Genomic DNA, 56,924 nt, shown 5'->3' with positions numbered 1-56,924 from the left:
ACACTGCAGATTCGTCAAAGCGTTACGCGGCACAAAGCAGTTTTCTTCCTCCGGCCCAGCAGTGCGAGGTGATTAACCAGGCCCGCCTTGCACAGGCGCGAGACAGGTTAACGGACGAAGGCTGGCTGACCACCCATGAAATCGCCATGCTGGGCGGCTACTCGACAAAAAATGTCTCGGCTCAGCCAACGCGCTGGAAGGCGGCTGGAAAAATTTTCTCGGTCATTAAACGCGGCGTCGGGAACGTCTATCCGCGCTATGGTCTGGATGAAAACTACCGTCCTCTGCCTGTGATGAAAGTCATTCTGGAAACCTTCGCTCAGCATAAAACGGCCTGGGGGCTGGCAGAATGGTTTGCGACCTCTAACGGACTGCTGGCGGGAAAAACGCCTGCCGAAATGGTCTCTGCTTATCCGGCTAACGTGCTACAGGCCGCTGAATACGAGGTCAGGAGGCTACAGGATGGCGCCGAAGGATGAGGCCAAAACGAAAGGACTTTTTGGCGAGCCAGTGTTGCTTGCCCCTGAACTTCCTGAGCCGGGAGACGCGATCCCGATTTTTAAAGAAACTTTACCGGCGGGAAAGGTCCTTTATCGCTGTCATGCCCTTACCTGGCCTGGAAACAGTTTCAATCCAGGGCGTGAACTGACCGGAAACGATTACGGTGCCAGGTTCAGCCCTTTTAAAGATATACAGGGGCGGCTGGTGCCAAGCCTGTATGCGGCAGACAGCATCACAGGGGCGCTGGCCGAAACGCTTTTTCACGACCTGATTGGCGGCGAGCGGCGGGGCTTTTTATCCATCAGGCCGTGGCGGCACTGGGGAATGAGTCAACTGGTGCTCAGGCGAGAGATGACGCTGGTGACGCTTAAAACAGCAGACCTCTACCGGATGGGGTTATCAAAGCAGTTTTTTCTGTTAAGCGATCGCCTGGTTTACCCGCAAACGCAGCGCTGGGCGCGCGCGATTCACGATCAAAATCCCGCCATTGACGGCATGGTCTGGAAATCCCGACAGCATGATGACAGCAGTGCTTTCCTTTTTTATGGCGACAGAACTCGTCCTGAGGATTTAGCGTTGCAGCGTGAAGCTTGTGGGATATTTTCAACGCCAGAAGTGGTTGAAGAGATTGTGAAGATGGCGGACAGGCTCGGCATTGTGCTCAGCGACGAGTAGTTCGCTTTGGCAATCCTTCACACTCGGCATCACGATTAATTTTTTATTGCAATCCTCACTCCCCGAAAATGGGAAAAGCATGCTAAATATTAGTTTTCCTTCGCTAAGTAACGTGCCGCCGATGTTAAAGCCAACTCTTATTCTGGTTGCCCTCTCTTTCTGTGCCAGTTCGTTTGCGCAGCAGCAGGATGTTTTGCCGCCCACCTGGACCAGCCAGCTTGGGGTGGGAATGAACGTTGACTGGGCATTAACAGAGCGAGGCATCCGCGAATTTGACCCTCTGACGGTGCGTGACTTTCAGCAGCGAGGCTTTGGCCACGTCCGCATTCGCGTTGCCGGGCCGATAACCCATCAGAAACTGGTGCATTTACGGCGCATCGTGGATGCCTGCGAGCAGTACCATATCGTGCCGGTGATCAGCTACCGGGCTGCGGAGCTGAAAGCGAAGCCGACCGCTGAAAATGCGGAAGATATTGTGGAGTGGTGGACGACCGTGGCGCGCTTTTTTGCCAAAAATGACGACTCGCTGGTGTTCGATATTATCGGGCAGCCGGAGGAGAAACTCAGCGCCAACCCTCAGTTGCTCAACCAGATTTACGACAAAACCGTGAAGGCAATTCATAAAATCAGCCCTCAGCGCCATATCTTTGTTGCGCCACGCAACCACGCCTCCCCGGAAGCGCTGGCCACGCTTAAAATTCCTGAATCCCGCCACGGACTGGTCATGGCTGACTGGCACCTGATGCCGGGAGGCCCAAAAAACTGGAACGGCAAAACATGGAACGGAAAAAACCAGTGGACGACGGGGACGGATGCTGAAAAAGCGGCTATCCACGCCCGCATCGAAACCGCCGTGCACTGGCAGCAGAAAACCGGCCATCTTTCCTGGGTCGGGAACTGGTCTCCTGGCAGTAAATTACCGGTCGATCAGCAGGTTGCGATGGCGACGTTTGTCGCCTGTGAATTACAAAAAGCGCAGATTCCGTATGCAGTCAACGGCGATGAAAAATTCTACGATGGGGAAGAGGGCGCCTGGCGGCCTGATATGGCGCCATTGCTGGACGCTATTCTGAAGCCTCAGTGTCAGTAATTATCACTCAGCGTGAATTATCTGTTGCTGCACTTCGGGTAATTATGTATTTTTATGCAAATTAACTGCATAAAAACATCATATATCCAGGGGCTTCTATGTTTACTAAAGCGATGAAATCAGTAGTGGCTGGCGGGTGTTTGCTCGCGGCATTGTTCAGTTCTGCTCAGGCGCTGGCGCAGACCTACGTTGTGGGTTCCGGCGGCACCTACCGCCCGTTTGAATACGAAAACAGCCAGAAACAGCTGGAAGGTTTCGATATCGACATCATCAAAGCCATCGCTAAAGCCGAAGGGTTTGATATCAAGCTGGTTAACACGCCGTGGGAAGGTATCTTCGCCACGCTGAACTCCGGCGATCGCGACATCATCATTTCCGGTATCACCATCACCGACAAGCGTAAAGCGATGGTCGATTTCTCCACGCCGTACTTCCCGGCAGAGCAATCCATCGTGGTGCCGACCGACTCTAAAGTAGATTCTGTTACCTCGCTGAAAGGCAAAAAAGTGGGCGTGGTTAACTCCAGCACCGGCGACATTGTAGTGTCCGACGTTCTGGGTAAAAACAGTACCGACATCAAGCGCTTTGACAACACGCCGCTGATGCTGCAGGAACTGACTGAAGACGGTATCGACGCCGCCGTGGGCGACGTGGGCGTGGTGAAGTACTACATCAAATCCCACCCGGAAAAACCGCTGAAGCTGGTACCGGACAGCAAGTTTGAGCGTCAGTACTTCGGCATCGCGGTTGCCAAAGGTAATACCGAGCTGAAAGGCAAAATCGACGCCGGCCTGAAGAAAATCATCGCCGACGGCACCTACGCTAAAATTTACGCCACCTGGTTCGACAACAACGTTCCAACCCTCCCGGCAGAGTAATTATCAATCGGGGCCGTTCCGGCCCCAAAAAGGACAGGTATGACCGGATTTCGCTGGGAGATAATCTCAGAATACGCGCCGTTGTTTATGCAGGGCGCGCTGATGACCATCAAGTGCACCATTATCTGCGTGATTTTAGGCACGACCTGGGGGCTGCTGCTGGGGCTTGGGCGTATGGCTCACGCCGATGACGGCCCGTGGAAGCACGTGCTGCGTTATGCCGTGCAGTGGCCAGTGCGCGTTTACGTCAGCGCGTTTCGCGGCACGCCTCTGTTCGTGCAGATCATGGTGGTTCACTTTGCGCTGGTGCCGCTGTTTATAAACCCGCGCGACGGGATCATGATCACCAGCGGGATGATGTCCGTGGACTTTGCCCGCGACCTTCGCTCCGAATACGGCGCGTTTCTCTCCTGCGTGGTGGCGATCACCCTTAACGCCGGGGCCTATGTGTCCGAGATTTTCCGTGCCGGTATTCAGTCCATCGACAAAGGGCAGATGGAAGCGTCACGCGCGCTGGGTATGGGCTGGGGCAAAACGATGCGTAAGGTTATTCTGCCGCAGGCGTTCCGCCGCATCCTGCCGCCGCTGGGCAACAACGCGATTGCCATTGTGAAAGACTCGTCGCTGGCATCCGCCATCGGTCTCGCCGACCTGGCCTACGCGGCGCGTACCGTTTCCGGCGCTTACGCGACTTACTGGGAACCGTACCTGACCATCTCCGTGGTGTACTGGGTGCTGACATTCCTGCTTTCGCTGCTGGTGCAACATATGGAAAAGAGGTTTGGCAAAAGTGATTCACGTTAAGGATTTACAGAAACAGTTTGGCAAAACTCACGTGCTGCGCGGTATCTCCTGCGATATCGCGCCTCAGGAAGTGGTTTGCGTGATTGGCCCTTCCGGCTCCGGCAAAAGTACGTTTCTGCGTTGCCTGAACGCGCTGGAAAAACCGGACGGCGGCGAAGTCGTAGTCAACGGTTTTGCGGTACACGACCCAAAAACTAATCTCAACACGCTGCGCGAAGGCGTGGGCATGGTGTTCCAGCGTTTTAACCTGTTCCCGCACATGACGGTGCTGGAAAATCTGATCATGGCACCCATGTCGCTGAAAGGGCTGTCCAAAGCGGAAGCGGTAAACCGCGCCGAAAAGCTGCTGCAAAAGGTCGGCCTGCTGGACAAAATCGACGCCTGGCCTTCGAGCCTCTCCGGTGGCCAGCAGCAGCGCGTGGCGATTGCCCGTGCGTTGGCGATGGAGCCGTCGATAATTCTGTTCGACGAGCCAACTTCAGCGCTGGATCCTGAGCTTGTCGGCGAAGTGCTGGCGGTGATGAAACAGTTGGCGCAGGAAGGGATGACGATGATTATCGTGACCCACGAAATGGGCTTTGCCCGCGAAGTGGCGGACCGGGTGATCTTCATTGACCAGGGTGTGATTCAGGAACAGGGCGTGCCGGCGCAGATCTTTAGCGCCCCGCAAAACCCGCGAACTCAGGCCTTCCTTAGCAAGGTTCTGTAAAAAAGGGCGCTTATGCGCCCTTTAACGTTGCTGACAAAGAGGGAAAAAGCGTGGTTTTTTCCTCTTTGTGGTTATCAGCCGAAAATCAACAAATTGATTTTCCTGTTTTTTAACGAGTCGTCTGGTTTTCTTCTATCACCAGCGTTTTTTAGCAGTAAAAAGGTCGCTTAAGCGCCCTTTCTATTGCCTATGCAAACTGGCGGATATGCCGGTCGATAAGCGCCAGCAGCTTCTGGTTATCCACGGTTTGCAGCAGCTTCACCGGCTTGCCCTGCGGCGAGTCAACGTTCACCGTCAGCCGCAAATGTTCCGGGCCATACCGCAGGGTTCTGCCGCGGCTCAGCCCGCTCAGCGACACATCCACATAATCCTCCGCCCAGCTCACCAGCTCGGGCTCAAGCAGCCAGGCAACGGTCAGCACATCGTGGATCCAGCAGCCCGGCAGTTGGCGAGTTTGCATGGAAAAATCCATCCACGGGCGAATGGTGTCCACGAGAAAACGGCTCAGGCGGTTATCGCAGGTGGCGAGCGCATCTAAATCCTGGTGAGTCATCATGGTTTGGGTGGTGACGTCCATCGGCACCAGAACGATGTTTGCGCCGCTGGTCAGCACGGCGTGTGCGGCCTCCGGGTCAACGCCGAAGTTGGTATCCTTCAGGTAGCCGTCAACGTTAAACACGCCGCCCATGATGACAATCTCTTTTACCGCGCTCGCCATCTGCGGGTAAAGCTGCAAAGCCAGCGCCACGTTGGTCAACGGGCCGATAGCTATCAGCGTGATTTCACCAGGATTTGTACAGATAAGTTCGCCCATCTTATGCACCGCCAGCGGGGCAACTTCGGCCAGCATTTGCGGGGCAGTAACGTCCTTCCACAGGTGGCGCAGACCCACTTTATCGACTTTGTGATCCAGATGTTCCCGCCACGGTGCTGAAGGCTCGATCAGCGCACGCGAAGCGCCGCGGGCGACCTCAACGGCCATGCCCAGGCGAGCGACTAAATCAGAGGCGACGGCGTAGCCCACTTCGCTTGGCGTATTGCCGGACACGGTGGTAATAAGCTCCAGAGAAATCTCCGGCGCCGCAAGCGCCAGGGCAAGGGCCAGACCGTCGTCTACGTTAGCCCCGGCAACGCCGTTACCCGGATCGCAATCGATAATTAAACGCTTCATGTTACTTATAACTTCCTGCTGTGGTGAGGGAGTGACAGCCGCAGGACTCGCCAATCTCCAGCTCAAAATCAAATTCGTGTTTATGCGGCTGCCCGTCCCACTTTTTCAGCATTTCGATGGCTTTTTTTGCCATTTTCGTGACGGGCTGGCGAACCGTCGTCAAAGAGGGAACGTTGAAGGCCGATTCCAGGGTGCCGTTGAAGCACACCAGGGCGAGGTCTTTCGGCGCGGAAAGCCCGTGTTCAGACAGTGCTCTCAGGCAGCCAAAGGCCTGTTGTTCATTGGTGGCAAACAGCGCCCGAGGCAATTCGCCAGCCAGCATTTGCTTTGTGGCATCGTAGCCGCCCTGGCGAGTGTAATCCGTTGAAAAAATCCATTCAGGGTGCACGGTAAGGCCCGCTTCTTCCAGCGCCAGCCGCCAGCCGCTGATGCGATCCTGAGTGTTTAGCATCTCCTGTGGCCCGCAAATAATGGCGATATCGCGATAGCCGTGCTCAATCAGATGGCGGGTTGCGCGCCGTGCGGCGTGCTGCTCGTTAACCTGAATCGAGCAAACGTTCAGCTCCGGCTCAACCCTGTCCAGCATCACGCAAGGCGTACCGCTGGCCTGGATAAGATCGATGTAAGGATGCCTGTCGACGCTGGTATAAATCAGCCCGTCCACCTGGCGATGTAGCAGGTTATTGATAAGCTCCAGCTCGCGGGCGCGATCGTCACCGGAATCCCCCAGCAAGAGCACCCGGCCATCGGCAAAAGCCTCCTGCTGGAGCGCGTGCGCCATGGACGAGATAAACGGGTTGGCAATATTGGGCACGACTAAACCGTAGGTGCGCGTGGTGCCGCTGGCCAAAGCCCTGGCAATGCCGTTCGGGCGGTAGCCGGTTTTCTTGATGGCGGCGAGCACGCGCTCACGCGTCGCCTGCGCGACCGGACGCGGGCCGTTGTTAATCACGTAGCTGACGACCGCGACGGAAGTCCCTGCTTCTTTGGCGACTTCAGCGCGGGTAACGCGGTGTACTTGAGGCTTAGTCACTGAATACCTGCTTTATTTGGCTGGCGGGCGATAAACGGAGCCACAGCATAAAGCTTTGCTCCGTAAAAATCGCCGTCAACTCTGTGACAAATCAAATAGCGTCTTCCGGCAGATTAAGGTCGCGACCTCGGGTCTCAGGTGCAAAGAAGGTGGTCACCAGCCCGATGCCCGCCATCACTGTAAAGTAGAGCGCGATAGGCCACCAGTGCCCGGTCCAGGAGAGCAGTGCGGCGGCAATCAGCGGTGCAGTTCCGCCGGAAAGCATCGACCCCAGCTCTTTGGCAAACGCCATCTTGGTATAGCGGTTTGTCACGCCGAAAAGCTCCACGCCCCAGGCGGCCTGCACACCGAAAATGCCCAGCGAAGCCAGCCCCATGCCGACAACGATGGTTGGAATAACGATCATCGGCTCGCGCGAGTCCAGCAGCATAAAGGCCGGGAAAGCGTAGATAATCAGCAGCAGGCAGAACCAGCGATAAACGATCCGGCGGCCAAAGCGGTCGGAGAGCCAGCCGGCAAAAGGAATAATGGCGAAGCCTAGCACCGAGGCGATCAGCACCGCCAGCGTGGGGACGGATTTATCCACTGCCAGCACTTTGGCGACGTAGCCAATGATAAAACCCTGGGCGAGATAAGAAGGGCCGTTTTCACCAATGCGTAGCCCGACCATGGTCCAGAAGGCGCGGGTCCGCTGCCAGAAGCTGCGAGGATCTTTCTGCTGCTCGGCCAGCCCCTTTTCCCGCACCTGTTTACGCTCGGCTTCCAGCAGCGCTTTTTGGCGCTCAAACACCGGGGTTTCACGCAGATGCTGGCGAATAATCAGGGCAACAGCGGCAATCAACATGCTGCACAGGAACGGAATACGCCAGCCCCAGGCAAGCAGCGTCTCTTTATCCATCTGCAGCACCAGTAGCCAGGTCAGAGAAGCCAGCAGCGTGCCGCTGTTGGAGCCCAGCCCGATAATGGAGGACACCAGGCCACGGCGTTTCACTGGTGCATATTCACCCAGCATGACGGTACCGCCGGACAGCTCCGCACCCGCGCCAAGCCCCTGGGCAAAACGCAGAATCACAAGGCAGGTTGGCGCCCAGACGCCAATTTGCGCGTAGCTTGGGATCAGGCCAATAAGCGTAGTGGAGCAGCCCATCAGCGCAATGGTAATGACCATCACCATTTTTCTGCCGTAGCGGTCGCCCAGCCAGCCAAACAGCAGGGCGCCTATTGGCCGGGCAACAAAGCCCACGGAGTAAGCGGCAAAGCTGGAGAGCAGCGCCATGACGGGCGTGGCATCCGGGAAGAACACATCGCCAAAGATGATCCCGGCCGCCAGGCCATACAGCGCGAAGTCCGCGTATTCCATCGTGGTGCCGAGCCAGCAGGAGAAGGTGGCGCGAATAAAATCACGTTTACCTTCCGGCGTGGCCAGACGCTCTTCTGCCGCGTGTTGCGCCGAGGCCGGAGGAGGGGAGAAAGTGCTTGTCGTCATTAGAGTTCTCACAGAGATCGAACGTTATCTGTTGGCGAAGATGCCATTTTTAATCATTTCTCGCAGTGTATCTACGCGCGTAGATTGATCAAATAATTAAACCGGAAGTGAGAGTAAGGTAACTAAATGACAAAAATATGACGGGGAAGGTGACCCTCACCCTAATCCTCTCCCTGGAAGGGAGAGGGGACAGAACAGCATTCAGGCCAAAGATGCGGGTTTTCTTCCGGCCCTTATTAGGCGAGGGGCCGATCGGGAGCAAAATATGCCGGGGTTTTCTCCCTCTCCCCTTTGGGGAGAGGGCTGGGGTGAGGGGCTAATCAGCGAGCCTTCGCTAAATACTGCGCCATCTCAGCCTCAGGAACCATACCGCCTCCGGTGGCCCAGACCAGGTGCGTCGCATTATCAAGCTGTTGGGCGCTGAAGCCCTGCAGCTCATGGTAAGACGTCGTCGCGCACACGCGCTGCGGCCCGGCCATACCGGCCAGGGCCGACGGCTCCAGGCGAATATTTTCCTCTTCAGCCAGCCAGCCTAGCAGGTTGTACAGCGTTTGATCGTCCACGGTATAGAAGCCGTCCAGCAGCCTTTGCATTGCTCTGCCGACAAAGCCGGAAGCCCGCCCCACAGCCAGACCGTCGGCGGCGGTCAGGTTATCTATCCCGATATCCTGCACGGAAAGCGCATCATGCAGGCCGGTATAAACCCCTAACAGCATGCAGGGGGAGTGGGTTGGCTCGGCAAAAATACAATGAACGTGGTCGCCAAAGGCCAGTTTCAGCCCAAACGCCACGCCACCGGGGCCGCCGCCGACGCCGCAGGGCAGATAGACAAACAAAGGGTGCTGCTCATCGACGGTAATAGCCTGTTGCGAGAATTGATCTTTTAGCCGTTGCCCGGCGACGGCGTAGCCAAGGAACAGCGTGCGGGAATTTTCATCATCGATAAAGAAGCAGTTGGCGTCAGCCTCGGCGGCTTTTCTCCCCTGCTCAACGGCAACCCCGTAATCTTCGGCGTATTCAACCACCTCCACGCCGTGGCTGCGCAGTTTAGCTTTTTTCCATTCGCGGGCGTCGGCGGACATATGCACCGTGACGCGGAAGCCAATTCTGGCGCTGATGATCCCAATCGACAGACCCAGGTTGCCGGTAGAGCCCACGGCGATGCTATAGCGGCTGAAAAACTCGCGTAATTCAGGAGAAAGCAACTGGCTGTAGTCATCTTCAGGACTCAGTAGGCCCGCCTCGGTAGCCAGTTTTTCCGCGTGAGTCAGGACTTCATAAATGCCCCCGCGAGCCTTAATCGAGCCAGAAATAGGCAGATGGCTGTCTTTTTTCAGCCACAGTTTACCGAAGAGCCGCTGCCCATTTTCTTTTTCCAGGCGCTTTTGCATCTCCGGAATGGCGGCCAGCTCTGACTCGATAATCCCACCGGCTGCGGCGGTTTCCGGGAATGCTTTGGCCAGATAAGGCGCAAAACGAGCCAGCCTGGCGTGCGCCTCTTTCACGTCCTGCTCAGTCAGGCCAACATGCGGTAAGCCTTCGGCAAGGGAGGTGGCTCCCGGATTAAACCAGGTCGTTTCGTTCAGGGCGGTAAGCTCGCTGAGCAGCGGAAATTTTTCGGTTAACGTGTGTAATTCTGTCGATTTCATAACGAGCCTCCTGGCGCTCAGATGATAAAGGAAAGCAGGAATGTGCCGGCCAGTGCAACTAAAGAAGCGATGAATGTCGCCGTGGTGTAGTACTTAAAGGTTTCATGGAGCGTCGCGCCGCAGTACTGCTTCACCAGCCAGAACAGCGAATCCGTCACAATGGTGCAGCCGATAGCGCCGGAGCCGATGGCGAGCGTCACAATCTCCGGACTGACGTTGGGATAGAGCGGCAGCAGCGGAGCAACGATAGCCGTGGCGCCCATCATCGCCACGGTCGCAGACCCGACGGCGGCGTGAAGGATAAGGGCAACCAGCCAGGCCAGCAGGATCGGATGCATATGCAGGCTGGAAAGGCTCAGCGCCAGGCTGTCTGCCATGCCGCTGGCCTTGAGAATGGCGTTAAATGCGCCGCCTGCCCCGATGATCATCAGGATATTCGCGATGGAGCCAAAGCCAGTTTCGGTGTGGCTCAGCAGCGTAGCGATACCCATGTTCTGACGCAGGCCCAGCAGATAATAGGCCACGAAAACGGCGATAAACATGGCGGTAATCGGGTTGCCGATAAACTCCAGCGCGGTATAAGCCGTGCTGCCCGGGGTCATGTTCAGCTCAGCGAGCGTCTTCGCCAGCATCAGGCCAATGGGTAGCAGCACGGTAAACAGCGTGGCGCTCAAGGACGGCAGAGAAGCCGCATCGCGCGTTTGCAGATATGAAAATTCGACGGGAACGGATTTAAACGGCAGACGCTTGCCCAGGCATTTCAGAAAGAGCGGGCCACCCACCAGAGACGCCAGCAGGCCAACCGCTAAGCCATACACAATCACGGTGCCTACATCGGCGCCGAGTTTATTGGTCACAAACAGCGCCGCCGGATGTGGGGGCACCACGCAGTGAACGGCCATCAGCGCGGTACACAGCGGGATCGCCAGTTTCAGCAGCGAAGTGTGGGTCTTTTTGGCGATGGAAAAGGCCAGCGGGATGAGCAGCACCACGCCAACCTCAACGAACAACGTAATGCCGCAAATCAGGCCGACCAGTACCATAATCACGTCGGCGGAAAGCCAGCGGCAGCGCTGCAGCGCCAGGCCAATGCGTTCGGCGGCGCCGGAGACTTCCATCATTTTTCCCAGAATGGTCCCCAACCCGATGACCGCGGCTAAAAAGCCGAGTGTGCCGCCGATGCCGCTTTCCACTGCGTTGACCATCTCCAGCGGTCCCATGCCCATCATCACGCCGACGAAAAAGCTCGCCAGCAGCAGCGCGAGGAAAGGATGAAGCTTCAGTTTTATGATGGTCAACACGATTAACACTATGCTGGCAAGCAGCGTACCCACCACCCAGATTTGCGATCCCATTAGCCCTTCTCCTGTGCATCATTTGCGGGCTATTGGATAAAAATCCATCCGGGCTGACAAACGATAAAACTGGCCTTTCACATGAGGTAAATTGAATCAATAGGGTGATTTGAGTCGAAATCAGGCGATGAAATGTGTTTCAGGTTCGCTTTTCTTCAACTAAATGCTGCTGGTTAGCCGCGGATTTTTTAAACTTGGCCGCCGGAATTGAGAGAGAGGTCACGATGGAAACGTCACGCGAGGGGCGAAATCGGTTATTAAACGGCTGGCAGCTGTCGAAGCTGTACACTTTTGAGGTGGCGGCGCGCCATCAATCTTTTGCACTGGCGGCGGATGAACTGTCACTCAGCCCCAGCGCGGTTAGCCACCGGATAAACCAGCTGGAAGAGGAGCTGGGGATCCAGCTTTTTGTTCGCTCGCATCGTAAAGTGGAACTGACGCACGAAGGCAAGCGGGTGTTCTGGGCGCTGAAATCGTCTCTGGACACGTTGAACCAGGAGATTCTGGATATCAAAAACCAGGAACTCTCGGGGGTGCTGACCGTGTACTCCAGGCCGTCGATCGCCCAGTGCTGGCTGGTGCCCGCGCTGGGGGATTTCACCCAGCGCTACCCTGCTATCTCATTAACTATTCTGACCGGGAACGACAACCTCAATTTACAGCGTGCGGGTATCGATCTGGCGCTCTATTTTGACGATGCGCCTTCCTCGCAACTGAGCCACCATTTTCTGATGGATGAGGCGATTCTGCCGGTTTGCAGCCCGGAATATGCCCGCCGCTTTGAACTCCATTCCCGGCCTGCTCAACTGCGCCACTGTACTTTGCTGCATGACCGGCAGGCGTGGAGCAATGATTCCGGCACCGATGAGTGGTACAGCTGGGCGCAGCAGTTTGGTATTGAACTCCCGGCCTCGACGGGCATAGGCTTCGATCGCTCTGACCTGGCGGTGATTGCCGCGATGAACCACGTTGGCGTAGCGATGGGGAGAAAAAGGCTGGTGCAAAAGCGGCTGGAGCGGGGCGAGCTCATCGCCCCGTTTGGGGAGAAAACGTTAAAATGCCATCAGCATTACTACATTTCGACCCTAACTGGCCGACAATGGCCGAAGATTGATGCTTTTATCAGCTGGCTGAAAAACCTTGCCGAAGAGGCTAAATAACTAAACTGTCTCGCCATGATGCTGGAACCGCTGCGCCAGCGGCAGCCAGCAGCACAGGATCAGCACGCCCATCGCGGTCATCAGCATGCCGATGCTGTATTGCCCGGTTTGCGGCATCAGCGCGGAGAACCAGGCCATCACGCCGGAGCCGATGTTCTGCAGACCGCCAACCAGCGCCCCTGCGGTACCGGCCAGGAACGGGAACGGCTCCATCGCGCCGCTGGTCGCCAGCGGGAACAGCATGCCTGCGCCGAAGAAGAACAGCGCCGCAGGTACCAGCAGTGTCCAGATATTCATGATGCCGAACCAGCCAGGGATCCACATCAGAATACCGGCGAACAGGCAGCTCAATACCGCCTGCCACATCAGGCTGGAGAAACGCACGTTCTGGCGGCCCGCGTACCAGGAGCCAAAAAACGCCGCCGGAATGGGCAGAATAAACAGAATGCTGACCACCACGCCGTTCAGGCCGAGTACGCCGCCCATCAGTACGCCGGAGCAGGCTTCAAACACCGCCACGCCCGCCAGGCCACCAACCAGCATCAGCAGATAGCAGTTGAAGGAGATATTGCCGAGCAGCATTTTGTAGCTGCGCATCAGGCGAGGCGGCGTGGCGTCTGCCGGGCGAGTTTCGGGCAGCCAGCGCCACATAGAAAACGCGACAATGGCACACAGCAGCAGCAGGAAACCGTAGCAGGCCCGCCAGCCCCAGACGCTGTCCAGCATCCCGCCAATAACCGGTGCCAGCAGCGGACTCACCAGAATGCCCATGTTCAGCAGGCTGTTGGCCTGGCGTAAATCACCGCCTTCGTAGAGATCGCGCGGCATGGTTCTCGCCATCACGCCCGCGACCCCGGTGCCCATGCCCTGCAGGGCGCTTGCCAGCACCAGAATATGCAAATTAGTGGTAAACAGTGCACCGAGCGTCGCCAGCATAAAAATCACCATGCCGGCGAGGATCACCGGGCGGCGGCCAATGCGATCGGAAAGCGGGCCATAAAACAGCTGAGACACGCCGTAGGTAAACAAATAGGCCGCCATCACGCGCTGAATCGCGCCGCTGCGCACGCCCATTTCATGAGCCATATCGGGAATAGAAGGAATATAAATCGTCTGTGTCATCTGCCCGACAGCAACCAGCAGAATCAACATCATCAGCAGGTGGATATTGGCTAACTTTCTCATGGCGTCCGATCGTTTACCTGAAAAAAGAGAGAGGCTTCGCAGCGTATTTTGCTGTGTATGTTTTGAAAGCGAGAGGAATCTATCACAACCTATGCAATAAGCCAGATGATGAGGCTGTTTTAACAGCAGAATTCCGTGTCGGTTTGTAAAGCGAAAGCGGCAATTTTTATTGCCACCAAACGCCCATTTTTGCCCCGCAACGGTGCAATCTTCGTTAACCCTCAGAGAATTACATTTGTTTACAGGTTAAATACAAATGCGTATATTTCTCATCCGCATTTAATCGTGCGCGTCTTTATAAAAATCAAAAAAAGTGCCGGCCACGGAAAACGCCGCAGCACTGCAAAAATGAGGGTTTAACATGGCATTTGTTAACTTCTCCAGGGATCGGTTCACGTTACGGGCAGGCGGCCCATCACTCCTGGCGGCGGCTATAGCGCTGGCGCTGCTGCCTTCTGCGCAGGCAGAAGACACCATCACGGTGAATACTCAGGCGGACAATCCGCTGGCGGGACAGGAACAGGATTACAGCGTCAAAACCACCACCACCGGCACCAAGCTGCTGCTGGTTCCGCGCGATATCCCGCAATCCGTCAGCGTCATCAGCCAGCAGCGTATTCAGGATCAGAACCTGCAAACCATCGGTGAGGTGCTGGATAACACCACCGGCATCAGCACCAAGCTGGTGGACAGCAGCCGTGCCACCTACTTTGCGCGCGGATTCTTTATCAGCAACTATGCCTACGACGACATGCCCACGCAGGTTAGCGACGTCTGGGACTTCGGCGATACCGGCTCGGATACCGCCGTGTTTGAAAATATTGAAGTAGTGCGCGGCGCGGCGGGGCTGATGAGCGGCAGCGGCAATCCATCGGCGTACATCAACATGGTGCGCAAGCACGCCGACAGCCGCGAATTTAAAGGCAACGTGTCCGCCAGCTACGGTAGCTGGGACAAGCAGCGCTATGTGGCCGATCTCTCCGCGCCGCTGAGCGAGTCCGGCAACGTGCGGGGCCGTGTGGTCACCGGCTACCAGGACAACGACACCTGGCTGGACAAAAGCCACTACCGCAAGAAATTTATCTACGGCGTGGTGGATGCCGATTTGACCGATTCCACCACGCTTTCCGTCGGCTACGACTACCAGGAAAGCAATGACGACAGCCCGACCTGGGGCGGCCTGCCCACCTGGTATGCCGACGGCAGCCGGACGCACTTTAGCCGCAGTGCCACCACCGCGCCGGACTGGGCTTACTCCAATAAAGACGCCACCAAAGTGTTCGCCAACCTGGTCCAGCGCTTTGATAATGGCTGGGAAGCGCGTATCAACACGCTGCACGCCGAAACCAAGTTCGACTCTAAGCTGATGTACGTCACCGGCTTCCCGGATAAAGTCACCGGCGCGGGCACCAGCGCCTATGGCGGCTGGAACCGGGGCGAGCGTAAACAGGATTCGGTGGATGCGTTTGTGCGTGGCGGCTTTGACCTGTTTGGCCGCCAGCACGAGCTGATGTTCGGCGGCAGCTACAGCCGCCAGCGTAACCACTACGATAACGCCATGCCGAACACCGGCTTGCCATATGGCGGCATCGCGATGGACAGCTTCTACAGCAGCGTCGCAGACCCAAGCTGGTCAGCCTTCTCGCTCTACAGCAAAGATGTAGTGCGCCAGCAGGCCGCCTACACCGCCGCACGTTTCTCGCTGGCTGACCCGCTGCACCTGATTGTGGGCGCCCGCTATACCGAATGGGACGCGGATTACAATCCGTCCACCGCGCCGCAAACCAGCCTGAGCAGCAAAAAACACGACGTCACGCCGTACGCGGGGCTGGTTTACGACATCAATGACACCTGGTCGGCCTACACCAGCTACACCTCCATCTTTCAGCCGACCGACAAGCGCGACGTCAACGGCGATTACCTCGACCCAACCACCGGGAAGAGCTACGAAGCGGGCGTGAAAGCGGACTGGTTTAACACGCGCCTGACGACCTCGCTGGCGGTGTTCCGCATCGAACAGGACAAAGTTGCCCAGTCGCTCGGCACGCCGGTTAACGGCAACCCTGGTGAAACGGCGTATAAATCCGTGGACGGCACCGTGAGCCGCGGCGTGGAGTTTGAGCTGAACGGCGCGCTGACCGATAACTGGCAACTGACCTTCGGGGCTTCCCGCTATGTGGCAGATGACAATAACGGCGATGCTGTAAACCCTGACCAGCCGCGTACCACGATGAAGCTGTTCACCCGCTACCAGCTGCCGATGCTGCCGGAAGTGACCGTGGGCGGCGGTGTGAACTGGCAGAGTAAAACCTGGCAGGATGCCTACGGCCCGAACGGCAACACCCGCATCAAACAGGGCAGCTACGCGCTGGTGGATCTCTTCACCCGTTACCAGGTAACGAAAAACTTCGCCGTGCAGGGCAACATCAACAACCTGTTCGACAAAGAATATGAATCATGGCTTTCCGACTATGTGGTTTATGGCGCCCCGCGCAGCTTCTCGCTGACGGCAAACTACAGCTTCTAAGCGTGACGGGGAGGTCAGTGACCTCCCTGATTATGTGGGGAGAAATGGCGCCAACCGTTTAGAAATGTACTGGCTGGCCGAAACCGTCGCCGCTGTCGGTACTGTTATCCCTGCGGCCCCTGGCTTCCAGCTGGTCGGCACGGATGCGGTCCCGGATGTCCTGGCGCTGTTCCGGCGTCAGGTAGCGGCTGTTGTAGTAGGGATCGGGCCATGGCGAGCGCATAAAGCTGTCATCCAGCCGCTGCCTGTCCTGGCGGTCCATCCCTGAATTGTCCGATGACGAACAGGCGGCCAGCAGCAGCGGAGCCAGCAGAACGAGTGCATATTTAGAGGCCATTTTTCTTCCTGAAGCGGCAAGCAATGAAAGTGAGGCAGTATCGCGCATCAACATAGTGATGGCTTTATCTGTCGCCAATATTGCACAGCTTATCACGAAATAGTGAGCCGCTCAGAACGCCGACAGCGCCCGCGAACAGGCCATGCCGTGTTGGTACAGCTCCTCCGCATAAAAGTCAGGCACCGGGCTGTCTTTAATCGCCTGAGCCACGGCGGCGACATCATAATTTACCGTTTGAACCGCCAGTTTTAGCTTCCCGTGACGGTAACTGCCCATTAGCCAGGTGGCCTGCGGCTCGCCGGGTTTTATTCGCCCGACCGCGCCGGTGTTGGCGACGGTAAACCTGCGGCCATCGCTGCGGACCAGCTCGCGAATATCCGCGTAGTGTGTATGCCCGGAAATCATCACATCGAACTGATGGGCGGTTTGCCACTTCATCAGTTGGCTGCACGAGAACTGGCGATGCACATACTCGGAGAGCGAATCCGGGCTGGCGTGAACCAGCAGAATTCTGAGCGGCCCGGCATGAAACGCTCTCGACCGGGGCAGGGCGCTGAGCCAGCGGCGGTTCTCCTCCGTCAGCGTGCGTTTGCTCAAGGTAATCGCCTGTTCACGGGCTTGTTGTTCATGGACGGAGTGCTTAGCCAGCGGCGTGACCGGCTCGTCGATTGCTACGCGGCGGTCGTGGTTGCCCATCACCACCGGAATGTTGCGGCTGCGAATCAGATTTATCACTTCGTTGGGCCATGGCGCGAAATCAACCAGATCGCCCAGGCACCAGATTTGCTTGATGTGGTGACGGTCAATGTCCTGCAAAACGGCCTCAAGTGCCGGCAAATTGGCGTGAACATCGCTGAAAAGTGCAAAACGGAAATCAACATCTTTAGCGTTCATTGGGCTGACTCCCGGCGCGATCCCGCACGGTGAAAACGACAACCAGAGCAATGAAGAAAGCGAACAGCGCGGCGCAAACCAGCATCAGCGAGAAGCCGCAGGCGTAGCTGTGGCGGATCAGCGAGCTTAGCGTCTGAGCCTGTTTCTCCGGCCACAGTGCAAGGGCGCGTTGCACATCTCCGGCCACAACCTGAGTAATAAAATCATCCCGTACCGGCAGGTTGCTAGCCTGTATCGTTGAGGTCAGCACGTGACGCGTATGCCCGGCCAGAATGGCCCCCAGCAGCGCAAAACCTTGCAGAATGCCGGAGAAGCGCGCCGTGGTGCTGATCCCCGAAGCCATGCCCGCCCTTTCGTGAGGCACGGTGCCCATAATTGCCTTCTGCGTTTCGCCGTTAAGAATACCGCCGCCGCTGCCCAGCACGGCCATACCGGTGATAACCAGCCAGGGCCACTGCGCCAGCACGCCGCCAGCGATAATCAGGTTGCCGACGCCAACCAGCCCTAATCCGGCGGCTAAGATCCAGCGGGCAGCCATGCGCTGTGCCATCCAGCGAGCCACCATCGGGAAGAACAGCATGGCGAGCGCGAACGGCAGCATACCCACCCCGGACGCCAGGGCGGTTTTCCCCTCGACGTTTTGCAGCATCAGCGGCAGCAGTGAGGTCATTACCTGCGCCGTAGCCGCATAGGTAAACATGGACAGCACTGCGCCAATAAACGGCAGCGAGCGGAACAGGCGGAGATCGAGCATTGGCTGGGCTTTGTAACGTTCGACCAGCGCAAAGAACAGAAAGAACCACGCCGAAGCGATAAAGCGCCCCATCACTTCGGGACTGCTCCAGCCGTGCTCCGGGGCGAGGATCAGCGCCCAGGTGAGAGAAAACATGGCGGCGATAAACAGCGAAATGCCGTGTACATCCGGCTTACCGGCGGCAGGATTGCGGGACTCTTCGATGGTGCGCAGCACCGCCATCGCCAGCAGCAGGCAGATGGGGATGTTGATGTAGAACGCCCAGCGCCAGCCGAAATAGGCGCTGATGATGCCGCCGGCCAAAGGCGCAAGCACCATGGTGATGCCCATCATGCCGCCCCATATGGCCCACGCCCGGCCCCGTGCCTGAGGTTCGCGGAAGGTATGGCCGATGATCGCCAGCGCGGGTGCCAGCAAGAACGCCGAGCCTACGCCCTGCAGTGCGCGGGCAATATTCAGCATCAGGATGGTGGTGGCCGCTCCGCAGGCAAGGGACGCCAGGGCAAACAGGGCGATACCGAATAAAAAAATCCGCCGTCTGCCGAAGCGGTCCGCCAGCGAACCGGCGGGCAGCAAAAGGGAAGAGAAGCACAGCACGTAGGCGCCGATCACCCACTCCATATACTCCATATCGGCAAACGTGGCGTCCAGCCCGCGGGCGATGGTCGGCAACACGACGCCAACGATATTTGTGTCGATGACCGTCATCGCGCAGCCCATGGAAGCAACCAGCAGCACGGTGGTGTCGTTTTTGGCCACGGGCGCGGCCAGCACAGTAGACATAAAAGCTCCGAAAACGCGGGAAGAACACGCCTTAAGCTTCGCGATCCGGGGCGCGGTATTCAATTTTCACGTTCGGCATTATTATTAGTTAATATCTAATAATCAGGAGTAAACATGGAGCTTCGCCATCTGCGTTATTTTCTCGAAGTTGCCCGAACGCTCCATTTTGGCGCGGCGGCGGAAACGCTGAACATCTCCACGCCGACGCTGTCGGTGCAAATCAGTCAGCTTGAGCGGGAGTTTGGCACTCCGCTCTTTTTACGCACCAAAAGGCGCGTACAGCTCACCCAGGCCGGGGAGATTTTCCGCGAAGAAGCCGAAGCCACTCTGCGGCAGGCTGAGCTGACGCGTGAGCGTGTGCTTAGCGCTGCACGCGGCGAGCAGGGCTACATTCGCGTCGGCTACGTGGCGTCTTCGCTTTGGTCGGGGACGCTTAGCTCGGTGATGGGGGCGTTTCGGGGGAGATATCCGGATATCTCGCTTGGTGCGCGAGAAGTGCTGATGGACAGCATGGCGGCGGCGCTGGTGGAGGGCAAAATCGACGTTGGGTTTGTGCGCGCCCCGGTCGCGCTGCCGTCAGAAGTCGGGCACCTGTTGGTGCAAAGCGACTGTTTTTGCCTGGCGCTCCCCGCTTGCCATCGTCTGGCTTCCGGCACGGAAGCTATCGACCCTGCCGCTCTGGCCGGGGAAAGCTTTATTCTGCCGGAGCAGACATCCGGCTCTCATGAAGTCGCCCGCCGCGGGGGATTTGTGCTCAACGATGCCATCCGCTCCAGCACGCTGACCGAAGTGCTGGCGCATATCGCGCTGGGCAACGGCATCGCGGTTATCCCGGAGATCATGGCGAAAACCATCGGCGTGCCGGACGTGGTCTATCGCCCGATTGCCGGGGCAGAAATCCCTTCGGCTATCTGGATGCTGTACCGCAAGCGGGAGCGCACGCCGCTGATTAAACGCCTTATTCGCTTCGCAAAAGAGCACGTTTCGGGTCTGTCTGGAAACGTTTGAACACACTCTTTCACCCCCGGGATTCATTTGGCGGTTACGCTTGATCCAGAGCAGTTCTTAACCTGACCTGAACCCTGGAGAAAGCATGATCAAGCCTCGTTTGTTTATCCCGGCCCTAAGCCTCCTGCTGCTGAGCGTTGGCGCTGCGGCGGCGGACAATGTCATCACCCCGGTGCGCGGCACTATTGATGCGGTCAATGATTCCTCGCTGCAAATCACCACCCGTCAGGGGGAAAAGCTTTCCGTTGGCCTGACGGACAAAACCCGAATCAACGGCGTGAGCGAAGCGAAGATGAGCGACATCAAGCCCGACAGCTTCATCGGCACCGCCGCCGTGCCGCAGGCGGACGGCACGCTGAAGGCGCTGGAAGTGCACGTTTTTGCCCCGAGCCTGCGCGGTTCCGGGGAAGGGTTTAATCCGTTTGAGTCCGCCAACGGCCAGGTGAACACCATGACTAACGGCACCGTCGGCACCCTCGTGAACAGCCACGGACGCACGATGACGGTGAAATTCCACGGCCAGCAGAAAACCGTGCAGGTGCCGGACGACGTGCCGGTGGTGCTGATTAGCCCTGCCGACAAATCCGTGCTGAAGCCGGGCGCGAAAGTGGTGCTGTTCGCTACCAAAGACGACAAAGGCCAGGCCGTCGCGCGCGGAATTTCCGCCGGGGTTAACGGGCTGACGCCGCCGATGTAATTTGTGGTGATTATCAGAAAAGTGGCGACATCTATACAGAGGACCTGTCAGTAAGCTTTACAGGTTGAATCATTGATCTGTATTTCCCTTCTCCCTTTTAGGGAGAAGGTGGTTGCCCAGGTGAACAATAAATAACGCCCATGTATGATGCTCCGCAGACCATCAGACTCCTGTGGAGAGCACGTCATTGACAGCACAAACGGGCGATATACTTTTTAACGGCCAGCGCTTTTCGGCCTTCTTCTTTGATATGGACGGCACCATTCTGACCTCCATTCGCGTGGCAGAACGCGTCTGGGGTGAGTGGGCCGTGCGTCACGGCATCGATCCGGTAGCTTTCCTGCCCACCATTCACGGCGTGCGCGCGGTGGAGACGATTGCCCGCCAGAATCTACCGGGCGTGGATGCCGAAGCCGAAGCACAGCGGATTACCGAAGCTGAAATCGCCGATGTGGATGGCGTGGAAGCCATCGGCGGCGCGCGAGAGTTTTTGCAGGCGCTGCCGATGGATCGCTGGGCCATTGTTACTTCCGCCCCAAAAGCGCTGGCGCTGCGCCGCATTCAGGCCGCCGGTTTGCCTGAACCCAAAGTCATTATTGCGGCGGAAGACGTCGGTCACGGTAAACCCGCCCCGGAGGGCTACCTGCTGGCGGCGGAAAAATTGGGCGTAAACGCGGCCGACTGCCTGGTGTTTGAGGATGCCCTGGCGGGTGTACAAGCCGGTGAAGCGGCAGGCGCAAAAATCTTTGTCATTTCCGGCACCAACGCTCACCACGCCGGGGAGCTCTCTCGTTATACCGGCGCGGAAAATTACGATGCCCTGCGAGTTGAGGCCGACGGCTCGGGTATTCTCTTGCAGCTAAGCTAATTATTCAGACTCTCTTTTTTGGCAGAGCCTATTCAAGGTGATTAACAGATTCCCGGCCGATGAGTGCCGGGTTATCTCTTTCATTCTCATGGGTAATTAAAAATATTACTCTACTTTGTAAATAAATAATTCATGCTTTTCATGATGGGTTATATTTGATTTGCAGAACGTTCATGTATTTTTATTTTAAATGTTTTTGATGTTTTTTATTTATTTACCAGAATTCTCAGAAGCTATTTTTTTATTTTCTGGATTACATCGCCCCATCCCTGGCGCCAACCGCTAAGAACTAAAAGGTGCGTCACGTTATGCGTAACATCCTTCTGTAACAGCCTTTAAGTGTGATTTTCATCACAATTATGGGCAGGTAAAAGCCTTTAAATAGCGCTGCGTTTTACCCGCTGACTATTGAGGCATTGATGAAAATTAACACTGAATCCTGTGTGATCTCAGGCAAGCAAACCGTTTCCGTTAGCCATCAGGAAATTGAGTGGAATAATAAAGGGACGTTGCTGAAGATTTTCCGGGGAGGCATTTGCGGGTCCGATTTGCATTATTATCAGGAAGGGAAGGTCGGCAACTTTGCCGTAAAAGCCCCAATGATTTTAGGCCATGAAGTTATTGGCACGGTAGTGCATACCGATTCTCCTGAATTACATGAAGGGCAGACGGTCGCTATTAATCCATCCAAACCTTGTGGCCATTGTAAATATTGCCTTAGCCAGGAAGAAAATCAATGCACAACCATGCGCTTCTTCGGCAGCGCAATGTACTTCCCACACGTTGACGGCGGTTTTACCCGCTTTAAAACCGTCGACAGCGCGCAGTGCGTTCCCTATCCCGCTGAAGCGGATGAAAAAGTGATGGTGTTTGCCGAGCCGCTGGCGGTGGCCATCCACGCCGCGCACGAGGCGGGAGATCTGCAGGGCAAGCGCGTGTTTATCTCCGGCGTAGGGCCGATTGGCTGCCTGATCGCCAGCGCGGTAAAAACGCTGGGAGCGGCAGAAATTGTCTGCGCCGATGTCAGCCCGCGCTCGCTTTCGCTGGCCGCGCAGATGGGCGCCGACACGCTGGTGAACCCGCTGCACGACAGACTGGACGGCTGGAAAGAGGAAAAAGGCTACTTCGATATCAGCTTTGAAGCCTCCGGTCACCCTTCGTCAGTAACCACCTGCCTGGAAGTGACCCGCGCCAAAGGCACCATGGTGCAGGTAGGAATGGGCGGCGCAGTGCCGGAATTCCCCATGATGATGCTCATCGCCAAAGAGATTTCGCTGAAAGGCTCTTTCCGCTTCACCACGGAGTTCAATACGGCCGTTTCCTGGCTGGCTAACAAGGTGATTAACCCGCTGCCGTTGCTGAGCGCAGAGTATGCCTTTACCGACCTGGAGCAGGCGCTGATCTTTGCCGGGGATAAAACCCAGGCCGCGAAAGTCCAGCTGGTTTTCTGAGGCCTGTTAATAAGGATTAAGGCAATGAACGATCTTTTTTCACTGAAAGGCAAGAACATCCTGATTACCGGCTCTGCGCAGGGGCTCGGGTACCTGATGGCTACCGGGCTGGGTCAGTACGGGGCGCAGATTGTTGTCAACGCCAGCACGCCAGCTAAGGTCGAGGCTGCGGTGCAAAAGCTGCGGGACGAAGGGATCCGCGCCGTGGGCGCCCCGTTCGACGTGACGCAGAAACAAGATGTCGATGCGGCTGTGGAGCGCATTGAGCAGGAAGTGGGCCCGATTGATGTGCTGGTGAACAACGCCGGAATTCAGCGCCGCCATCCTTTTACCGAGTTCCCCGAGCAGGACTGGAATGATGTGATTGCGGTGAACCAGACCGGCGTTTTCCTGGTTTCGCAGGCGGTGACCCGCCGGATGGTGGCGCGCCAGGCCGGGAAGGTGATCAATATCTGCTCCATGCAGAGTGAGCTGGGGCGCGACACGATCACGCCTTACGCCGCCTCGAAAGGCGCGGTGAAGATGCTGACCCGGGGCATGTGCGTTGAGCTGGCCCGCCACAACATTCAGGTCAACGGCATCGCCCCCGGCTACTTCAAAACGGAAATGACTCAGGCGCTGGTGAATGACGAAGCGTTCAGCGGCTGGCTGTGCAAACGGACGCCCGCCGCACGCTGGGGTGATCCGCAGGAGCTGATTGGCGCCGCGGTGTTCCTCTCTTCAAAAGCTTCAGATTTCGTTAACGGGCACCTGTTGTTTGTTGATGGCGGCATGCTGGCCGCCGTTTAACGGCGCGAGTGCCTGCCGAAAAGTGAAGGCGGGTAGACCGAATAAAAGGTGGAGAGCATGGGCCTTCTCTCGCCGCAGAAAGCTGAAAATCAAGCGATTGGTTTTCAGCTTTTTTAAACGCGCTGACTGCCCGACCTGACCACTAACCTGCAGCGCTTCGCGCTGCTTTTTTTGCACTGATAAGAGATAAGCGTATGCCATTACTTATTATTGCCGCAGGCGTCGCCCTGCTGCTGGTCCTGATGATCGGTTTTAAAGTGAACGGCTTTATCGCGCTGGTTCTGGTGGCGGCGGTGGTTGGGTTTGCGGAGGGAATGGATCCCCAGGCGATTCTGCACTCCATTCAAAACGGGATTGGCGGCACCCTCGGCGGGCTGGCGATGATCCTTGGCTTTGGGGCGATGCTCGGGAAGCTGATTTCGGATACCGGGGCGGCGCAGCGCATCGCCACTACCCTGATCGAGGCCTTCGGCGCGAAGCGCGTACAGTGGGCGCTGATGATTGCCGGGCTGGTGGTTGGGATGGCGATGTTCTTTGAGGTCGGCTTTGTGCTGCTTTTGCCGCTGGTGTTCACCGTTGTCGCCTCGTCCGGCCTGCCGCTGCTGTATGTGGGGGTACCGATGGTGGCCGCGCTGTCGGTCACGCACTGCTTCCTGCCGCCGCACCCGGGGCCGACCGCGATTGCCACCATGTATAACGCCAATCTCGGTACCACCCTGCTATACGGGCTGATTATCAGCCTGCCGACGATTATCGTTGCCGGACCGCTGTTCTCCCGTTTGTTAACCCGGTTTGAAAAGCAGCCGCCGGAAGGTCTGTTCAGCTCGCGGGTGTTCAGCGAGGCGGAAATGCCTTCGTTCTGGAACAGCCTGCTGGTGTCCATCACCCCCGTGCTGCTGATGGCCATTGCCGCGCTTTGTAACGTGGTGCTGCCTGAAAAAAGTGGGCTCAGATCTTTCCTCGACTTTATTGGTAACCCGGCGGTCGCGCTGTTTATTGCCCTGACTATCGCCATCTTTACCCTCGGCTGGCGCAAAGGGCGAAGCATGGAGCAGGTGATGAACATCGCCGGGGACTCTATCGGCGCTATCGCGATGATCGTGTTTATCATCGCCGGTGGCGGCGCCTTTAAGCAGGTGCTGGTCGACAGCGGCGTAGGGCAGTACATCGCGCACCTGATGAACGGTGCGCCGCTCTCGCCGCTGCTGATGTGCTGGACGGTGGCGGCACTGCTGCGTATTGCGCTGGGTTCGGCGACCGTCGCGGCGATCACTACCGCAGGCGTGGTGCTGCCTATCATCAGCGTGACCCACGCCGACCCGGCCCTGATGGTGCTGGCGACCGGGGCGGGGAGCGTGATCGCCTCTCACGTTAACGATCCGGGATTCTGGCTGTTTAAGGGCTACTTTAACCTCAGCGTGGGGGAAACGCTGCGTACCTGGACCGTGATGGAAACGCTGATCTCAGTCATGGGGCTGCTGGGCGTATTGACGATAAATGCCGTTTTGCATTAAATCGTTGTATGACTCGCCGACAGGCCACCGGGTGCGCGCGCTGCGCCCCGGTATTGAGAGGGCCGATGAGAAACCACCGCATTTCTTTGCAGGATATCGCCACGCTGGCTGGCGTGACGAAGATGACCGTCAGCCGCTACATCCGTTCGCCTAAAAAGGTTGCAAAAGAAACCGGGCTGCGTATCGCCCGAATCATGGAAGAGATTGATTACGTGCCCAATCGTGCCCCCGGTATGCTGCTGAATGCCCGCAGCTATACGCTGGGAGTGCTGATTCCTTCTTTTCAAAACCAGCTCTTCGCCGACATTCTCGCCGGCATTGAGTCCGTCACGTCCGGGCAGAATTACCAGACCCTGATCGCCAACTATAACTACAACCGCGAGTCGGAAGAGGAGTCGGTGATTAACCTGCTCTCCTACAACATCGACGGCATTATTCTCTGCGAGAAGTACCACACCTTCCGCACCGTGAAGTTTTTGCGGTCCGCTGCCATCCCGGTTGTGGAACTGATGGATATTCAGGGCGACCGGCTGGATATGGAAGTGGGGTTTGATAACCGCCAGGCCGCGTTAGACATGGTTGGCACCATGCTGGACAAGCGGCAGCGGCGCAGGATCGTCTACCTCGGTTCAAAAGATGACGTGCGCGATGAGCAGCGCTTTCGCGGCTACTGCGAGGCGATGACGCTGCGCGGGCTGGAGCCCCAGCGCATCAACCCGAAAGCCATTTCATCCATCCATCTCGGCATGCAGCTGATGCGCGACGCAATGGCGACTTACCCCGACCTGGACGGCGTGTTCTGCACGAACGACGATATCGCGATGGGCGCCCTGCTGTTCTGCCGCGAGCGGGGCCTGCTTGTCCCGGAACAGATCTCGATCGCCGGTTTTCACGGGCTTGAGATGGGGCGCCAGATGATCCCCAGCCTGGCGAGCGTGATCACCCCCCGCTTCGACATTGGCCGGGTGGCGGCCAGAATGCTGCTGGATAAGATCGGCAATGAAGACCTGAACCACAACACCATTGATTTGGGCTACCAGATTTATCACGGGCAGACGCTGTGAGCGGGTTTTGTGAGGCAGGCGCCAGGAAGGGAACACGGCGTTGATGACGCCGCGTATTTTTCCCCTCTCCCTTTTAGGAAGAGGGTCGGGTGAGGGGCTAGTGAATATTATTTCCGGACTGGCTATCGATCGTTGCCAGACCTGAATCTGCGCGGACAAAGCGGGGCGCTTGCAGGCTGTCGATCAGAAGATTAAACATCGGGATTAACAGAGAGCTGCAATATTTCCGTACCTGAAAGTGGCCAGCATCATCTATGGATGTATAAGATTTGTATCGCGCTGAAAGTTAATAAGGATTATTACGAATTTTTGGAATGTTGCATGAAGTAGATGGCACGCTAAAACATTAATGTGCTTTGGTGGAAATATTTTAATATTCTCAACCAATTATTTTATTTAGATGTTTTTGATATTTTAAACTTGGCGGAAAGTCACAGGAGTCGAACCTGCCCGGCGCCGCTGGCGGCACCAACTGGAGTTGAAGTCCAGCCGCCTCACCGGAGACGACGACCTTCCGCGCCTGCATTGCTACATGGAGGCGGGCGCAGTATACCGGGTTTCATGCTACTGCCCAATGGGTCATTAAGAATATATCCTGCGCCTAAAGTGAAATTATTTGCTAAATCAGTCTAACGACCTGGGAATCACTCCGTTGACGCGGTTCGCCAGGCTATGTCTCTTATGGCCTCTCTCGCTGTCTGGCTAATGCCGCCCAGCTGAAAGAAACCGTGGATCACGCCCAGATAGCGCTGGCAGCTTGCCGTAACACCTTGTTCTATAAGCTGGGAATAAAGTAATTCGCCCTCATCGCGCAGGGGATCGTATTCGGCGGTGAGAATATGCACCGGTGGCAGCCCGGCAAAATCTTCGCGCCACAGCGGGCTGGCTTCCGGATGCATCACATCCGTTCCAGGGAAATAAGCTTCAAAGCCGCTGAGCAGCGTGTCGCGGGTGATAATGTAGTCTTCGCCGTTCTGCTGGTAGCTTGGCTGCTGAGCGCTGGCGTCGAGCATCGGATAAATCAGCATCAGGCTAGCCGGGAGCCATTCCTTGGCGGCTTTCAGACGCAGTGCGGTTACCAGGGCGATATGCCCACCCGCGCTGTCTCCGGCAAGCGTGATACGCTCACTATCGACGCCTAAATTCATGGCGTGGTGCCTGATTAATATGGCAGCACGTTCGGCATCATCATGGGCGGCAGGGTAAGTGTGTTCTGGGGCCAGGCGATACTGCGCGGCAATGACCCGGCATCCGCCGTGAAAAGCTAACTGGCGGAGCTGATTATCGTGAGTGGCAAACCCGCCGCTGACAAAGCAGCCGCCGTGATAATAAATCACCGTCGGCAGTGTTCCACTGGCGTCGAGTGGGGAAACGACCCGTAACGGCATTCCCTCCAGTGAAATATCTTCCACCTGGACTCTGGTTTCCGTTTCACCGGCCAGCACGGTACTGGCGATATAGCCTGCCCGCCGTTCGGCAAAACTTTGCTGGCGGGAAGAGGGGCGACCGGCGGCAATAAAGTCATTCACCAGTCGGGCAATAGCGGGTTCGAGGGCCATAATACGTCCTTTTACTGGATGAATATCCATATCCTATGCCGACAAACTGGCCAGGTAAACCCATCATTTATGGCGGGCAGGGTTCAGCCAAAAAAGAACCATGCCGTTTTTATCAGCCCATTTTCCACTTCGAAAACGGCCATGCTTTCAATCGGTTCATCGCTCAGGCCGTGGATCTTCTCGTGGTCGAACACCTTGTTGCCCATTGCGGTGCGGGAAATGATTTCTGCTCGCAGGGCCGGGTTATTGAAGCGGTGCTCTTTATAGAAGGCATACAGGGCATCGCGTCCTGCCAGAGAAGGAGTCACGGCCGGCGGGCGGTAAGCGGTGAAATCTTCGCTAAAGCAGGCTGTAAAGGCGTCGAGATCGTGGGCGTTGTACGCCTCGAACTGGCGTATGACGGGGTCTGTGACTGACATAAAAGTATCCTGATAAGAGAAACTGGCGGGCTGCCAAAATATTGTTGTGTGCCCGGACAGCGTCTCTTGCCCGATGGAAAATGTCCAACGAAAGGAATGGTGCCGTGGCTAAACCCTGTCTCTCTTCGCAATACACATTAACAACCGGTTGCATTTCATCCCGTTACAATCCTGTGTCTAAAACAATAAAGGGTTGGCAAAAATGAAAAAACTTTTCGGGATGATGTTGGTTGGCGTGGTGGCGTTCTCGGTTGTGGCCTGCTCCAGCAGCTACGTAATGGCGACCAAAAACGGGGAAATGATCGTCACCAAAGGTAAACCAGAGGTGGATAAGCAAACCGGACTGACGCGCTACTATGACGCGCAGGGCGTGGAGCATCAGATCCAAAACGATCAAATTACCCAGCTGATTAAGCGCGGCTGATCGTTAGAAAAGAAAACTACCGGCCAGCGCAAGCTGGCCGGTAGGGCAGTTTTATTCCCCTTCGCCAGGGAATAAGAACGGGTTGATGCTGCTGCGGGCGAAGCCTTCCTGCTCCATGCGGGCGTCAAGCACCAGCGAGGCCAGATCGTCGGCAACGGCTTCCACTTTCGGGTCCTTTTCCTGATAGAGAATTTTCAGGTAGGTGCCGCAGTCGCCGCAGCTTTCGGCTTTGATCGCCGCCTGTTCGCTGTCCAGCGACCAGTAGTTTAAGTCGCGGGTCTGCTCGCAGTTGCTGCACTTCACGCGCACCACGTGCCATTCGGTTTCGCATAGATTGCAATGCAAATAACGTAGGCCGTTAGTGGTGCCGATGTGCACCATGCTGGAAACCGGAATCGAGCCGCAAACCGGGCAGAACTGGCGCTGTTCGCCATATTCGGCTTTGGCTTTGCCGGGGATAAGCGTCGCCATTTGCGCCCAGTAGAGCGACAGCGCAGCCCAGATAAACGGTGCCTTGTCGCTGCTGACGAGCGCGAAGTCGGCGTTGAATAGCGCGGTGGCCATCTCTTCCAGCTCCTGGGAAGACGCCTTTTCAAGATTTTCAATCACCGCTAACGCCGGGCCGTCCATCTCAGGCTTCAGCTCGGCAATCAGCGACTGCAGCAGGCGCTGCCAGTGCGTGTCGCGCGGCAGGACGTGAATATCCAGCGGCGGCTTGCCGGTTTTAGCTGCTTCGGCAATCAGGGCGGTTAAATCCATCTCCAGGGGGTGGTCGTACAGCACCACTTCCTGCGCGTGGGCAATCAGCGCGGCAAAGCGCAGATAGTCGCCCAGCGGGTTGCTGGCAGCCAGCTCGCGCAGGCGTTCAGCACGGCGGTTGTAGAGATTTTTGAGCCTGGGGAATAATAACGGCGGAATCACTTCCGCCGTGCGTTTCTCGCTCTTCTCCAGCTGATCTTGCGGGATTATGCGAATACTCATTCAGATGACTTTTCCTGTTTCCGGCGGACTTCGCGATACCATTTCGGGTGATGTTTCTTCGCCCACGTCGTGGTAACCCAGCCCTCCACCATCGCGGTGATGGTGCCTTTTACCCAAAGGGCGGCGTAAATATGCACCATGATAACCACAATTAACGCTACCGCGGCAAATGAATGCAGCATTAACGCAAATCGAATAACCGGAATTGGGAAGGCTGGCGCAAAGTAAGGACGCCAGATAATCACGCCGCTCGCCAGCAACAGCACCAGGAAAATAATCGCCGCCCAGAACACGCATTTCTGGCCGAAGTTATAGCGCCCGGTGTCTCCCACTTCCTCGTTGACGACGATCTTACGAATATTCTTCGCCCAAAAGATATCATCCCGATTGATTAGGTTGTGGTGCCAGTAACGGAAAAACATGATGATGAAGGAGGCGAACATCACCACCCCAACAAACGGGTGGAGGATGCGCGCCAGCTGCGGCGTGCCGAGAATGCCCATCAGCCAGTTGAAGGACGGGAAGAAAAAGCCCAGTCCGCTCACCGCCGCCAGCACGAAGCAGAAGGCGGTGATCCAGTGGTTGATGCGCTCCGGCGCGCTATAGCGCTGAATGGTCGGTTGCTTTTTCATTTACGCACCTCGTCGTCGTCATGGTGCAGATTATCGTCCTCTTCATCGGCACGGTTCGGGCCGACCCCAACGTAGTGGAAGACGCTGGCGGCGAAGGTTGCCGCAAAGCCGATGGCGGCCAGCGGTTTCCAGACGCCTTTCCAGAACTTCACGGTTGGGCTGATGGACGGGTTCTCCGGCAGGCCGTGATACAGCGTCGGCTTGTCCGCATGGTGCAGCACGTACATCACGTGCGTCCCGCCAACGCCTGCCGGATCGTACAAACCTGCGTTGTTATAACCACGGGTTTTCAGTTCCGCCACGCGCTCGCCGGCGAGGGTCTTCATATCCTCTTTCGAGCCGAAATGAATCGCCCCGGTCGGACAGGTTTTCACGCATGCAGGCTCCTGGCCCACGGTGACGCGGTCTACGCACAGGGTGCATTTGTAGACGCGGTTGTCCTCCGGGTTCAGGCGCGGCACGTCGAACGGGCAGCCCGCAATGCAATAGCCGCAGCCGATGCACTGTTCGGACTGGAAGTCGACGATGCCGTTGGCATACTGAATAATCGCCCCTTCCGATGGGCACGCCTTCAGGCAGCCCGGATCCGCGCAGTGCATACAGCCGTCTTTGCGGATCAGCCATTCCAGTTTGTCGTTCTGCTCCACTTCTGAGAAGCGCATCACCGTCCAGGATTTGGCGGTCAGGTCCGCCGGGTTGTCGTACACCCCGACGTTATGCCCCACTTCATCACGGATGTCGTTCCACTCCGAGCACGCCACCTGGCAGGCCTTACAGCCGATGCAGGTGGTGACGTCGATAAGCTTGGCGACCTCTTGCTGGTGATCCCGCGCCTGAGGCGCGGGCGTGAAGCCGTTAGTGGCGGAACGACGGATAATGTCCTGAGATTGATAAGCCATAATTCGTCTCCGTTACACCTTTTCCACGTTGACCAGGAACGCCTTGAACTCTGGCGTTTGCGTGTTGGCATCCCCGACAAACGGCGTCAGGGTGTTGGCGATAAAGCCTTTCTTCGCCACGCCCTCGTAACCCCAGTGAATCGGGATCCCGATGGTATCTACCTTCTGACCATGAACGTCCAGCGTGCGGATACGCTTGGTCACCACCGCTTTGGCCTTGATGTAGCCGCGGTTGGAGGAGACCTTCACCGTGTCGCCGTGGACGATGCCGAGCTTGTTGGCCAGCTTCTCGCCAATCTCGACAAACTGCTCCGGCTGCGCGATGGCGTTGAGCAGCGCGTGCTTGGTCCAGTAGTGGAAGTGCTCCGTCAGACGATAGGTGGTGCCGACATACGGGAACTTGTCGTGCGTGCCCATCGCTTCCAGGTCATCTTTAAACACGCGTGCCGCCGGGTTGGAGACCACGTTCGGGTGCAGCGGGTTGGTGCCCAGCGGCGTTTCAAACGGCTCGTAGTGTTCCGGGAACGGCCCTTCTGCCATCTTGTCGAGGGCAAACAGGCGACCCAGCCCTTCCGGCTGCATGATAAACGGCCCGACGCCGCTGTCCGGCGCGGCTGTGCTGTAGTCCGGCACGTCGATGCCGCCCCATTTCGCGCCATCCCAGGAGATCAGGCGGCGTTTTTCATCCCACGGTTTACCCGACGGATCGGCGGAAGCACGGTTATAAAGAATGCGGCGGTTAAGCGGCCACGCCCATGCCCAGCCGAGCGTGTTGCCCAGGCCTGACGGGTCGGCGTTGTCGCGGCGTGCCATCTGGTTGCCGTCCGGTGTCCAGCTCCCGGCGAAGATCCAACAGCCGCTGGACGTTGTCCCGTCGTCGCGCAGCTGAGCAAAGGAGCTGAGCTGCTGCCCTTTTTTCACCAGCACCGCGCCGGTGGCCGGGTCAATCAGGTCTGCCAGCGCCTTGCCGTTGCTTTCCATGGCTACTTCTTCCGGCGCCGGGTTATCCGGGGTCAGGTACTGCCAGGTCATGTTCAGCACCTGCTCAGGCACTTTGCCGCCGTCGCGCTCGTACATGCGGCGCAGGCGGGTGAAGATGCCGGAGAGGATTTCGCCGTCGTTCAGCGCTTCCCCTGGCGCATCTGCCCCCTTCCAGTGCCACTGCAGCCAGCGCCCGGAGTTGACGATGGAGCCGTTCTCTTCCGCGAAGCAGGTGGATGGCAGGCGGAACACCTCGGTCTGGATTTGCGACGGATCAACGTCGTTCATCTCGCCGTGGTTCTGCCAGAAGTTGGAGGTTTCAGTGTTCAGCGGGTCAATGGTGACCAGGAACTTCAGCTTCGACAGCGAGGCCACGACCTTGTTCTTGTTAGGGAACGAGGCCACCGGGTTAAAGCCCTGGCACAGATAGCCGTTGACCTTGCCCTGGCTCATCATCTCGAAGTACTGCAGCACGTCGTAGCCTTTGTCCCACTTCGGCAACCAGTCGTAGCCCCAGCTGTTTTCTTTCGTCGCTTTGTCGCCAAAGAAGGCTTTCATCATCGAGACGAAGAATTTCGGGTAGTTGCCCCAGTAGTTCACCTGGCCTTTCAGCAGCGGTTTCGGCGTGTTGGCCGCCAGATAGCTGTCGATATCCACCTGTTTTTCGCTGGGCAGGTTCATGTAACCCGGCAGGCTGGTGGAAAGCAGGCCGAGGTCGGTCAGACCCTGAATATTGGAGTGACCACGCAGGGCGTTAACGCCGCCGCCCGCCATCCCCATGTTGCCGAGCAGCAACTGGATCATCGCCATGGTGCGGATGTTCTGCGCGCCGATGGAGTGCTGTGTCCAGCCCAGGGCGTACAGGAACGATGCGGTTTTGTCCGCCACGCTGGTTTCGGCGATGTACTCGCACACCTTCAGGAAGTCTTCCTTTGGCGTACCGCAGATGCTGGTGACCACATCCGGCGTGTAGCGGGAAATATGCTCTTTCAGCAGGTTCCACACGCAGCGCGGGTGCTGAAGCGTCAGATCGCGTTTGGCGAAGCCTTCTTCATCCAGCTCGTAGTTCCAGGTGGTTTTGTCGTACTTGCGGTTTGCCGCGTCGTAGCCGGTGAACAGGCCGTCGTCGAAGCCGAAGTCCTCACGCACAATCAGGTTGGCGTTGGTGTAAGACTCGACGTATTCGCGATTGAATTTGTTGTTGTTTATCAGGTACAGCAGGACGCCCGACAGGAATGCAATGTCGGTCCCGGAACGGATAGGCGTGTAGAAATCCGCCACCGAAGCGGTTCGCGTAAAGCGAGGATCGATCACAATCAGCTTCGCGCCGTTGTGAATTTTGGCTTCCATCGCCCAGCGGAATCCCACCGGATGCGCTTCTGCCGCGTTCCCACCCATTACCACGATGAGGTTGGCGTTTTTGATATCAACCCAGTGGTTGGTCATCGCACCGCGACCAAATGTTGGAGCAAGACTTGCTACCGTTGGTCCGTGTCAGACACGCGCCTGGTTATCCACGGCAAGCATGCCGAGGGCGCGGGAAAATTTCTGGGTTAAATAGCCGGTTTCGTTGCTGGACGCGGAGGCGCACAGCATCCCCGTGGAGAGCCAGCGGTTGACTGTGGTGCCCTGATCGTTCTTTTCGATGAAGTTGGCGTCGCGGTCTTCTTTCATCAGCTTCGCGATGCGGTTAAAGGCATCGTCCCAACTGATTGGCTGCCATTTATCGGAGCCTGGCGCGCGGTAAGAAGGCGTTTTCAGGCGGCTTTCGGAGTGGATGAAGTCCACCAGACCGGCCCCTTTCGGGCACAGCGCGCCGCGGTTTACCGGGTGGTCCGGGTCACCTTCGATATGAAAAATTGAGGCTTTTGCGTTTTTTGCGCCGTCGCCGAGGCTATACATCAATAGCCCACAGCCCACGGAGCAGTATGTGCAGGTGTTACGGGTTTCACGGGTGCGCAGCAGCTTGTACTGCCGGGTTTCCGCTAGCGCAGCGCCGGGGGCAAAACCCAGTGCTGCTGCCGTGGTGCCTGCCATACCGCCAGCGCAGATCTTAAAGAACTGCCTTCTGCTGACCTGCATGGATCGCTCCTTACATTTCGACATTTCACATTGCTTAGGATTTATTTTGCGGGGTAACCCGCAAAGGTTCACAATTAGAACCAGTATAGATTTTGATGGCTTTCTTCCCTTCATCCGGAAGGGGTATTAAGTAGAATACCACAATGGTCCTGAGGGTGTTCTCGAATGGTTAAAACTAAGTGAACAAATTTCGCTACTCTGAAAAAGAAACCGTGGCGCAGATCGCAGGTGCCAGCACCGTTGAGCTTTGGCACCGGGGCAATCTCTCCGTGGCAGAAACCGACTGGCTGGCGGAGGAAGTGCCCGTGGCGCTGGTTTACAACGGCATTTCACACGTTGTAATGATGGCATCGCCTAAAGACCTCGAAGCGTTTGCCCTCGGGTTTTCGCTGTCCGAAGGCATCATTGAAAGCCCTGCGGAGATTTATGGGATGGATGTGTCGCCGTCCTGCAACGGTATTGAAGTGCAAATTGAGCTGTCCAGCCGCCGCTTTATGGGGCTGAAAGAGCGCCGGCGAGCGCTGGCCGGGCGAACCGGCTGCGGCGTTTGCGGCGTCGAGCAGTTAAACGACATTGGCCGCCCGGTTCCGCCGCTGCCGTTTACCCAGACTTTTGCCCTGGAAAACCTGGATGCGGCGCTGAAAAAAATGCGTGACTACCAGCCCGTCGGCGAGCTGACCGGCTGTACCCATGCGGCACTTTGGCTAGATCCAGAGGGCCACATCCTCGACGGAAGGGAAGATATTGGCCGCCACGTAGCGCTGGATAAAATGCTCGGCGTTCGCAGCCGTAACCCGTGGCACAACGGCGCTGCGCTGGTGTCGAGCCGGGCTAGCTATGAAATGGTGCAGAAGGCCGCGATGTGCGGCATTGAAATCCTGTTCGCAGTGTCTGCGGCGACCTCATTAGCGGTTGAAGTTGCGCAGCGGACAAATCTCACGCTGGTGGGCTTTAACCGGCCTGGGCGGGCAACGGTTTATACGCATCCTGAGCGGCTCCGCTAGGTTTTCCCCTCACCCCGGCCCTCTCCCCAAAGGGGAGAGGGAGGAAAGAAGTTAAAGGTGGAGCAATCCTCTCCCCAAACGAGCCAGGAGAAAATATCTAACAGGCAACGCTAACTCGTCCCCTCTCCCTGCCAGGGAGAGGGTTAGGGTGAGGGTCAATCCTCAGAACAGGCCCAGCGGCTTATCGGAATAGCTCACCAGCAGGCACTTCGTCTGCTGATAATGCTCCAGCATCATCTTATGGGTTTCGCGCCCAATCCCGGACTGTTTGTAGCCCCCGAACGCCGCGTGCGCCGGGTAGGCGTGATAACAGTTGGTCCACACGCGCCCGGCCTGAATGCCGCGCCCCATTTTATACGCCAGGCTGCCGTTGCGGCTCCACACGCCCGCGCCCAGGCCGTATTCGGTGTCGTTCGCCAGTTCCAGCGCCTCTTCCACGGTTTTAAACGTAGTGACGGCAAGCACCGGCCCGAAAATTTCTTCCTGGAACACACGCATGTTGTTTTTACCGAACAGGATGGTGGGCTCAAGGTAGTAGCCCGCCTGCAGGTCGCCCGTCAGCGCTTTTCTGCGCCCGCCAGTAAGTACATCCGCGCCTTCTTTCTTGCCGATGTCGATGTAGTTGAGGATGGTTTCCATCTGCCCCTGAGACACCTGCGCGCCCATCTGGGTGCGGCTGTCCAGCGGGTTGCCGGAGCGAATGGCTTCTACGCGGCGGATCGCGCGTTCAATGAAACGTTCGTAGATGGACTCCTGCACCAGCGCGCGGCTCGGGCAGGTGCAGACCTCGCCCTGGTTGAAGGCGAACAGCGCAAAGCCTTCCAGCGCCTTGTCGAAGAAGGCGTCTTCCTCTTCCATTACGTCGGCGAAGAAGATGTTCGGGGATTTGCCGCCCAGCTCCAGCGTGACCGGGATAATGTTCTGGGTGGCGTACTGCATGATCTGCTGGCCGACTTCGGTGGAGCCGGTAAACGCCACTTTAGCGATGCGTTTGGATGTCGCCAGGTATTCACCAATTTCGCCGCCCGCGCCGTTGACCACGTTAACCACGCCCGGCGGCAGCAGGTCGCCAACCAGCTCCATTAGCAGCAGCACGGAGAGCGGGGTCAGCCGCGCGGGCTTCAGTACGATGCAGTTGCCCGCCGCCAGCGCCGGGGCCATTTTCCAGCTCGCCATCAGCAGTGGGAAGTTCCACGGGATAATCTGCGCCACCACGCCCAGCGGTTCGTGGAAGTGATAGGCCACGGTGTCTTTATCCACCTCGCTGATGCCGCCTTCCTGGGCACGAATGCAGGAGGCGAAGTAGCGAAAGTGGTCGATAGCCAGCGGCACGTCGGCGGCGCTGGTTTCGCGAATCGGTTTGCCGTTGTCCCAGGTTTCCGCCGTCGCCAGCAGCTCAATGTTTTGCTCCATGCGGTCGGCAATTTTTAGCAGGATAGTCGCGCGCTCCTGCACGGACATCTGCCCCCAGCCCTTTTTAGCCGCGTAGGCAGCATCCAGCGCCAGGTCGATGTCGGCCTTGCCGGAGCTGGCGATTTCGCACAGCGGCTGGCCGGTTACCGGGGTGAGGTTTGCATAGTACTGGCCGCCAACCGGGGCAACCCACTGGCCGCCGATGTAGTTGTCGTAACGGGGTTTAAGTTTGAGCGGGAAACCATACTCGCCGGGAATAATACGGGTATCGGGAGGATTATTTGTCATGGCCGTCTCCTTGTGATGGTTCATTCACAAGGGTAGTTCGGGCTGTCTGTTTCTTCGCCATTTCGCGTCGGCTTTACGACATGCTTCACGGATTCCCTGGGGAAGAGGGCAGACCTCTTCCCGCAGAATGGAATATTACGCCGGTAAAAATAGCGCCTTATCGCGCAGCAGATGGTCGTTGCCGCGCCGCCGGGTGAAGCCAATTTTGTCGAAATACTCCAGAATCTGAATCGCCAGTTTGCGGCCCACGCCCAACCTGTCGCGGAAGTCGGCGGCGTTGGTCGCGCCGTGGGTTTGATCCAGCTCGCGGATCAGATCGGCAAACGCCTGCAGGCGATCGTTCCGATAATAACGATCTTTCAGAATCGCGGTGACCAGCCCTTGCTGAGCGGCGGATCTTAGCAGCTGGCGCATGACCTGCTCTTCTTCACCGGTTTCTTTGGCCAGATCACGGACCCACCACGGCTCGTCGCCGAACAGGGCGTCGACTTTATCCCACACGGCCTGCTGTGCTGAGGAAAACCCAGGTTCATGCCCCGGCAGATGCAGCCAGCCCTGGCGGCTCATTATTAGGCCTTCACCGCGCATTTTTTCGATGAGCGACAGTACCAGACCTTCATCCTCTGCGGGCAACGCCATGCGGCGCAGGCGTTCTCTCCCCGGCCCCGGCTGATCGTCGTGTTGCTGGTGGTAGCGAGCCAGCGCGTCGAGCAGTTTTTGCTGCCAGAGAGCGGCCACGTCCGGGCTTAACAGCGCGTTGCCCGCCTGCAAGTATCCCGGCTTCGCAAGTAAGGCCTGAAGCCCTTGCGTTGTTAACTGACGCGCCCAGCTAAATTCGTTGAGCAAAACGGCGCCTCGCGCCAGGTGAGATCCCAGCGCTTGCTGGTCATCGGTGGTTTCTGCCCGCTCACCCAGCCAGCTCAGGAAGGCAGGCTGGCGTTTACCACGGCGTGGCGCATGAAGCAGCACGGCACGGGCTCCGGCGAGCGTGATGCGCGCGCTGATATCGCGCAGCACCAGGCGGTCGTTATCCGCCAGCCACAGCGGGACATCCAGCACCAGCTCGGCCAGATTACCTTCGAGCAGCGAAACTCGCCCGGTCACGTGGCGGGCAGAATGGTGAATATGCAGCGGCTGCCATTGCTGGAGCGGCTGCAGCGTTTGCAGCTCGACGATGACGCGCTCAACCGGCTGCAGAGGTTTGTCGCTCAGCAGCCAGTCGCCCCGGCTTATGTCGGTTTTTTCCGCGTCACCGCTGATGTTCAGCGCAATACGCTGCCCGGCCATCGCGCGGGTTGCCGGCTGGTTTTGAGCGTGGAGGCCGCGCACGCGCATCGGTTTTTCTGCGCCCGTCAGCCAGAGTGAATCGCCGATATTGACTTCGCCGCTCAGCGCCGTGCCGGTCACAACCAGCCCTGCGCCCCTGACCGTAAAGGCGCGGTCGATGGCGAGGCGGAAGCGATGTGCCGTGGCATGAGGGCGTTCGCCCAGCCCTTTGAGATGCTGCTGTAGCGCCTCGACGCCTTCCCCGCTAGTGGCGGCGGTCACAAAGATTGCGGCCTGGGTATCACCCAGTAATGCAGTAACTTCATCGCGGACTTCCGCAATGCGGCTGTCGCTCACGCGGTCGGCTTTAGTCAGCGCGACTGTGATCTGCGGGTTGCCGGTCAGCTGTAAAATCGCCAGATGTTCGCGGGTTTGCGCCATCACGCCATCATCGCAGGCGATGACCAGCAGGGCATGATCGATGCCGCCGACGCCAGCCAGCATGTTGGCCAGAAACTTTTCATGCCCGGGCACGTCGATAAAGCCGATAACCCGGCCATCCGGCTGCGGCCAGTAGGCGTAGCCGAGGTCGATGGTCATGCCGCGTTTTTTCTCTTCCGGCAGGCGGTCTGCGTTCACGCCGGTCAGCGCCTGAAGCAGGGTGGTTTTGCCGTGGTCGACGTGCCCGGCGGTGGCGATAATCACTGGGCGAGTCCCTCCAGCAGCAGCGCTTCGTTTTCGAGGCAGCGTAAATCCAGCCACAGGCGGCCCTCGGCCACGCGGCCAATCACCGGCCTTTCCAGCTCGCGCAGAGTTTGCGTCAGCGAGGCGATCGTTGTGCCACGTCCGTCTTTTGGCGTGAAGGTCAGAGCGGCACCAGGCAGGCGATCAACGGGTAAAGAGCCGCTGCCGATTTGCGACAGGCACGCTTCAACGCGCACGTCGAACTGCTCGCCAAAGCGCTCTTCAAATGCGGGCAGCAGGCGGCTGGCCTGCCGGTGGATATCTTCGGCGCTGCGGGTCAGCAGGCGCAGGGTTGGCAGGCGTTCAACCAGCGTTTCCGGGTGCTGGTACAGCCGCAGTGTGGCTTCCAGCGCCGCCAGCGTCATTTTGTCGGCCCGCAGCGCACGCTTCAGGGGGTGGCTCTGAATACGCTCGATCAGCGCCTTTTTGCCGACGATAATCCCGGCCTGCGGGCCACCGAGCAGTTTATCGCCGGAGAAGCTCACCAGGCTCACGCCATCGGCGATCAGCTGCTGCGGCATCGGCTCTGGCGGCAGGCCCCACCGGCTTAAATCCACCAGCGAGCCGCTGCCCAGATCGGTGACGACCGGCAGGCCGAGTTCGTTGCCCAGCGTAACCAGCTCGGCCTCGCTAACGACTTTGGTGAAGCCTTCAATGTGGTAATTGCTGGTGTGGACCTTCATCAGCAGCGAGGTATTTTCCCCCGCTGCCGCGCGGTAATCTTTCAGGTGCGTGCGGTTGGTGGTGCCGACTTCAACCAGCCCGCAGCCCGCCTGACGCATGACGTCGGGGATGCGAAACGCGCCGCCAATCTCCACCAGTTCGCCGCGAGAAACTACCACTTCACCGCCGTCTGCGCAGGCCGCCAGCATCAACAGAACCGCCGCCGCATTGTTATTGACGATGCAGGCGTCTTCCGCCCCGGTCAGCTCACAAAGCAGGTCGGCGATGGCGCGATCCCGGTGGCCGCGCCCGGCATCGTCCAGTGAATATTCCAGCGTGACGGCGGAGCGCATGGATTCCGTCACTGCCGCGATAGCTTCTTCAGCCTGTAATGCCCGGCCAAGATTGGTGTGCAGCACGGTACCGGTCAGGTTGAACACGGGCTGGAGAGCGCTGCGCTGGCTGGCTTCGAGCACGCTACGCGTTTTCTTCGCCCAGTCCTCGCTCCAGTCCGGCAGCTTGCTTGCCGAGCGTATGTGCTCGCGCGCTTCGTTTTGCAGCGTTCTCAGCGTGGCAACCACGCGGGTATGGCCGAACTCGGCAAGCAGGGCGGTAAAGGCGGCATCGCGCAGCAGGCGGTCGGTCGCCGGAAGATGGCTAAAAAGTGTTTGAGCTGTCGTCATGGCAAGGACTGAATTAAGAAATTTGTGGGCGATATTACAGGGGACAGCGTCCCCTGTCCTGGCCGCAGATCATGCCGCGGGCGGTTCGGTACGGGCAAAACTCTCGCGCTGGAACAGCTGTTCTACCAGCTTGACCAGGTGAGGGCGGTTCACGCACCAGCCCGGTGAAACGCGGCGGAAATTAAGATAGCCCACTGCGCAGGCCGCGGAAATACTGGCCAGATCGAGCGGCTCGGCGGCCAGGGTGCCGTCGGCGGCGTATTCTTCCAGCAGGTCGAGGGCGCGGCCAATCTTCTCGCGCTGGCGAATCAGGACTTCTTCAGACTGCTGTTCCGCCGGGCGCAGTTTCTCACGCACCGACGTTAACGCCGCGTCCAGAATGCCGTCGGAAAGCGCCTCAAGCTGGCGCACTTTCAGCGCCGCTTTTGGGTCGTGCGGAATGAGCTCTGGCGCAATGTTTAGCAGCTCAAGGTATTGGGCGATGATCGGCGAATCAAACCAGCGCTCGCCTTCATCGGTGATAAGCGTAGGGACTTTGCCTAGCGGGTTGTATTGCGGAGCCGGGCTGTCGCCAACCCACGGGTTGACGTTAATAAATTCAAAACTGAGGCCTTTTTCAAGCAGGATGACCGAGATCTTTCGCACGTAGGGGCTGGTGTAATTACCGATCAGTTTCATGACATTATCCGTTTTTGCCAACTTGAGGTAAGTATGAAACAGATACCCAACATTGGTGAAAAAGTCTACGCCTGCTGCGCTTTTATGTAATCAACGAAGGCACGCAGCGCGCTGGGCATGTATTGCCGATTTGGGTAATAGAACTGGAACGGCGGCAGCGCAGGCAGCCAGTCTTCGAGCATTGAAACCAACCTGCCGCTTGCCAGGTGTTCTTCTACCTGCTGCTGATAGAGATAGCCGATGCCTGCGCCGCACAGCACCGCTCCCAGCTCAGAGTCGAGATCGTCCACGATGATGTTGCCGCACGGCGTCACTTCCAGCTTGCCCTCCGGCCCGTAAAACTCCCAGCAATAGGGGCGGCCGCTGTGAAAACGAAAGATGACGCTGCAGTGATTAACCAGCTCGCGAGGGTGCATTGGCGCAGGGTTTTGCGCCAGGTATTCCGGCGTGGCGACGACACAAATCCTCGCTTTTGGGCCGATGGGAACGGCAATCATGTCTTTTTCCACCGTGGTGCTCAGCCGTATCCCGGCGTCGTACTCCTGCTTCACGATGTCCACCAGCCTGTCGTCGGTGGTCACTTCGACTTTGATGTCGGGATAGCGGGCGGTAAACCCGGCGACCAGCGGCATCAGCACAAGGCGTGAAGCCAGCCGCGAACTGTTGATTTTGAGGGTGCCCATCGGCGTGTCCCGAAACGAGTTCACCTCATCGAGAATAGTATGAATCTCGTCGCAGGCCGGGCGCAGGCGCTCGTAGAGGTTGTTGCCAGCCTCGGTCAGCGAGACGCTGCGGGTGGTGCGGTTGAACAGCCGAATTTTCAGGCGCTGCTCGAGCTGTTTGATGCCGTGGCTGATCGCCGAAGGAGACAGCCCCAGCTCGTCTCCGGCGGCGCGAAAGCTTTTGTGCCGCGCCACGGCGATAAAGGTCGCGAAGTCGGTAAAATTCAGCGCCATTAGTGAAAATCCTTCATTAACCCATCTCAAATACTACGTTTTACAGAATTATCCAGCGGTCGTAAAGTGAACATACATCCCCACTGGCTGAGATAACTCCATGAAATCAGAGAATATGTATATTGTTTGGGCGCACCCGCGCAGTGAGTCGCTAACCGCGCAGGTGGTGCAGGAAATTCAGGGCGAGGCGGCCGAACGCGGCATTAACGTCTCCTCCCTGGATCTGTACCGCAGCGGCTTTAACCCGGCGCTGGGCATGGAAGATGAGCCGGACTGGAACAACCCGCAGAAACAGTATTCCCCGGAAGTTCATCGCTTGTTTGGCGAGTTAGAAGATAAAGACACCGTGGTGATCGTGTTCCCGGTGTGGTGGTACAGCTTCCCGGCCATGCTCAAAGGCTATCTGGATCGCGTGTGGAACTTCGGCCTGGGCTACGGGCCAGGCAGCACGCTGGGCAATAAGAAAATCCGCTGGGTGGCGCTGGTCGGCGGCTCGCAGGCCGGGTTTGTGAAATATGGCTGGGAAAAAAACATGGCCGATTATATTCACGGCTCAATGGGGTATCTGGGTGTGGAAGATGCAAAAATTGAGTTCCTCTATAACACCATCGGCGTGGAAGAGGGGATTGGCGACAGCGACGCCCATTACCAGCAGCTGTTTGCTCAGGCGCGCGGCATTGTCGCGGACTTAGATAACTAACTTTTCATTCCAGCGCGGCATTCAACGTCGCGCTTTCTGCCAGCCGCTTCGCTGTAATTTACTTTCATCCCTTTCTTGCCCGCCGTTTGTTGTCAACGCCCAGATTTTAACTGGATCACATTAGGATTAATCTGCCCCAAAATACTTTGTGAAGTAGATCACAAATGAATAACAAAGATGTCATAACAAAATGTGATTTTAGTCACATTAAAAGGTCAATTAGGGTTAAAAATTCCACGGTGTACTTTTTTTACACTGCAATTATGTGATCGTCATCACTCAATGTGGAAGGTGGATCCCTGAGTATTAGTGATCTGAATCACATAATTAGGCGGTTGCTGGACAGATTAACGATTCAGTGCCAGATTCGCGTCACTTTACTGCATAAGGCCGGCGACCCTGCCGCTACGTTAACAATAAACCTCGGGCTGCTTTTTCAGCGCGGAACACCAACAAGGGGTATGTGTATGTCATCCGATATCAAGATCAAAGTGCAAAGCTTTGGTCGTTTCCTCAGCAATATGGTTATGCCAAATATCGGGGCGTTTATCGCCTGGGGTATTATCACGGCCTTATTTATTCCTACCGGATGGTTGCCAAACGAAACGCTGGCGAAGCTGGTAGGCCCGATGATCACTTACCTGCTGCCGCTGCTGATCGGCTTTACCGGGGGTCGCCTGATTGGCGGTGACCGCGGCGGCGTGGTGGGTGCGATTACTACCATGGGCGTTATCGTCGGGGCAGATATGCCGATGTTCCTCGGCGCAATGATTGCAGGTCCTCTGGGCGGCTGGGCAATCAAGCACTTCGACAAATGGGTCGACGGTAAAATCAAATCCGGCTTTGAAATGCTGGTGAACAACTTCTCTGCCGGTATCATCGGGATGATCCTGGCGATTCTGGCATTCCTCGGCATCGGCCCGGCGGTTGAAGTCCTGTCCAAAGTTCTGGCGGCAGGCGTTAACTTCATGGTTGTGCACGACATGCTGCCGCTGGCGTCTATCTTTGTAGAACCAGCTAAAATCCTGTTCCTGAACAACGCCATCAACCACGGTATCTTCTCGCCGCTGGGTATTCAGCAGTCCCACGAGCTGGGCAAATCCATCTTCTTCCTGATTGAAGCGAACCCGGGTCCGGGTATGGGTGTTCTGCTGGCGTACATGTTCTTTGGGCGCGGTAACGCTAAGCAGTCTGCGGGCGGCGCGGCAATCATCCACTTCCTGGGCGGTATCCACGAAATTTACTTCCCGTACGTGCTGATGAACCCACGTCTGATCCTGGCCGTTATCCTCGGCGGTATGACCGGCGTGTTCACCCTGACCGTGCTGAACGGCGGCCTGGTGTCTCCGGCTTCCCCGGGTTCTATCCTGGCGGTACTGGCAATGACGCCGAAAGGCGCGTACTTCGCTAACATCGCGGCTATCTGTGCGGCAATGGTTGTCTCCTTCGTGGTCTCCGCCATCCTGCTGAAAACCAGCAAAGTGAAAGAAGAAGACGACATCGAAGCTGCGGCTCGCCGTATGCAGGAAATGAAAGCCGAATCCAAAGGTGGCGCAGCGCCGCTGGCGGTAGGTGCTGGCCTGTCTAACGACCTGAGCCACGTGCGTAAAATCATCGTTGCCTGCGACGCAGGGATGGGCTCCAGCGCCATGGGCGCAGGCGTGCTGCGTAAGAAAGTGAACGACGCTGGCCTGAAAAATATCTCCGTGACCAACTGCGCGATCAACAGCCTGCCGGACGACGTTGACCTGGTGATTACCCACCGCGACCTGACCGAGCGTGCGATGCGCCAGGTGCCGCAGGCGCAGCATATCTCCCTGACCAACTTCCTCGACAGCAGCCTGTACGCTAACCTGGTTGAGCGTCTGGTGGCTTCCCAGAATCTGAGTCAGAAAGAAGAAAAAGTCATGCACAGCCTGGAAGACAGCTTTGTTTCCAGCGAAGACGCGGTGTTCAAGCTGGGCGCGGGTAACGTGTTCCTCGGCCTGAAAGCCAGCAACAAAGAAGAAGCGATTCGCTTCGCTGGTGAACAGCTGGTGAACGGCGGCTACGTGCAGCCGGAATACGTGGACGCGATGTTTGAGCGCGAGAAACTGACCCCGACCTACCTGGGTGAAGGTATCGCGGTTCCTCACGGCACCGTGGAAGCAAAAGACCGCGTGCTGAAAACCGGCGTGGTGTTCTGCCAGTACCCGGAAGGCGTTCACTTCGGTGAAGAGCCGGAAGACGTGGCTCGCCTGGTGATCGGTATTGCAGCCCGCAATAACGAACACATCCAGGTCATCACCAGCCTGACCAACGCGCTGGATGATGAGTCGGTGATTGAGCGCCTGGCGCACACCACCAGCGTCCAGGAAGTGCTGGATTTGCTGGCCGGTAAGAAATAAGACCCTGCCCCTCACCCCCTGAGGGGCAGCAGGTGCAAAGCATTACCCCCTCTCCCCTTTTGGGAGAGGGCTAGGGTGAGGGGATTCGCATACAGTATCCTTACCCCAGCCCTCACGGGTGAAATAATCAGGAAGGTTAACGCAATGAAAGCATTACATTTTGGTGCAGGTAATATCGGTCGTGGCTTTATCGGTAAACTGCTGGCGGACGCCGGTCTGCAACTGACTTTTGCCGACGTAAACCAGGTGGTTCTGGATGCCCTGAACGCGCGTCACAGCTACCAGGTTCACGTAGTCGGCGAGCAGCAGCAGATTGATACCGTCTCCAACGTGAATGCCGTCAGCAGCATCGGCGACGACGTTGTGGCCCTTATCGCTCAGGTTGATCTGATCACCACCGCCGTCGGCCCGGTTGTGCTGGAGCGCATCGCACCAACGCTTGCCAAAGGCCTGGAACTGCGCCGTGCGAACGGCAACGAAACGCCGCTGAACATCATCGCCTGTGAAAACATGGTGCGTGGCACCAGCCAGCTGAAAGAGCACGTCAAGAAAGCGCTGTCTGCTGACGCGTGGGCGTGGGTAGAGCAGCACGTTGGCTTTGTCGATTCTGCAGTTGACCGCATCGTTCCGCCGTCTGAATCTGCCACTCACGATCCGCTGGAAGTGACCGTGGAGACCTTTAGCGAGTGGATTGTCGATAAAACCCAGTTTAAAGGTGACCTGCCGAACATTCCTGGCATGGAACTTACTGATAATCTTATGGCGTTTGTCGAGCGCAAGCTCTTCACGCTGAATACCGGGCATGCTATAACCGCGTACCTCGGTCAGCTGGCCGGGCACCAGACTATCCGCGATGCCATTCTTGATGAGAAAGTGCGCGCCGTAGTGAAAGGGGCGATGGAAGAGAGCGGTGCGGTGCTGATTAAGCGCTACGGCTTTGAAGCCGACAAACATGCCGCGTACATCAAGAAAATCCTCGGTCGTTTCGAAAACCCGTATCTGAAGGATGACGTGGAACGCGTTGGCCGCCAGCCGCTGCGTAAACTCAGCGCGGGTGACCGCCTGGTTAAGCCGCTGCTGGGGACGATTGAGTACGGTTTGCCTCACGCTAACCTGATCAAAGGGATTGCGGCGGCAATGCACTACCACAGCGAGCAGGACCCGCAGGCGCAGGAGCTGAAGCAGCTTCTGGCAGATAAAGGCCCGCAGGCGGCGCTGGCGGAAGTGTCCGGTCTGGATGTAAACAGCGAAGCCGTGACTGAGGCGGTGAAGGCGTATAACGCCATAGCGTAACCCTATGCAGGCGCGGTGGATACCGCGCCTGAAACATGTTTAGTGATGCAGGCAAAAATGGAAGAAACCCAGGCCTTTGAAAACCGCGTGCTTGAGCGACTGAATGCCGGCAAAACCGTAAGAAGCCTGCTGATTGCTGCCGTCGAGCTGTTAACCGAAGCGGTAAATATCCTGGTGCTGCAGGTGTTCCGCAAGGACGACTACGCGGTGAAATATGCGGTTGAGCCATTGCTGGACGGCGACGGCCCGCTGGGCGACCTGTCGGTACGCCTGAAGCTTATCTACGGGCTGGGCGTGTTGAACCGCGCCGAGTACGAAGACTGCGAGCTGCTCATGGCGCTCCGGGAAGAACTGAACCACGACGGCAACGAGTACAGCTTCACCGATGACGAAATGCTAGGCCCGTTTGGCGAGCTGCACTGCGTGACGGCGCTGCCGCCGACGCCGGCCTTCGTTGATGGCAGCGATCCTGAACTGCTGGCAATGCAGCGTCAGCGCTATATGCAAATCGTTCGCTCCACAATGGTCCTTTCCCTGACCGAGCTGATCTCCCGGATCAGCTTAAAAAAAGCCTTCCAGAAATAGCCGCTTTTCGCCCTGTCCCTCAGGATCGTGTATCCTTGCCAGCAAGCCATCTTTATTCACGGTAAGTCAAAATGAAAGAAATCGAAAAAGCAGAAATTAAACGCCTCAGCGACCGTCTGGACGCTATCCGCCACGAAATGCCAGGCCTGCACCTGATCAACGAAGCGGAAAAATATGCCGAGCTGGAAAAAGAGCGGCAGAAGCTGGAAATCGAAATCGCTCGCCTGCAGGCGGTGCGTAACCAGAAGCTGAGCAAAGAAGCGCAGAAGCTGGTAGCGCTGCCGTACAAGCGTGCGATTACCAAAAAAGAGCAGGCCGATATGGGTAAGCTCAAGAAAAGCGTGCGTGGCCTGGTAATTGTCCATCCGATGACCGCTCTGGGTCGCGAGATGGAACTGACCGAGATGACCGGTTTCTCCCGCACGGAATTCTGACCGCGTTCTCTTTTCGGTGAAATAAGCCGATAAAACCCGCCTCATCAGCCTCTTAAATCTCCACCCGGCTCTATAGTTAAATGCCGGGTGTGGATTTTTTCTACCCCAGCCCCACCACTGGACAATTTGCCCGCCTTATGCGAGGCCGCAGGGAATGCCAACCCGTTGTTTATCTTTCTTGCTGCGAGAGTAAACATGAAAAATAAGGCTTTGACTCTGGTTCCCGTCTGTCTGGCCGGTTTAACCGGCATGCTTCCCTTTCCTGCCACCGCCGCCTGTTCGTCGTCAACGCCGAATAGCGGGGACACCGTGACCTGTAGCGGCTCGGGTATTCCGCCGGTGGTTGCCACCGCAGGCAGCAATAACGTTACGATTAATCTCGACTCAACTGTGACCGGGAGTTACTCGCTGACCACCCAGGCGACGCCATTTTCGGTGGACAGCGGCAGCAGTATCAACAACGCCGGGGCGCTGACTCTCTCTGATAACGGCACGGGCGTGGCGAATCGTGGGGCGCTGTTGCTGGGCGTGAATAACGGTAATACGCTGACTAATGGTGCGACGGGCACGCTGACCACCACCGGGGCCTACAACGACGGCATGGCCGCTAACGGTAATAACAATACGCTGATCAATAACGGCACTATCACCACCAGCGGTAACAATTCTTACGGCATGACCGCAGCCTGGGGGCAGAGCAATCCTGGCGCTGCAGGAAATACCATCACCAATACCGGCACCATCTCCACATCAGGGAATAACGCCAGGGCTATTTCGCTGCTGGGCGGCAGCGGCACGGTGAACAACAGTGGGACGCTGTCCACTTCCGGGCGAGATGCGCCCACGGTGTTTTTGCAGGGCAACAACGCCACGCTAAATAACAGCGGCCTGATTCAGGCCACCGGCACCGCGTCCTCCAGCGGCAGCGTGGACGGCGTGGTAGCAAACACGCTCGGCAGCAGTTTTAACACTACGATCAATAACCTGGCCGGCGGGCAGATCGTCAGCAATAACGGCATCGGTATTCGTTCGACTAACGGTAATATCACCATCACCAACGCCGGGCTGATTCAGGGCGGAAGCGGCACGGCAATTCTCAGCGGCAACGGCAGCATTTCGCTGATCCTCCAGACCGGCTCGCAAATTGTTGGCCTGGCCGATGGTGGGCGAGGCAATAACTCCGTGACATTAGAAGGGACGGGTACCTCCTCTAACGCCTTTACCAATTTCCAGACGCTGACCATGACCGGCAGCGACTGGACCTGGGCGGGTACTGGCGCGTTTACCACTGCCCTCGTGCAGAGCGGAACGTTGGATCTTATCGGCATGCTAGGTACCAGTACGGCTTCCGTAACGGCTTCGGTAAGCAACGGCGCGACGCTGCAAGCGAACTCAACCAACTTGCCGCTTTCGGTCTCTAATGACGGGATGGTGCGTTTCCTGCAAAACAGCGACGGCAGCTATTCGGGGAAGATTACCGGCAGTGGAGCTGTTGAGAAAAGCGGTGGCGGCCTGCTGCAGGTAACGGGGGCCAACACTTACACCGGGGGGACGACGCTGACCGGCGGCACACTGCAGGCTGCAGCAGACAGTGCGCTCGGTGAAGCTACAGGTGGGCTTATCTTTAACGGTGGCACGCTTCAGCTCGGCAGTTCGTTCGATCTTGCGACATCCCGTGCGATATCAGTGACTGCCAATAACGGGACGTTTGACACTCAGGGATTCACCTCCGTTGTTGGGCAGGGGATTACGGGGGCTGGTGCGTTAACTAAACTGGGCGGCGGTACGCTGGTGCTCAACGGCGTTAACAGCTATGCGGGTGGCACGGCTGTTAATGCCGGTACGCTGGTTGTAGGCGACAGCGCTCACACCTCTGCGGCAGCTGCAGGCGGCACCACCGTGGCGGCCGGAGCCACGCTGGGTGGTTATGGTACGGTGAATGGTGATGTGACGAACAGCGGAACGTTGGCGGTAACAAATGCGCTGCCGATTCTTTCTGCTGGCCCGCAAGGCAATTTCCAGATTTACGGCAACCTGACCAACGTGGGGCTTGTTCAGCTGGCTGGTAGCGGCGTGGGGAATAGCCTGACCGTAGCCGGAAACTATAGCGGTCAGAACGGCGTGATTGCGCTGAATACGGTCCTGGCGAGTGATGGGGCTGCGTCTGATAAGCTTATCCTCAGCGGCGGTAGCGCTTCGGGCAGCAGCACGCTGAAGGTCACTAATATCGGCGGTGTCGGGGCGCAAACTACGGCAGACGGTATTCAGGTGGTGCAGGCCACTAACGGTGCGACCAGTACGGCAAATGCCTTCAATCTTTCTGGAGGCACCGTCAGCGCCGGGGCTTATTCCTATTATCTCGCCAAAGGCGGCGTCTCCGACGGCAGCGGCGGGAGTTGGTATTTGCGCAATACGGTTGTGCCGGATTCGACAACGTCGGTCACCCCGGCGGAAGAAACGCCTGAGTCCATCGTGGATGCTTCTCACGGCGATGAGAAGCTGAATGTCTACCGGCCAGAAGTTGCGCTGTACGCCGAAGCACCTGCCTTGGCCCGCCAGCTTAACCTGCAGCAGATCGACACCTTCCACGACCGTCAGGGCGAGCAGAGTCTGTTGGGCAGTGATAACAAAGCGCCAGCTTTTTGGGCCAGAAGCTGGGGAAGCCACGCGGATATTCATCAAAACGGAGATGTGAACCCGTCCTTCAACGGTACATTGTGGGGACTGCAGTTGGGGCAGGATTTGTATACCGCCACTGAGGATAATGGGGCGACACATCACTTCGGTATCCTGTTCGGATTCTCCAGAGCGACCGGGGATGTCGATGGCTTTGCGCTGGCAAAACAGGGCATGCGCGTCGGCAAACTGCAGCTGAATAACTACAACTACGGCGGCTATTGGACAAGGGTTGCGGCTTCCGGCTGGTACACGGACGCGGTGTTAATGGGCAGCGCACTGCGGCTGAATACTAACTCGGTCAACGAGGTGAATGCTTCTTCCAGCGGCAATGCGGTGACCGGCTCTGTTGAGACGGGGCTGCCCGTTTCCCTCGGTGAAGGCGTGACGCTTGAACCTCAGGTACAGCTGATCTGGCAACGAACCTCGCTGGATTCGCTGAACGACGGTGTCTCCGATGTTCGCTGGAACAATGGCAATACCTGGCAGGGGCGGGTTGGGGCCCGGCTGCAGTGGGCGTTTGAGGCGAGCGGCGTGAGCTGGAAGCCTTACCTGCGCGCTAACGTACTGCGGTCATTCGGCCAGGATGATGAAACCGCTTTCGATAGCAGCACAACCATCGCCAGCAATGTCGGGCAAACGGCCGGGCAAATCGGGGCGGGGCTGGTGGCGCAGGTGAGCCAGAGCGGCAGCCTTTATGCTACGACAGGCTATCTGACAAACTTCGGCGGCGAACGCCAGCGGGTAGTGACCGGCAATGTCGGCGTGCGCTGGAATTGGTGACTGCTCTGCGGGGCCAGGGCGTTGCCAGCGTCGCTATTATCATGATGACTTTGTGTTCAGTTTTTTTGAAGTAGATAGGCGAATTGTTCCGCTAACAAACAAAGCATGGCGGCGCTATTCTTATCTCATCGAAGGCAGTCAGCCTTCCAACTAAACAAAATGCAAAGGTAACCATCATGAAAAGCATCAAATATTTTGCCGTAGTTATGACTCTCGCTGCTTCCTTCTCCGGCTTCGCTGCGGAAACTCAGCCAGCTGTCAGCCAGAAAATGGGCACCGTATCGGTCAGCGGCGCGTCTAACCTCGACAGCCTGCAACACCAGCTGCAGCAGAAAGCCGAGCAGGCAGGCGCGAAGTCTATCCGCATTGTTTCCGCCGGTGGTGATAACAAAATGTACGGCGTGGCTGAAATCTACAACTAAGTCTTGAATCACGCAGTATGGGCCGCCTTGTGCGGCCCGTGTTTTATCTGAACTCCCGGGCCAGCAGGCCAAAAATCCAGTCATCCTGCCAGCGTTCGTTCAGCCAGTAGTTCTCCCACAGAATGCCTTCCTGCTGAAACCCGACTTTCTCCAGCACTTTCTTCGACGGAATATTTCCGGCGGTGACCGTGGCCACAAGCTTGCGGATGCCGACCTCCGCAAATGCAAAGGCGCACACCTCGTACAGCGATTCATACCCGTAGCCCTGACCGTGAAACGACGGGTCGAGTAAAAATCCGACTTCCGCGATATCGTCCTCGCGCAGGATAAAACCGGTGACGCCAATCGGCACGCTGGTTTTGCGGTGGCGCATCACCATACAGAGCCAGTGGCGGCTGCCCGGCTGCCAGTCGGGAAGACGGGCGTCAAAAGCCTGGCGAATCTCTGTCTCCGGTCGGTTATCGGCCACGTAGCGCATGACCTCCGGCTGCTGCTGCAGGTAGCGGAAAAGTGGCCAGTCGGCTTCGGTGATTTGGCTGAGCGCCAGGCGTGGCGTCAAAAGCGTCGGCATGGCGTTAATCCACAATAAACAGGACGGCACCTGATGCCGTTGAGGAACGGTGAGGCTCCGCGCCGTCGGCCACCTGGTAACTCATACCCGGGGTTAACGTAAACTGGCGGCCATCTTCCAGCTCAGTTTGCAGCTCGCCCTTCAGGCACAGCAAAACGTGCCCTTTTTGGCACCAGTGATCGGCCAGATAGCCGGCGGTGTATTCCACCATGCGCACGCGGATGGGCCCAAACTGCTGCGTGCGCCAAAGCGCTTTGCCGGTGATGCCGGGGTGTTCGGTGGGGATTAGGGTGGCCCAGTCGGTGGTATTAAAAGGCAAGTCGGTGATGTTCATGCGGCTCCTGAGTATTGTTGTTGTTGTCTGGTCCTCCTTTTGATAGCAGTAAATAAAAAACGGTGCCAGCGTGTGGCACCGCTTAAGCGTTATTCCCAGCGGGATAAATCATCCCTCGTCAGCCCCATATCCCTGAGTTGTTCCGGACTAAGTTCGCGTAACGCCCGTAAAGTCTGGCGGCGCTGGCGGCTGCGGCGAAAATACTGGTAAAGCATTACCAGGCCATAAAACGGTCTGCGATGGTGGTTCTCTTCAAAGCCCATGCTGTGACTCCTCGCGGTTTGCCTGGGGTTATCATGGGGCCAGCGGGAAAAAGCAGACAGATTCAAAAATTACTTTTCTTTAACATACAGAAGGGCTAAAACAGGAGCTGAATGGTATTTATTGCGCCATTCTGTATCGGTTTTTCCTTCTGTATGGTTTCCGGTGAGGATACAGCATGACGCGTTACCAACATCTTGCCACGCTGCTGGCTGAGCGTATTGAGCAGGGGCTATACCAAAGCGGGGAGCGTCTGCCCTCGGTGCGGAGCCTGAGCAGCGAACACGGTGTCAGTATCAGTACCGTGCAACAGGCGTATCACGTCCTGGAAGACCAGCAGCTGATTTCCCCTCAGCCACGTTCCGGCTACTTTGTTTCGCCGCGCAAAGCCGTGCCGCCGCTTCCACGCCTTTCGCGTCCCGCGCGTTGGCCCGTGGAAGTTAAGCAATGGAGTGAAGTGCTGGAGATGATTAATCTCCGCTACAGCGGCGAAGCGCCGGGATTTTTCAGTGGAGCACCTGATTTCACGCAATCGACCGTCAAGCCGCTATTGCGGGAGATGGGCAGATTGAGCCAGCACCAGGCCGCTGAAGTACTGGGTTATGACGAAATTCAGGGCACCAAAGTGCTGCGTGAACAAATTGCTCGTCTGTTGCTGGACAGTAACTGTGTGGTGAACGCTGACGATATCGTGGTGACCAACGGTTGCCACGAAGCGCTGTCGATCGCCATTCGAGCGGTCTGTGAACCGGGGGATATCGTGGCGGTTGAGTCGCCGTCATTCCACGGCACCATGCAGATGCTGCGCGGCTATGGCCTGAAAGTGGTGGAGATCCCAACCGACTCAGTGACCGGGATGAGCCTGGAGGCGCTGGAGCTGGTGCTGGAACAGTGGCCGATTAAAGCGATTTTTCTGGTGCCGAACTGCAATAACCCTCAGGGGTTTATTATGCCAGACGCGCGTAAAAAGGCCGTACTCAGCCTGGCGAAACGCTACGACATTGCCATTATCGAAGATGACGTTTACGGCGAGCTTACCTTCGAGTACCCACGCCCGATGACAATTAAATCTCTGGACGTCGGTGATTGTGTTTTACTCTGCGGTTCATTTTCTAAAACACTGGCACCGGGCCTGCGTATTGGCTGGATTGTTCCCGGCCGCTATCTCGACCGCGTCCTGCACATGAAGTATATCGGCACCGGCAGCACATCGGTCTTTACTCAACATGCGATTGCCGGGTTTATCCGCGAAGGCCACTATCACCGCCACCTGAGACGTATGAGGCAACAATACCAGCGGAATCTCGATCACTTTTCCTGCCGCGTGAGGCAGTACTTCCCCTGTGGCATTTGCGTTAGCCGACCGCAAGGCGGTTTTCTGCTTTGGATTGAGCTGCCGGAAAACGTTGATGTGGAACGTTTTAACCTCCTGCTACGGGAGGAGAAAATATACGTCGCCAGTGGGTCACTCTTTTCTGCTTCCGGAAAATATCGCAATTGCCTGCGTCTTAACTATGCTTTGCCTCTCGATGCCGTCACCGAGGCGGCGCTAAAGAGAGTGGGTGAAATCGCCGAGCAAGCGCTAGAAAATACCTGACAAAATCGCTCTTTTTATCGCCATTGATTCCCGGCGGGCTGCTTTACACTCGGCTGTAATGGCGAAGTGTGGCCTTGGCATTAATAACCATAAAAAATAGCCGCCTGGGGCGGAAAAAAGCCGTTTTTTCTGCGTTCGGCAACGTAAGGCCGGACATCGACAAAGGACTATCATGAGCAGCGCAACATTGCAGATGCGGGAGCACTTTGAGACGTGTCTGGGGATTATTCGGCAGGCTTCACTTCAGATCCTGCCGCTATTGAATATTCGTGCCGCCGAAGGCAAAGATCCGCAGTGGTTTTTCCAGCAGCTGGAGCAGGCCCGTATGGCGCTGGGCAGTTGGGGGGCGGTGGCGAAACGGCTGAATCTTAACGACTCCGAAATTTCACAATTCACGCTGTTGCTGCGCCATTTGCAGCAGCTGGTGCCGCAGTATGAAAGCGGGCAGGAAGTTAGCCAGAACCAGCTCCTCGCCGCCTTGCGCTTCACCAGCTATCTGGAACATGTGCGCTTCAAACAGCCCTTGCTGGGCTACTCCACCGAGCTTTCCTCCGACGTTGACGGGCTACAGAAAGGCGCCCAGCAGCAGATGCGCGCCATTGAACTGATGCTGAAAGGGCTGGTCAATCAGGCGTGGGAAAACCAGGCGGAGCTGGTTAATCAGCTAAAAAGCCAGTTTGGGGCTGACAAAGTTCGCCGCTGGCTGAAGCGAGGCGAGCGGGGCGATGTGCTGAGCGGCATGAAGTTCAGCGAGCTGGCGCTGATGCTGGTGGATAAGAAAGAGTTTGCCCATCACTACGCCAAAGTTTACCAAAACTCGCCTCAGCTGGGCTTTCTTATCGACCAACGTAAAACCCTGCAAATCTTCCTCGATGGCACCCGTCAAATCCGCAACGACCTGATGCACAAGCAGCCGCTGACGAGCGTGCAGGTGGCTTTGCTGGATAGCTATTTCGGTGAAATCAGCGGCCCGGTACAAAAAGCCTTTAGCGAAGGCCGCACTAAAGTGAATCCCTCCTCGCTGCTGGACGCGGATGATGCGGCACTGCAAAGCTACCTTGACCAGGCGCGTAAAAATCATGCGGCCCAGGGCGGCGATCCGGCAGAGATCAGAGAATCCATCGAGCGTTATGACCCGCGCACGGCCAAAAAACAGCATGATACTACCGACATGATCTCCACCGCGCTGTGGGCATCGGTAGGGATTGTGGTGGTGGCAGTGGCGGTGATTGGTCTTTATCTGTTAAGTGATGCCACCTCAAAACCTGAGGTGACGGCGGCTCCGCCAATAGTGAGTACGCCGGTGCAGCAGAAAGAGCGGCCGGAATCCAACAGCCCGCGGGATATGCTTGCCAATATGGGCATCACCTGGGACGAAAATAACCTGCGGGCGGCGATTAACCGTAATGACGCGCGTATTGTGCGCCTGTTTATGCAGGGCGGGATGAACTGGAAAGTCTATTTTGCCGAGCAGGCGCTGGCGGCGGATGACCGCGATGTGCTGACCATTTTGCTGCAATACCGCCCGCAAATGGACGAAACCCGGCCCTGCCGCAGGCTGATTGGCTCCACTGAGTTAGGCATGAAGAAAGGGCAAAAGCTGACTTCGCTGAGAAAGCAATTCCTCGCCAGCTTCTGCAGTTCAGCCCCGGCGGTACAGCGCCAGAAAGAGGAAGTAGAGCGCGCTCAGCTACGCCTGGCGGCGCAGAAGCAGCGCTACGAAGATGCGACCGCCCAGGGGCTGGAGCCAGAGCCGGTGGATGAGCAGACCGTCAAAATTCAGCAGGCGATATACAACGCGATGCGCTAGCCGTGCCGGGCAGCCTTCGGGCTGCCCAATGCATTACAGCAGCCCTTTATCACGGAACGTCGCGGCGGTGGCTTCATTCAGATCGTAGCTCGCCAGATCCTGCGGGCTGACCCACGCGTACTGCTCAAACTCTTCGTTAAGGGTTATCTCGCGGTTTTCGCTGATGCAGTCGAACATCAGGTAAATCATGTACACCTGTTCTTTCCGGCCATCGGCGTAGGTTTTGACCCGCACGTCGTCGCGGAAGGTCCACGGCTCAATGTGCGAGATAATCAGCGCTTCACCCAGCTCTTCCCGGATCTCACGCCGCAGCCCTTCTGCCATGGTTTCACCTGGCTCAATGCCGCCACCGGAGAGCGCCCACTGGCCGGGAAACACCCCGCGATCTTGTGGCATTTTGCACAGCAAATATTGGCCCTGGTTCTGGATAATCGGACAGGCAATCACTCTTTGTCGCATGGTCATCTCCCTGAAAATAAGCGGCTGAGTTATAGCACAGATACGAAAGAGGGTCTGTGCCGTGACAGACACCTGGGGGAGAATTTTATCCGTTAATATAAATAATATTTTTATAATAATTACATTTAATACATTTATTAAATGAATGTACAAAGATAAATAAAGTAATTTTGTTTTATGTTGTGGGTGGAAATAATGACTGAGGTCTAAGTTTTTACTATAAGAATAAAAAATATTACGTGCCGTATGTATATGCCGATTATGATAAGCGACGCTCAAGATGAGCCTCGTTAACAATATACCAGGAAGGTATTTATGCCGGCACTTCAGTTCCCCTGTACGATATTCAAAACCCAAAAAAAGATGGATGACTATACCGCCAGCGATATGAAATGCGGCGATCTGTCCGACATCATTTTGAGGGCGCGGTTTCATCTGTTAGACGTTTCGGTGATGCTGCCAACTTACTGATTTAGTGTATGATGGTGTTTTTGAGGTGCTCCAGTGGCTTCCATTTCTATCAGCTGTCCTTCCTGCTCCGCTACTGAAGGCGTGGTG

Annotated in this window: 51 protein-coding genes and 1 tRNA gene (1 of these 52 running past the window's edge); 27 read left to right on the top strand and 25 right to left on the bottom strand. The window is 57.2% G+C overall.

Annotated elements, in window-relative coordinates:
• The 6 genes from WFN87_RS13625 to WFN87_RS13600 all read left to right on the top strand — a co-directional run.
• Nucleotides 1-479, top strand: partial view of a hypothetical protein gene (locus WFN87_RS13625; RefSeq protein WP_336983198.1) — the 3' portion only. 331 nt of this gene lie to the left of the window's left edge; 479 of the gene's 810 nt are visible here — the last part of the coding sequence; the start codon falls outside the window, past its left edge; its stop codon occupies nt 477-479.
• The gene (locus tag WFN87_RS13620; protein WP_166994814.1) at nt 463-1,176 is read left to right on the top strand and encodes an RES domain-containing protein; all 714 of its coding nucleotides are present in this window, start codon (nt 463-465) and stop codon (nt 1,174-1,176) included. The genes WFN87_RS13625 and WFN87_RS13620 overlap by 17 nt, the downstream gene beginning before the upstream one ends.
• A gap of 121 nt (nt 1,177-1,297) precedes the next feature.
• Nucleotides 1,298-2,266: a cellulase family glycosylhydrolase gene (locus WFN87_RS13615; RefSeq protein WP_336983197.1), complete on the top strand. Its 969-nt coding sequence runs from the start codon at nt 1,298-1,300 to the stop codon at nt 2,264-2,266.
• A gap of 113 nt (nt 2,267-2,379) precedes the next feature.
• Nucleotides 2,380-3,144 (top strand): basic amino acid ABC transporter substrate-binding protein, encoded by a 765-nt coding sequence (locus WFN87_RS13610; RefSeq protein ID WP_085938922.1) that lies wholly within the window; start codon nt 2,380-2,382, stop codon nt 3,142-3,144.
• A 39-nt stretch (nt 3,145-3,183) separates the two neighbouring features.
• Nucleotides 3,184-3,948, top strand: coding sequence for an amino acid ABC transporter permease (locus tag WFN87_RS13605; RefSeq protein ID WP_008460679.1), 765 nt, complete (start codon nt 3,184-3,186; stop codon nt 3,946-3,948).
• Nucleotides 3,935-4,657, top strand: a complete 723-nt coding sequence (locus WFN87_RS13600) for an amino acid ABC transporter ATP-binding protein (RefSeq protein ID WP_008460680.1) — start codon at nt 3,935-3,937, stop codon at nt 4,655-4,657. The genes WFN87_RS13605 and WFN87_RS13600 overlap by 14 nt, the downstream gene beginning before the upstream one ends.
• 187 nt (nt 4,658-4,844) lie before the next feature.
• Here WFN87_RS13600 and WFN87_RS13595 read toward each other — a convergent pair whose 3' ends face one another.
• The 5 genes from WFN87_RS13595 to dsdX all read right to left on the bottom strand — a co-directional run bounded on the left by WFN87_RS13595 (nt 4,845) and on the right by dsdX (nt 11,351).
• Nucleotides 4,845-5,828 (bottom strand): nucleoside hydrolase, encoded by a 984-nt coding sequence (locus WFN87_RS13595; RefSeq protein WP_336983196.1) that lies wholly within the window; start codon nt 5,826-5,828, stop codon nt 4,845-4,847.
• Nucleotide 5,829: 1 nt separating this feature from the next.
• Complete coding sequence (locus WFN87_RS13590) at nt 5,830-6,861, bottom strand: LacI family DNA-binding transcriptional regulator (RefSeq protein WP_008460682.1); 1,032 nt, start codon at nt 6,859-6,861, stop codon at nt 5,830-5,832.
• A gap of 91 nt (nt 6,862-6,952) precedes the next feature.
• A complete protein-coding gene (locus WFN87_RS13585) occupies nt 6,953-8,347 on the bottom strand; it encodes an MFS transporter (RefSeq protein ID WP_336983195.1) in 1,395 nt (464 codons plus the stop codon).
• 320 nt (nt 8,348-8,667) lie between these two features.
• Nucleotides 8,668-9,996, bottom strand: a complete 1,329-nt coding sequence (gene dsdA, locus WFN87_RS13580) for a D-serine ammonia-lyase (protein WP_336983194.1) — start codon at nt 9,994-9,996, stop codon at nt 8,668-8,670.
• Nucleotides 9,997-10,013: 17 nt separating this feature from the next.
• Entirely contained in the window at nt 10,014-11,351 is a 1,338-nt protein-coding gene (gene dsdX, locus WFN87_RS13575) for a D-serine transporter DsdX (RefSeq protein ID WP_008458762.1), read from the bottom strand.
• A 224-nt stretch (nt 11,352-11,575) separates the two neighbouring features.
• On the opposite strand from dsdX, the gene dsdC reads away from it, so the two are divergent.
• On the top strand, nt 11,576-12,511 hold the full coding sequence (gene dsdC, locus WFN87_RS13570) for a DNA-binding transcriptional regulator DsdC (RefSeq protein ID WP_336706601.1): 936 nt from the start codon (nt 11,576-11,578) through the stop codon (nt 12,509-12,511).
• Here dsdC and emrD read toward each other — a convergent pair whose 3' ends face one another.
• Nucleotides 12,512-13,696: a multidrug efflux MFS transporter EmrD gene (emrD, locus tag WFN87_RS13565; RefSeq protein WP_166878713.1), complete on the bottom strand. Its 1,185-nt coding sequence runs from the start codon at nt 13,694-13,696 to the stop codon at nt 12,512-12,514.
• A 361-nt stretch (nt 13,697-14,057) separates the two neighbouring features.
• Here emrD and fhuE point away from each other — a divergent pair, with 361 nt between their 5' ends.
• On the top strand, nt 14,058-16,223 hold the full coding sequence (gene fhuE, locus WFN87_RS13560; RefSeq protein WP_336983193.1) for a ferric-rhodotorulic acid/ferric-coprogen receptor FhuE: 2,166 nt from the start codon (nt 14,058-14,060) through the stop codon (nt 16,221-16,223).
• Nucleotides 16,224-16,281: 58 nt separating this feature from the next.
• Here fhuE and WFN87_RS13555 read toward each other — a convergent pair whose 3' ends face one another.
• The 3 genes from WFN87_RS13555 to WFN87_RS13545 form a co-directional block, all read right to left on the bottom strand.
• Nucleotides 16,282-16,560, bottom strand: coding sequence for a hypothetical protein (locus WFN87_RS13555; RefSeq protein ID WP_154187416.1), 279 nt, complete (start codon nt 16,558-16,560; stop codon nt 16,282-16,284).
• A gap of 111 nt (nt 16,561-16,671) precedes the next feature.
• Nucleotides 16,672-17,454: a metallophosphoesterase family protein gene (locus WFN87_RS13550; protein ID WP_336983192.1), complete on the bottom strand. Its 783-nt coding sequence runs from the start codon at nt 17,452-17,454 to the stop codon at nt 16,672-16,674.
• Nucleotides 17,444-18,991 carry an MFS transporter gene (locus tag WFN87_RS13545; RefSeq protein ID WP_336983191.1) on the bottom strand — a complete coding sequence of 516 codons (1,548 nt, stop codon included), beginning with the start codon at nt 18,989-18,991 and terminating at the stop codon, nt 17,444-17,446. The genes WFN87_RS13550 and WFN87_RS13545 overlap by 11 nt, the downstream gene beginning before the upstream one ends.
• A 114-nt stretch (nt 18,992-19,105) precedes the next feature.
• Here WFN87_RS13545 and WFN87_RS13540 point away from each other — a divergent pair, with 114 nt between their 5' ends.
• From WFN87_RS13540 to idnR, 7 genes are all read left to right on the top strand, one after another.
• The gene (locus tag WFN87_RS13540; RefSeq protein WP_336983190.1) at nt 19,106-19,999 is read left to right on the top strand and encodes a LysR family transcriptional regulator; all 894 of its coding nucleotides are present in this window, start codon (nt 19,106-19,108) and stop codon (nt 19,997-19,999) included.
• A gap of 85 nt (nt 20,000-20,084) precedes the next feature.
• On the top strand, nt 20,085-20,696 hold the full coding sequence (locus WFN87_RS13535) for a hypothetical protein (RefSeq protein WP_039288852.1): 612 nt from the start codon (nt 20,085-20,087) through the stop codon (nt 20,694-20,696).
• Between the two features lie 187 nt (nt 20,697-20,883).
• Nucleotides 20,884-21,564, top strand: coding sequence for an HAD-IA family hydrolase (locus WFN87_RS13530; RefSeq protein ID WP_336983189.1), 681 nt, complete (start codon nt 20,884-20,886; stop codon nt 21,562-21,564).
• A 419-nt stretch (nt 21,565-21,983) separates the two neighbouring features.
• Nucleotides 21,984-23,015, top strand: a complete 1,032-nt coding sequence (gene idnD / locus WFN87_RS13525; protein WP_336983188.1) for an L-idonate 5-dehydrogenase — start codon at nt 21,984-21,986, stop codon at nt 23,013-23,015.
• Nucleotides 23,016-23,039: 24 nt separating this feature from the next.
• A complete protein-coding gene (idnO, locus tag WFN87_RS13520) occupies nt 23,040-23,804 on the top strand; it encodes a gluconate 5-dehydrogenase (RefSeq protein WP_008458735.1) in 765 nt (254 codons plus the stop codon).
• A 194-nt stretch (nt 23,805-23,998) separates the two neighbouring features.
• The gene (locus WFN87_RS13515) at nt 23,999-25,318 is read left to right on the top strand and encodes a gluconate:H+ symporter (protein ID WP_336983187.1); all 1,320 of its coding nucleotides are present in this window, start codon (nt 23,999-24,001) and stop codon (nt 25,316-25,318) included.
• A gap of 65 nt (nt 25,319-25,383) precedes the next feature.
• On the top strand, nt 25,384-26,382 hold the full coding sequence (gene idnR / locus WFN87_RS13510) for a DNA-binding transcriptional regulator IdnR (protein ID WP_336983186.1): 999 nt from the start codon (nt 25,384-25,386) through the stop codon (nt 26,380-26,382).
• A 421-nt stretch (nt 26,383-26,803) separates the two neighbouring features.
• On the opposite strand, the gene WFN87_RS13505 is transcribed toward idnR, so the two are convergent.
• The 3 genes from WFN87_RS13505 to WFN87_RS13495 form a co-directional block, all read right to left on the bottom strand.
• Nucleotides 26,804-26,898: transfer RNA gene (locus WFN87_RS13505), tRNA-Sec, on the bottom strand.
• A 128-nt stretch (nt 26,899-27,026) separates the two neighbouring features.
• The gene (locus tag WFN87_RS13500; protein WP_166994783.1) at nt 27,027-27,941 is read right to left on the bottom strand and encodes an alpha/beta hydrolase fold domain-containing protein; all 915 of its coding nucleotides are present in this window, start codon (nt 27,939-27,941) and stop codon (nt 27,027-27,029) included.
• Nucleotides 27,942-28,024: 83 nt separating this feature from the next.
• On the bottom strand, nt 28,025-28,360 hold the full coding sequence (locus tag WFN87_RS13495; protein ID WP_336983185.1) for a nuclear transport factor 2 family protein: 336 nt from the start codon (nt 28,358-28,360) through the stop codon (nt 28,025-28,027).
• 202 nt (nt 28,361-28,562) lie between these two features.
• Between WFN87_RS13495 and WFN87_RS13490 the strand changes: the two genes are divergently transcribed.
• The gene (locus WFN87_RS13490) at nt 28,563-28,784 is read left to right on the top strand and encodes a YgdI/YgdR family lipoprotein (RefSeq protein ID WP_166994781.1); all 222 of its coding nucleotides are present in this window, start codon (nt 28,563-28,565) and stop codon (nt 28,782-28,784) included.
• 51 nt (nt 28,785-28,835) lie between these two features.
• On the opposite strand, the gene fdhE is transcribed toward WFN87_RS13490, so the two are convergent.
• Genes fdhE through fdnG form a run of 4 tightly spaced genes read right to left on the bottom strand, consistent with a single transcriptional unit; the run spans nt 28,836 to nt 34,359 of the window.
• Nucleotides 28,836-29,765 carry a formate dehydrogenase accessory protein FdhE gene (fdhE, locus tag WFN87_RS13485; RefSeq protein WP_336983184.1) on the bottom strand — a complete coding sequence of 310 codons (930 nt, stop codon included), beginning with the start codon at nt 29,763-29,765 and terminating at the stop codon, nt 28,836-28,838.
• Entirely contained in the window at nt 29,762-30,397 is a 636-nt protein-coding gene (fdoI, locus tag WFN87_RS13480; RefSeq protein WP_008458721.1) for a formate dehydrogenase cytochrome b556 subunit, read from the bottom strand. The genes fdhE and fdoI overlap by 4 nt, the downstream gene beginning before the upstream one ends.
• Nucleotides 30,394-31,296, bottom strand: coding sequence for a formate dehydrogenase subunit beta (gene fdxH, locus WFN87_RS13475; RefSeq protein ID WP_336983183.1), 903 nt, complete (start codon nt 31,294-31,296; stop codon nt 30,394-30,396). The genes fdoI and fdxH overlap by 4 nt, the downstream gene beginning before the upstream one ends.
• A gap of 12 nt (nt 31,297-31,308) precedes the next feature.
• Nucleotides 31,309-34,359, bottom strand: a complete 3,051-nt coding sequence (fdnG, locus tag WFN87_RS13470; protein ID WP_336983181.1) for a formate dehydrogenase-N subunit alpha — start codon at nt 34,357-34,359, stop codon at nt 31,309-31,311.
• A 179-nt stretch (nt 34,360-34,538) separates the two neighbouring features.
• Here fdnG and fdhD point away from each other — a divergent pair, with 179 nt between their 5' ends.
• The gene (gene fdhD / locus WFN87_RS13465) at nt 34,539-35,363 is read left to right on the top strand and encodes a formate dehydrogenase accessory sulfurtransferase FdhD (RefSeq protein WP_336983179.1); all 825 of its coding nucleotides are present in this window, start codon (nt 34,539-34,541) and stop codon (nt 35,361-35,363) included.
• A 162-nt stretch (nt 35,364-35,525) separates the two neighbouring features.
• Here the strand turns inward: fdhD and exaC are convergent, their stop codons facing one another.
• From exaC to WFN87_RS13440, 5 genes are all read right to left on the bottom strand, one after another.
• Entirely contained in the window at nt 35,526-37,064 is a 1,539-nt protein-coding gene (exaC, locus tag WFN87_RS13460) for an acetaldehyde dehydrogenase ExaC (protein WP_336983177.1), read from the bottom strand.
• 135 nt (nt 37,065-37,199) lie between these two features.
• The gene (gene selB, locus WFN87_RS13455; RefSeq protein ID WP_336983175.1) at nt 37,200-39,035 is read right to left on the bottom strand and encodes a selenocysteine-specific translation elongation factor; all 1,836 of its coding nucleotides are present in this window, start codon (nt 39,033-39,035) and stop codon (nt 37,200-37,202) included.
• Complete coding sequence (gene selA, locus WFN87_RS13450) at nt 39,032-40,420, bottom strand: L-seryl-tRNA(Sec) selenium transferase (RefSeq protein WP_336983173.1); 1,389 nt, start codon at nt 40,418-40,420, stop codon at nt 39,032-39,034. The genes selB and selA overlap by 4 nt, the downstream gene beginning before the upstream one ends.
• A 69-nt stretch (nt 40,421-40,489) precedes the next feature.
• The gene (locus tag WFN87_RS13445) at nt 40,490-41,098 is read right to left on the bottom strand and encodes a glutathione S-transferase (protein WP_166878649.1); all 609 of its coding nucleotides are present in this window, start codon (nt 41,096-41,098) and stop codon (nt 40,490-40,492) included.
• Between the two features lie 65 nt (nt 41,099-41,163).
• Entirely contained in the window at nt 41,164-42,054 is an 891-nt protein-coding gene (locus WFN87_RS13440; RefSeq protein WP_336983170.1) for a LysR family transcriptional regulator, read from the bottom strand.
• A gap of 100 nt (nt 42,055-42,154) precedes the next feature.
• On the opposite strand from WFN87_RS13440, the gene WFN87_RS13435 reads away from it, so the two are divergent.
• The 7 genes from WFN87_RS13435 to WFN87_RS13405 all read left to right on the top strand — a co-directional run bounded on the left by WFN87_RS13435 (nt 42,155) and on the right by WFN87_RS13405 (nt 51,334).
• Complete coding sequence (locus WFN87_RS13435) at nt 42,155-42,754, top strand: NAD(P)H oxidoreductase (protein WP_034809208.1); 600 nt, start codon at nt 42,155-42,157, stop codon at nt 42,752-42,754.
• 467 nt (nt 42,755-43,221) lie between these two features.
• Nucleotides 43,222-45,141: a PTS mannitol transporter subunit IICBA gene (locus WFN87_RS13430; protein WP_008458694.1), complete on the top strand. Its 1,920-nt coding sequence runs from the start codon at nt 43,222-43,224 to the stop codon at nt 45,139-45,141.
• Nucleotides 45,142-45,285: 144 nt separating this feature from the next.
• Nucleotides 45,286-46,434 (top strand): mannitol-1-phosphate 5-dehydrogenase, encoded by a 1,149-nt coding sequence (mtlD, locus tag WFN87_RS13425; RefSeq protein ID WP_336983166.1) that lies wholly within the window; start codon nt 45,286-45,288, stop codon nt 46,432-46,434.
• Between the two features lie 45 nt (nt 46,435-46,479).
• Nucleotides 46,480-47,019 carry a mannitol operon repressor MtlR gene (gene mtlR, locus WFN87_RS13420; RefSeq protein WP_336983164.1) on the top strand — a complete coding sequence of 180 codons (540 nt, stop codon included), beginning with the start codon at nt 46,480-46,482 and terminating at the stop codon, nt 47,017-47,019.
• 71 nt (nt 47,020-47,090) lie between these two features.
• Nucleotides 47,091-47,453 carry a YibL family ribosome-associated protein gene (locus WFN87_RS13415; RefSeq protein ID WP_008458687.1) on the top strand — a complete coding sequence of 121 codons (363 nt, stop codon included), beginning with the start codon at nt 47,091-47,093 and terminating at the stop codon, nt 47,451-47,453.
• Nucleotides 47,454-47,648: 195 nt separating this feature from the next.
• Nucleotides 47,649-50,912 carry an autotransporter outer membrane beta-barrel domain-containing protein gene (locus tag WFN87_RS13410; protein ID WP_336983161.1) on the top strand — a complete coding sequence of 1,088 codons (3,264 nt, stop codon included), beginning with the start codon at nt 47,649-47,651 and terminating at the stop codon, nt 50,910-50,912.
• A gap of 176 nt (nt 50,913-51,088) precedes the next feature.
• Entirely contained in the window at nt 51,089-51,334 is a 246-nt protein-coding gene (locus tag WFN87_RS13405) for a DUF1471 domain-containing protein (RefSeq protein WP_008458685.1), read from the top strand.
• A 43-nt stretch (nt 51,335-51,377) separates the two neighbouring features.
• Here WFN87_RS13405 and WFN87_RS13400 read toward each other — a convergent pair whose 3' ends face one another.
• The 3 genes from WFN87_RS13400 to WFN87_RS13390 all read right to left on the bottom strand — a co-directional run bounded on the left by WFN87_RS13400 (nt 51,378) and on the right by WFN87_RS13390 (nt 52,502).
• Nucleotides 51,378-51,905 (bottom strand): GNAT family N-acetyltransferase, encoded by a 528-nt coding sequence (locus tag WFN87_RS13400; RefSeq protein WP_336983159.1) that lies wholly within the window; start codon nt 51,903-51,905, stop codon nt 51,378-51,380.
• Between the two features lie 4 nt (nt 51,906-51,909).
• Nucleotides 51,910-52,239, bottom strand: a complete 330-nt coding sequence (locus WFN87_RS13395; protein ID WP_008458680.1) for a DHCW motif cupin fold protein — start codon at nt 52,237-52,239, stop codon at nt 51,910-51,912.
• Between the two features lie 89 nt (nt 52,240-52,328).
• Nucleotides 52,329-52,502, bottom strand: coding sequence for a DUF1127 domain-containing protein (locus WFN87_RS13390; protein WP_008458678.1), 174 nt, complete (start codon nt 52,500-52,502; stop codon nt 52,329-52,331).
• 176 nt (nt 52,503-52,678) lie between these two features.
• On the opposite strand from WFN87_RS13390, the gene WFN87_RS13385 reads away from it, so the two are divergent.
• Nucleotides 52,679-54,097 (top strand): aminotransferase-like domain-containing protein, encoded by a 1,419-nt coding sequence (locus WFN87_RS13385; protein ID WP_166878626.1) that lies wholly within the window; start codon nt 52,679-52,681, stop codon nt 54,095-54,097.
• 172 nt (nt 54,098-54,269) lie between these two features.
• Nucleotides 54,270-55,907 carry an STY4199 family HEPN domain-containing protein gene (locus tag WFN87_RS13380; RefSeq protein WP_336983156.1) on the top strand — a complete coding sequence of 546 codons (1,638 nt, stop codon included), beginning with the start codon at nt 54,270-54,272 and terminating at the stop codon, nt 55,905-55,907.
• Nucleotides 55,908-55,940: 33 nt separating this feature from the next.
• Here the strand turns inward: WFN87_RS13380 and nudI are convergent, their stop codons facing one another.
• Nucleotides 55,941-56,366: a nucleoside triphosphatase NudI gene (nudI, locus tag WFN87_RS13375; protein ID WP_336983154.1), complete on the bottom strand. Its 426-nt coding sequence runs from the start codon at nt 56,364-56,366 to the stop codon at nt 55,941-55,943.
• Between the two features lie 315 nt (nt 56,367-56,681).
• Here nudI and WFN87_RS13370 point away from each other — a divergent pair, with 315 nt between their 5' ends.
• A complete protein-coding gene (locus tag WFN87_RS13370; RefSeq protein WP_336983152.1) occupies nt 56,682-56,837 on the top strand; it encodes a DUF3289 family protein in 156 nt (51 codons plus the stop codon).
• Nucleotides 56,838-56,924 lie beyond the last annotated feature (87 nt).

Source organism: Cedecea sp. AS113, assembly GCF_037152415.1.
Lineage (GTDB): Bacteria > Pseudomonadota > Gammaproteobacteria > Enterobacterales > Enterobacteriaceae > Cedecea.
Note: the sequence above shows the minus strand (reverse complement) of the source record. Positions and strands in the feature narration are given on the sequence as shown.

What these genes read in the sequence shown, in the direction of transcription:
- dsdC (WP_336706601.1), top strand. Translation starts at nt 11,576, where the DNA reads ATGGAAACGTCACGCGAGGGGCGAAATCGGTTATTAAACGGCTGGCAG.
- WFN87_RS13535 (WP_039288852.1), top strand. Translation starts at nt 20,085, where the DNA reads ATGATCAAGCCTCGTTTGTTTATCCCGGCCCTAAGCCTCCTGCTGCTG.
- WFN87_RS13395 (WP_008458680.1), bottom strand. Translation starts at nt 52,239, where the DNA reads ATGAACATCACCGACTTGCCTTTTAATACCACCGACTGGGCCACCCTA.
- fdhE (WP_336983184.1), bottom strand. Translation starts at nt 29,765, where the DNA reads ATGAGTATTCGCATAATCCCGCAAGATCAGCTGGAGAAGAGCGAGAAA.
- WFN87_RS13370 (WP_336983152.1), top strand. Translation starts at nt 56,682, where the DNA reads ATGCCGGCACTTCAGTTCCCCTGTACGATATTCAAAACCCAAAAAAAG.
- idnO (WP_008458735.1), top strand. Translation starts at nt 23,040, where the DNA reads ATGAACGATCTTTTTTCACTGAAAGGCAAGAACATCCTGATTACCGGC.
- WFN87_RS13615 (WP_336983197.1), top strand. Translation starts at nt 1,298, where the DNA reads ATGTTAAAGCCAACTCTTATTCTGGTTGCCCTCTCTTTCTGTGCCAGT.
- WFN87_RS13605 (WP_008460679.1), top strand. Translation starts at nt 3,184, where the DNA reads ATGACCGGATTTCGCTGGGAGATAATCTCAGAATACGCGCCGTTGTTT.
- idnD (WP_336983188.1), top strand. Translation starts at nt 21,984, where the DNA reads ATGAAAATTAACACTGAATCCTGTGTGATCTCAGGCAAGCAAACCGTT.
- WFN87_RS13445 (WP_166878649.1), bottom strand. Translation starts at nt 41,098, where the DNA reads ATGAAACTGATCGGTAATTACACCAGCCCCTACGTGCGAAAGATCTCG.
- WFN87_RS13405 (WP_008458685.1), top strand. Translation starts at nt 51,089, where the DNA reads ATGAAAAGCATCAAATATTTTGCCGTAGTTATGACTCTCGCTGCTTCC.
- WFN87_RS13540 (WP_336983190.1), top strand. Translation starts at nt 19,106, where the DNA reads ATGGAGCTTCGCCATCTGCGTTATTTTCTCGAAGTTGCCCGAACGCTC.
- emrD (WP_166878713.1), bottom strand. Translation starts at nt 13,696, where the DNA reads ATGAGAAAGTTAGCCAATATCCACCTGCTGATGATGTTGATTCTGCTG.
- WFN87_RS13385 (WP_166878626.1), top strand. Translation starts at nt 52,679, where the DNA reads ATGACGCGTTACCAACATCTTGCCACGCTGCTGGCTGAGCGTATTGAG.
- WFN87_RS13435 (WP_034809208.1), top strand. Translation starts at nt 42,155, where the DNA reads ATGAAATCAGAGAATATGTATATTGTTTGGGCGCACCCGCGCAGTGAG.
- WFN87_RS13515 (WP_336983187.1), top strand. Translation starts at nt 23,999, where the DNA reads ATGCCATTACTTATTATTGCCGCAGGCGTCGCCCTGCTGCTGGTCCTG.
- WFN87_RS13595 (WP_336983196.1), bottom strand. Translation starts at nt 5,828, where the DNA reads ATGAAGCGTTTAATTATCGATTGCGATCCGGGTAACGGCGTTGCCGGG.
- dsdA (WP_336983194.1), bottom strand. Translation starts at nt 9,996, where the DNA reads ATGAAATCGACAGAATTACACACGTTAACCGAAAAATTTCCGCTGCTC.
- nudI (WP_336983154.1), bottom strand. Translation starts at nt 56,366, where the DNA reads ATGCGACAAAGAGTGATTGCCTGTCCGATTATCCAGAACCAGGGCCAA.
- WFN87_RS13380 (WP_336983156.1), top strand. Translation starts at nt 54,270, where the DNA reads ATGAGCAGCGCAACATTGCAGATGCGGGAGCACTTTGAGACGTGTCTG.
- WFN87_RS13500 (WP_166994783.1), bottom strand. Translation starts at nt 27,941, where the DNA reads ATGGCCCTCGAACCCGCTATTGCCCGACTGGTGAATGACTTTATTGCC.
- exaC (WP_336983177.1), bottom strand. Translation starts at nt 37,064, where the DNA reads ATGACAAATAATCCTCCCGATACCCGTATTATTCCCGGCGAGTATGGT.
- WFN87_RS13400 (WP_336983159.1), bottom strand. Translation starts at nt 51,905, where the DNA reads ATGCCGACGCTTTTGACGCCACGCCTGGCGCTCAGCCAAATCACCGAA.
- WFN87_RS13620 (WP_166994814.1), top strand. Translation starts at nt 463, where the DNA reads ATGGCGCCGAAGGATGAGGCCAAAACGAAAGGACTTTTTGGCGAGCCA.
- WFN87_RS13430 (WP_008458694.1), top strand. Translation starts at nt 43,222, where the DNA reads ATGTCATCCGATATCAAGATCAAAGTGCAAAGCTTTGGTCGTTTCCTC.
- selA (WP_336983173.1), bottom strand. Translation starts at nt 40,420, where the DNA reads ATGACGACAGCTCAAACACTTTTTAGCCATCTTCCGGCGACCGACCGC.
- mtlR (WP_336983164.1), top strand. Translation starts at nt 46,480, where the DNA reads ATGCAGGCAAAAATGGAAGAAACCCAGGCCTTTGAAAACCGCGTGCTT.
- WFN87_RS13390 (WP_008458678.1), bottom strand. Translation starts at nt 52,502, where the DNA reads ATGGGCTTTGAAGAGAACCACCATCGCAGACCGTTTTATGGCCTGGTA.
- WFN87_RS13585 (WP_336983195.1), bottom strand. Translation starts at nt 8,347, where the DNA reads ATGACGACAAGCACTTTCTCCCCTCCTCCGGCCTCGGCGCAACACGCG.
- WFN87_RS13490 (WP_166994781.1), top strand. Translation starts at nt 28,563, where the DNA reads ATGAAAAAACTTTTCGGGATGATGTTGGTTGGCGTGGTGGCGTTCTCG.
- WFN87_RS13415 (WP_008458687.1), top strand. Translation starts at nt 47,091, where the DNA reads ATGAAAGAAATCGAAAAAGCAGAAATTAAACGCCTCAGCGACCGTCTG.
- WFN87_RS13555 (WP_154187416.1), bottom strand. Translation starts at nt 16,560, where the DNA reads ATGGCCTCTAAATATGCACTCGTTCTGCTGGCTCCGCTGCTGCTGGCC.
- dsdX (WP_008458762.1), bottom strand. Translation starts at nt 11,351, where the DNA reads ATGGGATCGCAAATCTGGGTGGTGGGTACGCTGCTTGCCAGCATAGTG.
- fdxH (WP_336983183.1), bottom strand. Translation starts at nt 31,296, where the DNA reads ATGGCTTATCAATCTCAGGACATTATCCGTCGTTCCGCCACTAACGGC.
- mtlD (WP_336983166.1), top strand. Translation starts at nt 45,286, where the DNA reads ATGAAAGCATTACATTTTGGTGCAGGTAATATCGGTCGTGGCTTTATC.
- fdoI (WP_008458721.1), bottom strand. Translation starts at nt 30,397, where the DNA reads ATGAAAAAGCAACCGACCATTCAGCGCTATAGCGCGCCGGAGCGCATC.
- WFN87_RS13410 (WP_336983161.1), top strand. Translation starts at nt 47,649, where the DNA reads ATGAAAAATAAGGCTTTGACTCTGGTTCCCGTCTGTCTGGCCGGTTTA.
- WFN87_RS13610 (WP_085938922.1), top strand. Translation starts at nt 2,380, where the DNA reads ATGAAATCAGTAGTGGCTGGCGGGTGTTTGCTCGCGGCATTGTTCAGT.
- WFN87_RS13550 (WP_336983192.1), bottom strand. Translation starts at nt 17,454, where the DNA reads ATGAACGCTAAAGATGTTGATTTCCGTTTTGCACTTTTCAGCGATGTT.
- WFN87_RS13495 (WP_336983185.1), bottom strand. Translation starts at nt 28,360, where the DNA reads ATGTCAGTCACAGACCCCGTCATACGCCAGTTCGAGGCGTACAACGCC.
- WFN87_RS13545 (WP_336983191.1), bottom strand. Translation starts at nt 18,991, where the DNA reads ATGTCTACTGTGCTGGCCGCGCCCGTGGCCAAAAACGACACCACCGTG.
- fhuE (WP_336983193.1), top strand. Translation starts at nt 14,058, where the DNA reads ATGGCATTTGTTAACTTCTCCAGGGATCGGTTCACGTTACGGGCAGGC.
- WFN87_RS13440 (WP_336983170.1), bottom strand. Translation starts at nt 42,054, where the DNA reads ATGGCGCTGAATTTTACCGACTTCGCGACCTTTATCGCCGTGGCGCGG.
- idnR (WP_336983186.1), top strand. Translation starts at nt 25,384, where the DNA reads ATGAGAAACCACCGCATTTCTTTGCAGGATATCGCCACGCTGGCTGGC.